We start from the raw sequence: 56,319 nt of genomic DNA, 5'->3' as shown, positions 1-56,319 counted from the left end.
TCGCACCGGTGATCACGCGCAGCCCCAGCAGCGCATGCGTGCTGGCGGTGAGGCCGCTGCCGGCCATCAGCAGCACGGTCAGCACGCAACCGGCCGCGAACAGCGCGCCGGCCGACCAGCGGCGCGCGAGGCGCGGAAACACGAGCGCGCCGAGCAGATAGCCGAGCGCGTTGGCGGTGTTCATCGCGCCGGCCTGCGCGAAGCTCCAGCCGAGGTCGAGTTTCATCGACGGCAACAGCAGCGCGTACGCGAAGCGCGCGAAGCCGAGCGCTGTCGCGCTGCCGAGCGATAGCGCGGCGGCCAGCAGCAGGGTCGGCACACGTTCGGCGGTGGTCATTGATGGGGCGTGTAATGCGGTGTCGGCGGAACGGGAGGACATGGGCGGACGGACGTGAACGGGAACGCTGCGAGCCGATTCTACCTGGAGCGACGACGCAAGTCGCGGAACGTGCGCGCCTTACCCGCCCGCCCCTTCTGGCTCATGCGGCACGAGCCGCGCCTTCGCGTGGCGCATCTTTTCCAGCGTCTCGGGCCCGGCCTTCAGCGCGACGCCGATCGCGAGCGCATCCATGATGCACAGATGCACGAGCCGCGAGACGCCCGGCGTGTTCGGATCGATCGGGCTCGCCACGCGCAGCAGCAGCGGAATATCGACGAGCCATGCGAGTCGCGAGCCGACGTTGGTCAGCGCGATCGTCGTCGCGCCGCGCTCCTTCGCGATCTGGATGCTTTCATTCACTTCGACGCTGCGCCCCGAATGCGAGATCGCAAACGCGACGTCGCCCGGCTCCATCAGACCCGCGTATAGACGCTGCAAATGACCATCGGTAAACGCGGCCGCCGCGATGTCGATGCGCAAAAAACGCAGCGCCGCGTCCTGCGCGACGAGCCCCGAGCCTGAGCCCACGCCGAAGAAAAACACGCGCCGGGCGCTCGAAAGCGCCGCGATCGCGCTTTCGACCACGGCAGGATCGAGCGCGCCGCGCGCATGCGTGATGCCGTCGATCGCCGCTTCGCCGACCTTGTCCATCAAGGTCTGCACGTCGTCGTCGCGCGCGACCGCGGTCGATGCATACGGCAGCCCCCCCGCGACGCTCTGCGCGAGCTGCATCTTGAAGTCGCGCAGACCGTGCGCACCGATCGCGCGGCAAAAACGCGTGACGGAAGGCTCGGACACTTCGGCGCGCTGCGCGAGTTCGGTGATGCTCGCGCGCATCGCGAAGTCGACGTCGGCGAGCACCATGTCGGCGACCTTGCGCTCGGCGGGCCGCAGACTCGCGAGTGCGTTGCGGATGTGGGGAATCAAGTTCGGTGCGGACACCCGGTGTTCCTTAGGGGCTGTTTCATATGGATCCGCGTCGCTCGCAGCTTCTTCGGCTTCAATCGGCCTGATCGAAGTTCAAGCCGCACGCGGTTCAGACCAGCCTGCGTCCACTCTCCGTATCGAACAGATGGATGTGTTCGGCCGGCAGACGCAGCGCGACACGCTGACCGGGCTCGATCTTCGAGCGCTCGCGCGTGGTCACGCACCACGAAGCGCCGCCAATTTTCCCGTACAAGTGCGTTTCGGCGCCAGTTGGCTCGATCACTTCGACGTCGAGCGCGGCATCCGGTATCTGCGTCGTGATCTCGACGTGCTCGGGCCGCACGCCGAGCGTGACCTTCGCACCGACCACGGCCGACGCAGGCGTGCGTTCGAGCGCGACCTCGCTGCCGTCCGCGAGCTTCAACGCGAGGCCCGCACCCTGCGTGCGATTGACGATCACGCCCTCGGCGAAATTCATCGACGGCGAGCCGAGGAAGCTCGCGACGAAGAGATTCGCGGGCCGGTCATAGAGTTCGAGCGGACGGCCGATCTGCTCGATACGTCCCGCGTTCATCACGACGATGCGATCGGCCATCGTCATCGCTTCGATCTGATCGTGGGTGACGTAGATCACCGTGTTCTTCAAGCGCTGATGCAGCGCCTTGATTTCGGTGCGCATCTGCACGCGCAGCTTTGCGTCGAGATTCGACAGCGGTTCGTCGAACAGGAACAGCGACGGCTCGCGCACCACCGCGCGGCCCATCGCCACGCGTTGCCGCTGACCGCCCGACAATGCGCGCGGCAAGCGGTCCAGATAGCCGCTGAGGTTCAGCATCTTCGCGGCCGCATCGATGCGCGGCTTGAATTTCTCCGAGGATTCTTTGCGGATTCTCGGACCGAACGCAATGTTTTCATACACCGACAGATGCGGATACAGCGCGTAGCTCTGGAACACCATCGAGATGTTGCGCTGCTGCGGCGCGAGCGTATTCGCGCGCGTGCCGCCGATCATCAGATCGCCGCCGCTGATTTCCTCGAGCCCGGCCACCATCCGCATCAGCGTGCTCTTGCCGCAGCCCGACGGACCAACCAGCACGACGAACTCGCCGTCGTCGATGTCGAGATCGATGCCGTGCACGACCTGGGTGTCGCCATAGCGTTTGAAGATGCCGCTCAGTTGCACTGCTGCCATGCTGTCCTCATTGTCTTGCTGTGTGTTGTATTGCCGATGTTGTATTGCCGGTGTCGTACTGCACGCGTCGCGCGCGGCTCAGAACGACTCGAGCGTCAGCTCCTGCGCCATCAAGCGGTTGCCCGCCATCAAGCCGCCGTCGACCGGCAACGCGACGCCGGTGATCACGCGCGCTTGCGGCGATGCGAGGAACAACACCGCATCGGCGATGTCGTCGGGCGTCGCGAAGTCGCGCAACGGGTACCACTTCTTCAGTTCCTCGAACACCTGCGGATTCTTGTCGACACGCGCCTGCCACGCCTGCGTCTTCACAGTGCCCGGACACACGATGTTCGCGCGAATGCCAAAGCGGCCCAGCTCGATCGCGAGCGCTTTCGTATAGCTGATCAGGCCGGCCTTCGCGGCGCTATATGCCGGATGACCGAGCGCGGCGAGACCGTTCACCGAGCCGATCAGCACGAGCGCGCCGCGCTGCCGTTCGATCATCGACGCGCGCACCGCCTCCACCGTGTGATACGTGCCGTTAAGATTCAGATGGATGTCGCGCTGCCAGCTCGCGGCGTCGGTGGTCGCGAGCGACGCGCCGAGCGCCGCGCCCGCGTTCGCGACCAGCACGTCGACCGGTCCACGCTGCGCGACCGCCGCGGCCACCGCGTGCTGCACCGCAGCGGCGTCGCCGAGATCGACCGCGACCGGCACGACCTGGTCCGCGCCCTGTTGCGCGCCCCGTTGTGCGCCGAGTCGCGCGCTCAACGACTGCAGCGCGGTCGCGTCGATGTCGAGCGCGAGCACGGTGTCACCCGCCTCGACGAAGCGCTCGCATAACACGCTGCCGATACCGCCGCATGCGCCCGTTACCAATACGACACGATCCATGTGTTCCTCGCTCGTTGGCCTGGCCGTTTCGGCCGTCTTGCCGGCGCCGTCCGCCACCCGGCTCGTGCTACGCGCAACGCTGTAAATTTCCTACATATGCAACCCGCGACGACTGCCGGCCATCCCGAAGAGTGGGTTTCGGATCCCGTCCCGCAGTGCAGAATACCCTATGCTTTACAGCATCTTATGCACAAAACAGCCAGAGAAAAAATATCGCAGACCCTACGTGACAAGCTATTTTGCGTCATGTAGGATTTTTTCAAACAATTTACCCAAGGCGGCCGGCGACGGCAGCAAACCACCCACAGGAGAGAGAAAAATGTCGTTGCATGCCCGTGCTTCCCTCGCGCTAGGCAAAGTCGCCGTGGCGCTCGCGTTTGCAGGTATCGCCGTCTCGGCCCATGCCGAGACGGTCCGCGTGACGGTCGCTCACTACAGCGACGCGACCGCGCCGTACTTCGAGAAAATGGCCCGCAACTTCGAGAAGGCCAATCCCGGCACGACCATCAAGATCGAAGACGTGAACTGGGACACGCTGCAACAGAAGCTGCAAACGGACATCTCCGGCGGCGCCAACGCGGACCTCGCGATCGTCGGCACGCGCTGGCTCCTCGACTTCGTGAAGGACGACGTCGCCGAGCCGCTCGACGGCTATATGGACGCGAACTTCAAGGCACGTTTCATCGGTCCGTTCCTCGCGCCTGGCCAGATCAACGGCAAGACCTACGGCCTGCCGATCGCCGCTTCCGCGCGCGCGCTCTACTACAACAAGGATCTGCTCGCGAAGGTCGGCTACCCCGACGGCCCGAAGACCTGGAATGAAGTGATCGATGCATCGAAGAAGCTGAAGGCGCAAGGCATCGCCGGCTTCGGCCTGCAAGGCAAGGAAATCGAAACCGACGTCTACTATTACTACGCGCTGTGGACGATGGGCGGCGACGTGGTCGGCAAGGACGGCAAGGCCGCGTTCAATTCGCCGGCGGGCGTGAAGGCCGCGACGATGTACAAGCAGATGATCGACCAGGGTCTCACGCAACCGGGCGTCACCGGCTATAGCCGCGAAGACGTGCAGAACCTGTTCAAGCAGGGCCGCGTCGCGATGGTGATCTCCGCGCCGTTCCTCGCCAAGCAGATCAAGAAGGAAGCGCCGAACCTGAAGTACGGTATCGATCCGGTGCCGATGGGCACGACGCACGCCACCTACGCGGTCACCGACTCGATCGTGATGTTCAAGAACTCGAAGGCGAAGAAGACCGCGTGGAAGTTCCTCGACTACCTGTTCACGAAGGAACCGCGCGTCGAGTTCACGACGACCGAAGGCTTCCTGCCGACCACGAAGGCAGAAGCGGCTGACCCGGCGTTCAACGATCCGGACGTCAAGGCATTCATCGCGCTGCTGCCCACGGCTCACTTCGCGCCGACCGTGACCGGCTGGGAAGACACCGCGAAGGCCGTGACCGACGGGATGCAGGCGATCTACCTGAACAAGGCGCAACCGGCGGAAGCGTTGAATGCGGCCGCTGCGCAGGCGAACAAGTCGCTCGGTCACTGATACGCGGCTTTTGACAGTAACGAGACGAACAGCGGACGCGCGGCGCCGTAGCTAAAGCGCCGCGCGTTGCGCCGCGCCACTCCCACATTCGAGCCTATGCAGCACGATGCACCCTCCGGCCCATTCCGTCGTGCCCGCCGCCAGAGAGCGGGCGCGTCTTACGATCGAGCACGCATGAGCCGTTCCGTTTCTTCGCGCGCGCAGGCGCCCTGGTTGCTGATTGCGCCGAGCCTCGTGCTCGCGCTGTTCATCATCAGCTATCCGATTTTCAACATCGTGTGGCAATCGCTGCATGAGGTATCGCGCTTCGGCGCGATCCGCGACTTCACCGGCGCGCAGAACTTCATCAACGTGTTTCAGGACCCGGTGTTTCTCGCTTCGGTACGCCGCACGATCATCTGGACCGTGTGCGTGGTGGGCGGCACGGTGCTGATCTCGGTACCTGTCGCACTGATTCTGAATCAGGACTTTCACGGTCGCGGCGTGGCGCGCACGATCGTGATGCTGCCGTGGTCCGTCTCTTTGACGATGACCGCCGTCGTCTGGCGCTGGGCCTTCAACGACGACTACGGCATGGTCAATGTCACGCTGCAGCGGCTCGGCCTGATCGGCGGGCCGATTCACTGGCTCGCGACGCCCGAGTTCGCGTTCCCCGTCGAAATCGCGGTCGGCATTCTGGTGTCGATTCCATTCACGGTGACGATTTTTCTTGGCGGCCTGTCTTCGGTCCCAAGCGATATCTACGAAGCCGCGCGTATCGACGGCGCGAGCGCCTGGCAGCAGTTCCGGCAATTGACGATGCCGCTGCTGCGCCCGTTCATCAACATGGCGATCCTGCTGAACGTGATCTACGTGTTCAACTCGTTTCCGATCATCTGGGTGATGACGCAAGGCGGCCCCGACAACAGCACGCACATCCTCGTCACTTACCTGTACGAACTCGGCTTCCGGCTCGGACGGCCCGGCGAAGCGGCCGCTGTTTCGCTGATCATGCTCGTGATGCTGTTCGTGTTCTCGATCGCTTATCTACGTCTGCAACGCGCGAAAGAAGGAGTGCCATCATGAGTCTGAGCGCAAAGACGAAACGCTCGCTGTGGTGCTGGATCGCCCTGACGCCGCTCGTGATCGTCATACTGTTTCCGTTCGCGGTGATGTTTTTCACCGCGGTCAAACCGGCCTCGGAGATCTTCGTCTATCCGGCGCGCTGGCTGCCGGTGCAGTGGCAGTGGCGCAATTTCATCGACATGTGGGACGCGGCCAACTTCGGCGTCGCGCTGCGCAACAGCACGATCATCAGTTTCCTGTCTACCGCGCTCGCACTCGCGGTGAGCCTGCCCGCCGCTTACGCGCTCGCGCGCTTCCCATTTCGCGGACGCGGCCTGTATCGGCAGTTCCTGCTCGTCACGCAGATGCTGTCGCCGATCCTGCTGGTGGTCGGCCTATTCCGGCTCGCGGCGATGATTCCGTGGGGCGACGGCAACCTGGTCGATTCGAGGATCGGCGTGATCGTGTCGTACGCGGCGTTCAATATCGCGTTCGCGGTGTGGATGCTGTCGTCGTACTTTCAGACCGTGCCGCAGGATCTCGAGGAATCCGCGTGGCTCGAAGGCTGCAGCCGCACGCGCGCGGTGTTCAAGGTGTTTCTGCCGCTCGCGGTGCCGGCGATCGTCGTGACCGCCATCTTCACGTTCATCAATGCGTGGAACGAGTTCGCGGTCGTCTATACGCTGATCCGCTCGCCGGAAAACAAGACGCTGACCGTGCAGGTGACCGATATGGTCGCGGGCAAGTACGTGGTCGAATGGCATCTGGTGATGGCCGCGACCTTGTGCGCGACGTTGCCGGTTTCGATCGTGTTTGCGTGGTTGCAGCGATATATGGTGAAGGGGCTCGCGCTCGGCGCGGTGAAGTGAGTAACTGCGCGGCACTTACTTGCCGCGCAGTGTTCGCTTGCGGGTCGTGCGTCAGTCGGTGCCGCGCACGATGCGCAGATCGCGTTCGACGCCATCGCCCAATGCGGCCAGCGCCTTCTTGTACTCCTCGCTTTCGTAAGCGGCGACGGCCGCCTCGTACGTCGGGAACTCGATCACGACCGTGCGCTCCTTGAGGCCCTGCTCGCGCGCCTCGTCCGCCACACCTCGCACGAGGAACTTGCCGCCCGCCGCCGCCACCGCGGCTGGGGCCAGTTGCGCGTACGCGGCCAGTTTCTGCGGATCGTTCGTCTTGCGGTACGACGACACCCAATAACCTTTGCTCATTCGAATCTCCTTGTGTGATGGACCAACGCGGGACTAAAGCGGACCTAAGCAGTCGCGGTCTTACATAGTAGCAAAGCGGGCTGGCTCGCGATGCCGAGCGGTACCGCGCCGCCGCGCGCCGCGACTTGGACAGCATCTGCCGCCACTGGCACGTGATCGCGCATGACGGCAACTATCTCTTTCAGCATCGCCAAAACGATTTAGCCATTAAACGTTTTGTGCACTAGGCTTGCCTTTGCACACTTCAAGCGATGGTCCAAAGGAGACAACGAATGAGCGAGCGTTACGAGTCGTTTTGCGCATGCTGCGGCGTTCCCGACCACCGGGCGATGAGCCGCCGGACTTTCATGAGCCTGCTTGCGGGTAGCGCCGCCGGACTGGCCATGCCGCCGGCGTTCGCCGCGGACACACCCGCCGTGCCCACGATTGCTTACGACTCGATTGCCAACCCTGTACGTTTGCCGAACGACAGGTACTTCGGGGAATGCTCGGGCGTCGCGCTCAATTCGCATGGCCATATCTTCGTGCTGTCGCGCGGCAACACCACCGGCCCCGCATATGGCGCGGCCGCCGCGCAACTGCTCGAGTTCGCGCCCGATGGACGCTTCGTGCGCGAGATCGGCCACAACCTGTACGCGTGGTCGTTCGCGCACACGGTGAAGGTGGACCGGCACGACAACATCTGGGTCACCGACAAGGGCTCGGACATGGTGATCAGGTTCACGCCGGAAGGACGCGTCGCGATGGTGTTCGGCCGCAAGCAGGAAGCATCGGACGAAGAGACCGCGCCGCTCAAGCATCCGAATCCGCCGCTGCCGTCCGAACCCGGACGCTTTCGCCAGGTGACCGACGTCGCGTGGGACAAGGCGGGCAACACCTATATCAGCGACGGATACATCAACTCGCGCGTCGCGAAGGTCGATCGCGACGGCAACTGGCTGAAGTCATGGGGCGATCGCGGCACGGGACCGGGGCAGTTCCATACGCCGCATAGCATCGCGGTCGATGCGCACGACCACGTTTATGTGGCCGATCGCAGCAACCGGCGCATCCAGGTGTTCGATACCGAGGGCACGTTCCTGCGCCAGTTCACGATCGACGTACCGGTGCCGCCGGACGCGCGCCCCGCGATCGGCAACATGCCGAGCGAAGCGGACCTCGCCGCGGGCACGTTCGCGCCGGGCTCGCCCTGGGCGATCTGCATCTCGCCGGGACCGAATCAGGTGCTCTATAGCGCCGACGCGTTTCCGGGACGCATCTACAAGATGACGCTCGACGGCAAAGTGCTCGGTGTGCTTGGCAAAGCGGGCAAACAGCCGAAACAGTTCGGCTGGATTCACGAGATGGCGTGTCCTTCGGAAAACGTATTATTCGTTGCCGAGTTGCTGAACTGGCGTATTCAGAAACTGGTTCTGCATGCGTGATGGACGAGGGCCGCCGCGTTCGTCTGTGATGCGGACGCGCACCGGCCCTGTCGATGTCAAGCCGTCTCAGTCGTAACGACGATGCTTGTGATGGTGCTTGCCCGATTGGTAGCCGCGCGAGTAGTCGTTGGCATATGAGTTCGAGCGCGAGACGTTGCCGCCGAGCGCCGAACCCGCGCCGCCGCCGAGCGCGGCGCCAACCAGGCCGCCGGTGCGGCCGCCCATCGCGTTGCCGGCCGCGGTGCCCGCCCCGCCACCGAGCGCGCCGCCGATGATCGCGCCGGTGCGTTCGCGGCGATTCGACGTGACCGCGCCGCCCGCCCCGCCGCCCACTGCGCCGCCGATCACCGCGCCTGTGCTGCCGCCCACCGCGCCGCCGACTGCCGCGCCGGCCACGCCACCGAGCGCGCCGCCGAGCATGTTGTTCATATCACCGGCGAGTGCCGGCAACGACGCCGCGGCGCTCAATGCAGCCACGGCAACCATCTGGATGATCTTCTTGGACATATCGGGTCTTTGTTTTAGTGAGACGGCGCCGAGTATAGCGGGGCTTTCGAAAGGCCTTTGTAACCACCACAGTCCGTGGCGGTAAGACGTGTAACAAAATGAATGGGGGATTGTTTTTTGCGGTGACCGTGAAAAAACAAGGGCCGCTCGTGATGAGCGGCCCCTGGAAATCGAATGCCGATCAGTGAATCAAATCATCCTTCTACCCGCGCCGCTTCTTCTTCAATTCGATCGTCTCGAACAGATCGTATTCCGGTGTCGGCGTCTGATCCGCGCCCGGCGCATGGTAGTAGTTCATCGTGATCGTGGTGTCGCCGCCGGGCTGCCCCGGATCGTAATCGAACACCGCGATGCCGTAACCGGTGCCGGTGTCGCGTTGGGCGGACCAGATCGCGTCTTCGACCGCGTCGGCGCTCGCGCGCACGAACGTGCCCGCGGTCGTCGACGGCACCGGGCGATTCGGCTTCGTGAAGATGCGCGCCTGCGGCAGGCCTGTGCCGGTATCGACGCCATACACGTCGAGCGGCGCGCTCGTGCCGCCGCCGCCAAGAATCAGGTGGATCGTGCCGTGGCTCGTATCGAACGTCGATGCACCCGCCGATACCGCCGACATGATCGGCTTGGGCTGCAACGTATCGACCGGGCGCCCCGTCGCGATGTCGGTGCCCTTGTTGTGATTGCAACCGCGCACCGGATAGCTGCGCTCGTAGTCGTGATCGTGACCGCACAGCACGAGATCCACGCCATAGCGATCGAACAGCGGCAGCCACGCTTCGCGAATGCCCTTGTCGGAACCGTTGCCGGTCTTCGACGAGCTGAGTGCGTCCTGATGCATCTGCACGATGATCCAGTCCACGTCGTTATCGTGCGACGCATGCTGCAGCACTTTTTCGAGCCAGCGTGTCTGCTCGCCATTGCTATAGCCGCGCACATACAGCGACGTACCCGCCGGAATCGGCGGATTGCCGGTGCTCGCGACCGGCGTCAGCGGCGCGGGCCCGGCGACGAAAGCGGCGGCATCCTGATAGACGACGTCGTCCGCATCGAGCGAAACGAACAGCACCGAGCCGACGCGGAAGCTGTACCAGCGGCCCGGAAAACGCGTGTGATTATCGGGCAGCACGTAGCGCGACAGATACGACGCAAGGCCCTGCTCGCCGTTGTTGAATTCGAGTTCGTGATTGCCGGGACACGGCATCCACGGCCGATTCGACGCCGACGTCTGCGCGTTGTTACCGAAGTCGCGCCACACCTCGGGCTGCTGCGTCGGATTCAGATTCGCATAGCAGAGATCCCCGTTCAGCAGATGGAACAGCGGCTGAAAGCGCTCGACGGCCGCCACCGCGAAGCGGCTTTGCGGCGACGACAGCACCCAGTTAGTATTCGGCGTCGCGAGATCGCCGTAGCTCGTCCAGCGAAACCGCGCGCGGCCGCGCGGCGCGGTACGAAAACTCGCGGTGAAGGGTTGCGCTGCGTTGCCGTCGTTATCGGCCGTCACTTCGTACTGATAGCTCGTGTCGGCCTTCAACTCGCGCACGCGCGCGTGATAGTTGAATACGACCTCGCCGTTGACGCCGTCGGTGTAAGTGCTTTGCACCGCGTGCACCGTATGTTTCGCGTGGTCCCCGTTATTGGCGCCGCTTATGCGCACCTGCGGATTGACCGCGGGCGCGAGCGACGACCACGACACGGTGATCTCGCTCGTCGGGTCGCCGCCCCAGGTCAGATGGATCTGCTCGGGCGTGCCATCGGGTGTGCCGCTATTGGCGCCGCGCGCGGTCGATGCGAGCGCGCCCGCCGCCGTCGCGAGACTCGATGCGCCGGCGAACTTCAGAAAGCCGCGACGCGAGACGATCGATGCGCCGTGCTCATCGGCAGGCGTTGTCTTGACGATTATTCTGTTCGACATGTCCGGTATGGTTGTTCAGGTGGAAGAATGCCAGCGCAAAACAACGCCCCGCGGGGCGAGCGCGGACGGAAAGTGAAGGACGATCGTAGCCGGACGGCGATGACAGCCCGATGAAACATCGGGCGAATAGCGGAAGGAGGGTTCGATATCGAAAGGTCTATAAAAACAAATTGCCGGTGCAGCGCGTGATTCGATCGCGCGCATGCAACCGGCAATCCGCTTGACGTCCGTTCAGGTCTGGGAGCTTGTATCGTCCGCGGCTTGAGCGTGGTCGGCGTCGTCCTGCTTCTCTTCTTCTTTCTTTTCCACCAGCGCTTCCAGCTTTCCAGCGCCTTCGAAACCGGCGATAGCGGCCAAGCCTTTGGTCAGCAGACCCGCTTCGGGATCGACTTTCTCCGCGGCTTCAACGGCGGCAACCGCACCGGCAATCTTGCCCACTTCGTCCAGAAGTCCCATGTCGCGCTCCCACAAAAATAAGTGAAGCTGCATCGTCTCACGAACTTTATGGCATGTCGTCAAATGTTACATCGCTTAACGACGAAGCTTTCGAAGTGAAATTTAAACGGCTGCCTCACCCGCGGGCGGGCGGCTGCGGATTGTTCGCGGGATTCGTGTCGTACCTCGAAACGCGAACAATACCGTTCGCGTCGATCAGCTTCGACAGGCCGGCCTCGAGGCCATCGGCGACGTCCTTGTCATACACTTCGTCGCCATTCACATGGAGCGTGAACGACTGCAGGTACTTCGCTTTCTTCTCCGGGTTCTCGATGGTTTGCCGTGTCCAGTGATAGAGCGGATAGTTCTCGATGCCCATTCTCTCCGCTTCGCTCACGTAGTCCGCGAATGCATCGAACTGGCATTTGAGCGTTGCGTGATGCGTCTGCAAAATGGCACGAAGCGCTGGATGCGCGGCGCACGAAGGGTCCGCGCGCAGCGAGTTGGCGAGTTCCAGCGACGCGGTGATTCGCAGCTGAAATTGCAAGGGAGACGACATCACGACCTCGATCGCATCGGTAACGGATATCAAAAGTCCGCAGGCGCGGCCTTGTCGGCGACACGCGCGTCGAGCACCGCTTCGCACTGCTCGATTTCTTCGTTGCACATCGGCTTGCCGAGCAGATAACCCTGCGCATGGGTGCAACCGCATACGCGCACGAAATTGAGCTGCTCCTGGGTTTCGATGCCCTCGGCCGTGGTCGGCATGCCGATCTCGCGCGCCAGCGCGACGATGCCACGCACCACGGCCGCCGATTCGCGCCCATGCACGGACTCGCGGACGAACGAACTGTCGATCTTCAGCTTGTCGAACGAGAAGCGCACGAGCGTGGACATCGTCGAAAAGCCGGTGCCGAAGTCGTCGAGCGCCAGCCCGATACCCAATGCGCGCAACCGGGTGATATTGCGGCGAGTCACTTCGTCGTCGTTCAGCAGTGCCGTTTCCGTGACCTCGAGATTGAGCCGCGTCGGCGGCAGCCTCGTTTTCCGAAGTATTGCCGTCACCGTCGATGCGAACGATTCCTCGCGCAACTGCACCGGCGATACATTGACCGCGACGATCACCTTGTCGCGCCACGTCGAAGCCGCCATGCACGACTGCAGCAGCACCCATTCACCCAACGCGAGGATCAGGCCGGTGCGCTCGGCGGTCAGAATGAACGCGGACGGCGACAACTCGCCGCGCGTCGGATGGGCCCAGCGAATCAGCGCCTCGCGGCCCGCTACCGCGCCGGTATTCAGATCGATGATCGGCTGATACTCCATGCGCAAACCATTGAACGACTTCAGCGCGCCTTCGAGGTCGCTGCGCAGCAGGCTCAGGCTTTCGTCGGATACGTGCTTCTCGGCATCGAAAATCGCGAACGCGCTTTTGCCGCTGCGCTTGACGCCGTACAACGCGCGGTCCGCGCAGATCAGCAATTGCGGACCCGTTTGCGCATGTTCGGGATAGAGCGCGATGCCGACGCTCGCGCCGATATGCACGAGCGCTTCGCTCAACACGAACGGCCGCGCCAGCGTTCTGACGATGCGATCGGCCAGCACGCGCACGTCGCGAAGCTGCCCGGCGTCGTCCGAAATCGCGACGAACTCGTCGCCCGCCAGGCGGCCAACCTGGTCGCCGCTCGGCAGCAGATCGCGCAAACGGGAGGCCGCTTCCTGCAGAATCTGGTCGCCGGCGGCATGACCGAGACTGTCGTTGATCGCCTTGAAGCCGTCGAGGTCGATCAGCAGCACCGCGAACGCCTCGCCCTGCCGAGTCGAACTCTCGCCGGTGCGTTCGATCAGCAACTCGCTGATATGCGCGCGATTCGGCAAACCGGTCAGGCTATCCTGGCGCGCGAGGCGATGACTGTTTTCCCGCGCGAGCAGCAACGCAACGGTGTCGCGATTACTGCGCAGCGCGACCGTGAAGAAGCCGGCCGCGCAAAACGGAGCCTGAAATAGCAGCACGAGCTTGCCATTGCCCGGCGACATCGCCGCGCCGACACTCAGAAAGCTGAGAATAAAAACGATCTGCAATAACACAAGCCGCGGCGTGCCCGCATTGCGTCCGGCCAATCCGCCGATCACACCGACCGCGCAAACGTTCCCAAGCAGAAAAAGCGTGGGACTTCCGCTGATATTGCACAGGAATGTGCCAAACCCGAATAACGCGCTCCACAACAGACTCGCGAAAATAAACGCGGAAGTCGGCGTGGCCAGCCCTTGGGCGGCCCGCATGCGGCATAGCCAGATCAGCGTGAGCCGCGCGATCAGCAATGCGACGACCGCAATGCCCCACGCGGCATATAGAGGAATCGGATAAAGATAATACGCGGTTGCGCAAACGCCGATTTCGCAAATCGACGCGAAAACGATCGATGCGGTTCGCGTGAACAGGTTGGCAAGCAGAATCTGCCGGTTGTCCGGACTCAGGTTCTGGGCCGAGGACACGACCCACTTGAAAAATGGAGATCTTGGTTCGGTAAAAGCCATGACCTGCGCATTCGACGGTGGGTGGGTCCGAATCGGCATGCGAATGGACGGCTCGTGCAGCGATTACATAAACATAAGGTATCAGATTAATGCATGCAATGGCGTGAAATGACCAGCAGCCCTGCATCAAAAGCACTGCATGAGCGCGAATCCCGACTTGCTCGACGGACTACGAGCGTTGGGATTACATGTTGTTGCGGCGCAACGGGCCGCTCGGTATAGCGCGATTCCGAAGTTGCGGAACGGCAATAAAAAGAGGAAGAGCGTGGCTCTCCCTCTTCGATGATTGTCGCAGCTTCGGCTTCCCGAGTCGCGATCGTCGGCCTCGCTTAGTCGTACAGTACGGCTGCGATCTTCGGATCGTTCATGTTGGTCTTGTCGTACCAGTAGAAACCGGTGTCGATCTTCTTCGGCAGTTTCTCGCCGTGCAACGCCTTGACCGCCGAGTCGACCGTGCATTTGCCGATACCGACCGGATTCTGCGTAATCGCGCCGGCCATCAAGCCCGACATGATGTTCTCCTTCTGCTCCTTGCCGGAGTCGAAGCCGATCAGCACGAGTTTCTTGCCCGATTCCTTGACGCCGATCGCCGCGCCTTCCGCGGAACCTTCGTTTGCACCGAAGATACCTTTCAGGTTCGGATTCGCCTGGATCATGGCCTTGGCGATTTCCGCGGACTTCAGGTGATCGCCGGCGCCGTATTGCACGGACACGATCTTGATGTTCGGGTGCTTCGACTTGATCTGATTGACGAAACCGTCGCGGCGATCGACACCGGTGCGGCTCGTCTGGTCGTGCACGATCACGCCGACTTCGCCGGAATTGCCGATCAGCGCGGCCATCTTGTCGGCGGCGAGCGCGGCGGCGGCGACGTTGTCCGTCGAGCAGGTCGTCAATGGAATATCGCTGTCGACGCCCGAGTCGAATGCAATCACCGGAATCTTGTCGTTCTGGGCGCGCTTGAGCAAGGGGATGGCCGCCTTACTGTCGAGCGCCGCGATGCCGAGCGCCTGCGGTTTCTTCGCGAGCGCGGCCGACAGCATGTCGATCTGCTTATCGACCATCGCTTCCGTTTCCGGTCCCTCGAACGTGATCCTGACGTTGTTCGCTTTCGCGGACTGCTCGGCGCCCGATTTGACGGCTTGCCAGAACTGATGCTGGAAGCCTTTCGAAATAAGCGGAATATACGGCTCGTCCGCATATGCGAGACTACTTCCGCCGACGAGCGCACCGACACCGACCACGATACCGATCAGTCTTCTCTTCAACATGGGGCCTCCTCCAATGGTTGGGCTATCAAGCCGCTATCGAGCTTTCGAGGGAGCCTTCACGTGCCCTCTCTCTCCTGCTCCTGCATTCCCTGCTTATTTGCTGCTGCCTTGCTCCTGCGTCAACTTCTCCGGCTGCGCCGCAGGATATCCGCATACACCGCCAGAATGATGATCAAACCGGTCACGACGATCTGCCACTCCTGCGCGACCGACATGATGCGCAGTCCGTTGGTCAGCACGCTCATGATGAAAGCGCCGATGATGGTGCCGAGTATCGTTCCCGAACCGCCGCTCAACGACGTGCCGCCGATCACGACCGCCGCGATCGCATCGAGCTCGTAGCCTTGACCGAGCGCCGGCTGCGCCGAATTGAGCCGCGACGCGATCAGCAGACCCGCGATGCCGCAGATCGCGCCCCCCACGCCGTAAATTGCGATCTTCCAGCGATCGACATTGACGCCCGAGAGCCGCACCGCTTCCTCATTGCTGCCGAGTGCGAACGTATAGCGGCCGAGCGCGGTGCGATTGAGCGTAATAGAACTGACGATCGCGAGAAAGAACAGGATCAGTACCGCATTCGGAATCGGCACGCCCGGCAGGAAATAGCCGATCAGCGAATCCTGAGAAATACGGTAGAAGTTCTCGGTATCGGTGAAATAGATCGGCTTGTCCGCCGACACGACGAGCGAAAGACCTTTGAGCAGCATCATCATGCCGAGCGTCGCGATGAATGGCGGAATCTTCATTTTGGCGGTCAGCGTGCCCGATACCGTTCCGCATACCGCGCCCGTCGCGAGTGCCGCGAGCACGCCCGCCCACATCGGCAGATGCCAGTACGTGAGAAACACTCCGCAAATCACGGCGGTAAATGTCATCAACGTACCGACCGACAGATCGATGCCGCCTGTAATGATCACGAACGTGGCGGCGATCGCCAGCACGCCGTTCACAGCTGTCGCCTGAAAAATGCCGAGGATGTTGTCCATCTGCATGAAGGCCGGCGACGCGAAGCTGAAGAACACCAGCAACAGGATAAGGCTCGCGAACGCGAGCATCTTTTGCACGGCGGTCGGCGCGAAAATTCGCGCTTTCAGCCCGGAAGTGCGCCTTTCGTTGTCCAGCGCCGCGGTATCCGTTCGCAATGTCATGTCGTAGACCTCTTCAGGCTTGTACCGTTTTCAGGGTTTCGCGAAGCGTCGCGAGATGCATGATGCGCTCCTGCGTCGCTTCGCTGGCGGACAGCTCGCCGGTAATGCGGCCTTCGCACATCACGACGATGCGGTCGCTCATGCGCAGAACTTCCGGCAGCTCGGAGGAGATCATCACGATCGCCTTGCCTTGCGCCGCCAGCGAGCGCAGCAGCTTGTAGATTTCGCTTTTCGCGCCGACGTCGATGCCGCGCGTCGGTTCATCGAAGAACAGTACGTCGCAATCGCGCTCGAGCCATTTCGCGATCACAATCTTCTGTTGATTGCCGCCCGACAGGAGCCGCACCTGCTGCGTCGCCGAAGGCGTGCGAATCGCAAGCAGCTTGATGAAGTGCTGCGCTCTTTTGCGAATCTGCCCGCGACGCAGAAACATATTGATTGACAGGAACTTGCCGAGGTCAGCCATCACGATGTTCGATTCGACATCCATTCCCGTCGCGAGACCGAAGCGCTTGCGATCTTCGGACAGGTAGCCGATGCCGCGCTTGACCGCATCACTGGGCCTCCTGATCGACGCCTTCACGCCTTTCACGAGTATCTCGCCCGATTCGACCGGATCGGCGCCGAACACCGCGCGCGCGACCTCCGTGCGGCCCGCGCCCATCAAGCCTGCGAAACCGAGTATTTCGCCCTTGCGCAATTCGAAACTGACGTCGCGCACGAGCGGACCTGCGACGAGATTTCTGACTTCGAGCGCAAGTTCGCCTTTCACCGGCGCGCTCTCGACCGGCGTCACGTCGCCCAGCGTGCGTCCGACCATCATGCCGATGATCGTCTCGACGCCGGTGCCCTCGGTCGGCACGGTGGCCACGTACTCACCGTCGCGCATCACGGTCACGCGATCGGTGATCTGCTTCAACTCGTCCATCTTGTGCGAGATATAGACGACGCCGACGCCGCGCTCTCTCAATTGACGGATGATCCGGAACAGCTCGGCGATCTCGGCATCGTTGAGCGCGGACGTGGGTTCGTCCATGATCAGCACGCGCGAATCGAAAGACAGTGCTTTCGCTATCTCGACCATCTGCTGACTCGCGACGGTCAACGTGCCGACCATCGTGCGCGGATCGAGTTTCACGTGCATGCGGGCGAGGATCTCGCTTGCCTGTGCATTCAGTTTGTCTTCATCGAGGAACAGACCCAGACCCTTGCGCGGCTCACGGCCGATAAAGATGTTCTGCGCGATGCTCAGATGATTCATCAGTTGCAGTTCCTGATGAATGATGCCGATGCCGACAGCTTGCGCATCGCGCGGACCTTGAAAATCGACGGGCTTGCCGTCGAAGAGAATTTCGCCGGAATCGCGCGTATAGACGCCGGCGAGAATTTTCATCAGCGTCGACTTGCCCGCGCCGTTCTCGCCCATCAGCGCATGGACCTCGCCGGCCATGAGTTCGAACCGGACGTCATGAAGCGCTCTTACGCCCGGAAAGCTCTTGCAAAGATTGTTGACGGAAATGAGTGGGTTCATGTGCTGGTCTGTCGACGGCTGCCTATATCACCAACGTTTTTACGGTGGAGCTTTTTTACGGCTTGAACAACGGCTTTGATTCCAGCTTTCATTCAAGGCGCGAACAGGTCGGGCCGCTCTTTTGCGGACCGGTGCAATTCGGCGACGACCTGGTCGAGATGATCGTGCATCGCTTTCGCGGCCGCATCGCCGTCGCCGGCGCAAAGGGCCTTGAAGATGCTCTCGTGCTCTTCCAGCGTATGCGCGAGCCGTTCTGGACTGGCGAGCAATTGTCTCGCGCGATCCAGCGCATTGCGCGACACCGCGACGATCTCCTTCACGCGCGGCAGCTTCACCGCGTCGAGCAGGATTTCATGGAAAGCCAGATCGAGCGCGTAAAACGTCTGACGTTCGCCACTTCCAGCCAGACTGCGCTGCTGATCGAGATTGCTTGCCAATGCGTCGAGCGTCGCCGTGTCGTGCATCAGCGCGACCCCACGCACCGTCTCGACTTCCAGTGCGCTGCGGATGAACAGATGCTGGCGGATGTCGTCGAGCGCGATGGGTTTGACGCGCGTGCCGCGTTGCGGCAAAACCTCGACGAGACCCGCATGCGCAAGCCTCGCCAACGCGGACGACACAGGAAAGCGCGACACCCCCATCCGTTCGCATACGGCCATCTTGTCGATCATCATGCCGGGTTCCAACGCCAACGTAACAATCGCTTCTCGCAACGCCGCCTCGACCGCGTCGGTCAAACTGCCGCGCTCGCCGCCGCCGACTTTTTGCAGTGCGACATACGGGTCACCGGCGGCATTCCCAAGTTCGGTCGAGGAATTCACGAAGGCCTTGATTTCGAAAAGACATGCTAGCATGCTAGAAAGTGAATGCCGTGTTGTCAACGCGTATAAATGCCTGGGAATACCTAGGGATGCCTGGTATCTGGGAGTACGGACTTACCCCTACGCGTAGCAGGAACGCGCACACAGAGAACGTGCGCGCGAAACCGATCCGTCTGCGTCCGCAGACGACAAGCCGATAGCCATAGCCCGGAGGGTGCGCAGATGACAACGATCACAAGGCTGTCCGTTCGGGACATCCGGTTTCCCACCTCACGTTCGCTGGACGGCTCCGACGCGATGAATGCCGCGCCGGACTACTCCGCCACTTACGTCACGCTCGAAACCGACACGCCGAATCTCACCGGCCACGGCCTCACGTTCACGATTGGCCGCGGCAATGAAATCTGCGTGACTGCCGTGAATGCACTCACGCCGTTGATCGTCGGCAAGAAGCTCGAAGATATCGCCGCGAATATGGGCGCTTTCTGGCGCGCATTTACTTCGGATAGCCAACTGCGCTGGATCGGCCCGGACAAAGGTGCGATTCATCTTGCCACCGCGGCGGTCGTCAACGCGGTGTGGGACCTGTGGGCGAAATCCGTCGGCAAGCCGGTCTGGAAGCTGCTGGTCGACATGAGCCCGGAAGAACTCGTGCGCTGCCTCGACTTTCGCTACGTCCCTGATGCAATCACGCCGCACGAAGCAGTCGCGATGCTGCATCGTCATGCGAAGACCAAGGGCGAGCGTGAAAAGGAAATGCTCGCGCACGGCTATCCGGCCTATACGACATCGGCGGGCTGGCTCGGTTACGACGACGACAAGATTCGCCGTCTCGCGCGTGAAGGCGTCGCGCAGGGATGGACGCATTTCAAGCAGAAGGTCGGCGGCAATCTGGAGGAAGACGTACGGCGCGCGCGCATTCTGCGCGAAGAGATCGGCGAGAACCGGAAGCTGATGATGGACGCGAACCAGGTGTGGGACGTCGATGAGGCGATCGCGAACATGCGCCGTCTGGCCGAGTTCGACCCGTGGTGGATCGAGGAGCCCACGAGTCCCGACGATATCCTCGGTCATGCGGCGATTCGCCGGCGGCTCGGTTCGATTGGCGTCGCAACCGGCGAGCATTGCCACAATCGCGTGATGTTCAAGCAACTGCTGCAGGCGCAAGCCATCGACTTCTGCCAGATCGACAGTTGCCGGCTCGGCGGACTCAACGAAGTGATCGTCGTACTGCTGATGGCCGCGAAGTTCGGTGTGCCGGTGTGCCCGCATGCAGGTGGTGTCGGCTTGTGCGAGTACGTGCAGCATATTTCGCTGTTCGACTATATCTGCGTGTCGGCGTCGCTCGAGAATCGCGTGCTCGAATACGTCGATCATTTGCACGAGCATTTCGTGGATCCCGTGGTGATCCGCAACGGGCACTATATGCCGCCGCAAAGGGCCGGGTATAGCATCGAGATGCTGGAAGGGACACTGGACAGGTACTGGTATCCGGAAGGAGAAGCGTGGCAGGCATGATGCTGGAGGGTAAGGGTTGGTGTCGTCGCGCAGATCGGCGCAGCAACGGGCGACCGGCTCGAGCGCGTGGCACGCATCGTGCGCCTGAACGTGTTCATCGCGAGCACGCCGGCATTCCGTGCTCAAAGCACGGTTGCCAATGGCGCGTCGGATGTGATGGCGCAGATCTTCGCCGTCGAAGTCGAAGCGGTTGTCGCCTTGAAGAACGTCTGAATTCAACTCATACACTCGGAGCCACCAATGTCTTCTCCGCTGTCTCCCGCTGTCATCGACGCAATACGTGCCCGCACACCCGGTGTTCGCAGTACCACGCACTTCAATCATGCGGGCGCGTCGCTGCCGTCGGCCGCCACGCTCGAAGCGATTCACGCGCATCTGTTGCGCGAAGCCTCGATGGGACCCATGGAAGCGGGCGCGACCGCCCGCGAACAGACCGAACGGGCGCGCACGCTCGCCGCGCGACTGCTGAACGCTCAGCCCGCCGAGATCGCGTTGACGAAGGGCAACTCGCCGGGCTGGGGCGCTGCTTTCGCGGCATTGGGTTCGTGGCGCGAGGGGCAACGCATCCTCGTTGCGCGGCACGAATGGGGCGGCAACCTCGCGACGATGCGTCTTCTGGCGCAACGCGCGGGCGCATCGATAGAGACGATTCCTTCCGATGAGAGCGGCAGGGTCGATCCTCGCGCGCTCGAAGCGATGCTCGACGACCGGGTCCGACTGATTGCGCTGACGTGGCTGCCGGCCAATGGCGGACTGATCAATCCGGCCGCCGCGATTGGGCAGATAGCACGCCGTCACGGCATTCCGTATTTCATCGATGCGGCGCAGGCCGTCGGACAGCTTCCGATCGACGTCGACGAAGTCGGCTGCGATGTGCTGGCCGGCGCGGGCCGCAAGGCACTGCGCGGACCGCGCGGCACCGGGCTGCTATACGTCCGGCGGGATTTTCTGCCCCGCTTGACGCCAGCCTTCGTCGACACGTATTCCGCCCCGCTCGACGCCAATGGCGACCCTGTACTGCGCGACGATGCCGCGCGTTTCGAATCATCGGAAGCGTCGCTTGCACTGCATTGCGGATTGGCGAATGCATTGGACGAAGCGCTGGAAATCGGCATCGACAACATCCGCGCGCAGATCGATCGGACCGCGCAGACATTGCGCCAGCGGTTGGCCGCGATGGAGGGCGTGTGGGTGCTCGACCAGGGTGTCGAACGATCAGGTCTGGTGTCGTTCAACGTCGCCGGACTCGATGCCATGTCGGTGCGACGCGCGTTGGCGACACAGGGCATCACGATCGGCTCGAATGGCGTCGCGTACACGCCGTTCGATATGACTAGCAGAGGGCTGACACAGATCGCGCGCGCATCGGTCAGCTATCTGACCACCGACGCCGAAGTTGATAAATTACTGGCTGGGATACGGACGTTGACGCATTGAGCACTCGGTCAAAGAGAACTTTGCTTCAGTCAAATGAATAGAAACGTCTCTTTCAACTCAATCGCGCGCACACGACCATGAACTCCGCCTCATCGCACCGCCTCGATTTATCAAAGTTTCCGCGCCATGCGCTTCTCGAAGGCCCGACGCCAATTCAGCACCTTGCGCGTCTGAGCGCTCGCCTCGGCGGGGCGGACATTTACGTCAAAAGAGAAGATCTGACGGGACTAGGTGGCGGCGGCAACAAGTTGCGCAAGCTCGAATTCCTGATTGGCGAAGCGCTCGCGCGCGGCGCGGACACCATCGTTACCGTCGGCGCGCGGCAATCGAATCATGCGCGCCTCACGGCGGCCGCGGCGGCTCGCATCGGACTTCGATGCGAGCTGGTGCTGACGAGAACCGTGCCACGTTTCGACCACGACTACATGGAGAACGGCAACGTGCTGCTCGATGCGCTATTCGATGCGCGCGTGCATGATCTTCCCGGCACGGTGAACGCATTGCAATTCGCGGAGGAACGCGCGAACGAGTTGCGAGCGCAGGGCCGTAACGTCTATGTGTGTCCGCTGGGCGGTTCGAGCCCGGTCGGTTGTCTCGGCTACGCGGACTGCGCAGCTGAAATCGTCGCGCAATCGCAAGCGCAAAACGTGGCCTTCGATCGCGTCGTGGTGCCGAATGGAAGCGGCGGCATGCATGCGGGGCTGGTCGCGGGTTTCGTTGCGCTGGGCCTGGATCCGTCGCGTGTTGCCGCATTCACGGTGTATGGGAATGCTGGCCACGCGCGCACGGTTACTTTGGATAAGGCGAATCAGACGGTCCGACTGATCGACCCAGGCCTAAGCGTGAGTGATGACGCGATCTCGATCGACGAAGCGCAGCTCGGACCCGGCTATGGCATTCCAACCGATAACATGCGCGCGGCTGTTCGGCTGATGGCATCGACGGAAGGTCTGTTGCTCGATCCCGTGTATAGCGGCAAAGCATTTGCGGGTCTTGTGGAAAACGTGAGCAACGGGAAGTACCGTGCCGGACAGAAAATTCTATTCGTGATGAGCGGCGGGCTTCCGGGGCTATTTGCCTATCGGAACGAGTTCTGAGCGCAGAAGCGGAGACAACGCGATGGTCTGATACGGCCGCCGTTGTCTGAAGGAAGCGCGAAGCGCTTGAAGATTCGAATCGACGATTCGAAATGGTGCCCAGGGCGGGATTTGAACCCACACGCCTTTCGGCGCTACCCCCTCAAGATAGTGCGTCTACCAATTTCGCCACCTGGGCAGAGGGGCGCCATTGTATCAGCCTGATTATTTTTTTGAAGCCCCTCGCGCAATATTGTTCTGCAGTTGCAATACCGGTCGAAAAACCGACGAGGCGTTCACCCCGTATCGCTGCCCGGCGACCGATTCGAGCGCGGCCCGGCGCCTCGCAAGAGCTCGTAAGGTCTGACGCTTGTGGGCCGCTACTCGGGTGAATGCGACAAATGGTGGGCCGCTATGCTCGTACGCTGATGCGCTGAAAGAGCGCCCTTCACGGCGAACATATCATGTCACCACGACGCACATCTTCTTCGCGACTTCGGTATCGTCTTTTTCTCGCGTCGCTGCTGACGTCGATAACGCTGCTGCAGGGTTGCGCAACGACGGCGGAGAACCTTGCCCTAGGGTTTGGTCTCGGCGCGGTCGGCACCGTGTCGGCGTTAGGCTGCCTGCTCGCCTGCGAGATGGCCAATCCGCACTGGTGAAAGGCTGCACGGCGCGCGACGAGCAGCTAGTATTCGAAGCTCGACATCGATGACTAACGAAAACGGAGCCCCTGTGGCACACCCGCCCTTCCACCTCTACACCGACGCCCAATTCGCAAGCCCCCTACGCGATGTCCGTCTTCGTGACGCTTCGCGAGAAGCGCTTGCCGTTCGACCTTTCGACCGTCGATCTCGCGAACAAGGCGAATCACGCCACCGACTATGCGGCCCGCTCATTGACGCGGCGCGTGCCGACCCTGATACACGAAGACTTTGCGTTATCCGAGTCGTCGGCGATCACCGAGTACCTCGAAGAGACTTTCCCGGACACCCTGGTCTATCCTCAAGATCGGCGTCTGCGCGCGCGAGCGCGCCAGCTGCAGGCCTGGCTGCGCAGCGATCTGCTACCGGTTCGCCAGGAGCGTTCCACCGAAGTCATTTTCTACGGATCGCGCGGCGGCCCGCTTTCCGCCAGCGCACAAGAAGCGGCACAAAAACTCTTCGCCGCCGCCGATGCATTGCTTGCGGCCAACTCGCCAAATCTGTTCGGCGAATGGTGCATCGCGGATACGGACCTCGCATTGATGCTCAATCGCCTCGTGCTGAACGGCGATCCCGTTCCGCACAAGCTCAACGAGTACGCCACGCAACAATGGCAGCGCAGCAGCGTGCAGCAGTGGGTCCAACTGGAGCGTCCACCGCTATAAAATCGACCGGCGTGGCTGCCGCCACGCCGAAAAGCCGTCGATAGAAGTAACAAAGACCAGCAAGATAGCTGAATACGAAAGTCTTAAAAGATGCGCTAAAAGCGAATATTACATTCGCGTTTTATCAGAGCTTCGCTGCTCCGCCATGGCGCGATTCCGCGCCCGCTCCCTTTGCTGCCTCGCGCGTACGATGCTGACAACGATCAGCACGATCGCAAGCAATGTCAATTCGATCATTGCGGGAATTCGGATGGGATCATGAAACATGGCGGGCCTCCGTCACATGATTTCATCATAGTACGCCGGGCAGGTCAGCCTGAAGTATTGCGCCGCACCATTGCAATCTTACCGTCGCCATTAACCGGCTTTTATCCGGCCGGCAAAAGCCTCGAGTGACAAATTGAAAACATTCTGTCACGCAAAAACTTACGCGACTCAGATAGCCGTCCCTAAACAGTTTATTTGCGCTAGAGTACGTGAGCGATCAGTTGGATCGTGAGCCGTCCCGACAATTCGAAGGCGTTATCTGTCACGCGTTTGCTTGCGTGTACTGAAGAAGCACCTGGACTCGTTGAAGACATCGCCCATGCCATATTTTCCTGTCGCCTACTGTGGTCCCGCGGCTGTCCCTGAAAGCTTGTGGCTGCGCTGGAATACGGATCCGCCATTGCTCGTCGCGCTCGCATGGTTCGTGGCCAGCAACCGCTCGGCGAATGCACGGGCGGGATGGGGCGCCGTCGCATTGATGGCCCTCGTGTTCGTGTCGCCGCTCTGCGCGTTGTCCTCGGCATTGTTCTCCGCACGCGTCACTCATCACGTCATCCTGATCGCTGCAGTAGCTCCATTGCTCGCCCTCGCGTTTCCGCTGCCGCGCCTCGCGCATCCGCCGCTCGTGCCGGTGGTCGCCGCTCATGCGGTGATCATCTGGCTGTGGCATGCGCCGGGGCCTTATGCGTGGGGACTCGCGACGGTACCCGGCTACTGGCTGATGCAGATTACCTTGCTTGGCAGTGCATGGCTCATGTGGCGCAGCATCTTCTCGCCGTCGCTGCCGACCGGCCCCGCGCTGATGGCGCTCGTCGCGACGATCGGCCATATGGGTTTGCTCGGCGCGTTGATCGTGTTCGCGCCGGTGCCGCTCTACGTCGCGCACTTCGCGACCACCGCCGCGTGGGGGCTCACCCCGCTCGCCGACCAGCAACTCGCCGGACTGTTGATGTGGGTACTGGCGATGATCCCTTATCTCGCGGCAGGACTTTCGCTCGTCTGGTCAAGCCTGCGCGTCAGAGAGCCCGCGCTGTGACGACCCTGCTGAAGTTCATTCACCTGGCCGCGATCGCCGTCTGGTCGGGCGGATTGATCGTGCTGCCGTATCTGTTCTGGCAGCGCCGCGGGCTCGCGGCGGGCACCGAACTCGACCGGCTGCACCGCATCACGCGTCTCGTATTCGTGGAGTTGACCTCGCCCGCCGCTTTCGTCGCGATTGCGAGCGGCACCGTACTGATTTTTCTGCAGGCCACCTTCGTCGAATGGTTCACCGCGAAGATGGTGTTCGTCGGCATCATGGCGATGCTGCATGTGCTGGCCGGCCTCGTACTGCACGATCTGTATCTGCCCGACGGCAGGTTCAGCCGTGCCTCGGCGATCGCGCTGACCAGCGCTTATCTGATCGTGATCGTCGCGATCATCTGGATCGTGCTGGCCAAGCCTCACATCGACTCGAACCTGCTGGCCCCGCATCTGTTCGAGCCCGGTGGACTTGGCCGCTGGCTGCATCACTCCTTCGGCGAAACGAGAATTCCGACGCCATGATCGAACACGAGCTTGCCCCCATGCCAGCCGGCGAAGCCCGTCATCACCGAGCTGAGCGCCGACAGCACGAGCCCATGCGGCAGGATCTCATCGGGGTAGTAAAGGCGCACGCCCCAGTTCGCACCCGCGAGCGCGACGAGCGTCATCGCGGCGACCGCATGCGACCAGCTCGCTTCCTTCAGGCGGATACCGCGCACCAGCAGCAGCTCGGCGGTACCAACCACGCTCGCAGCCACGCCGCTCCAGAACGCGAAACCGGCGGCCCACAGGCCGGCGCGAATCCAGAACGGGTCGCCCGTCCACCAGTAGATTACGTCGACGCCCAACGTCGCGACGACGAACGCGATCGGAAAATGCACCATCATCACGTGAATCGGATGACCGACGAGCGCCACCACCGACCCCTTGTCGAGCCGCAACAGCTCGAGCATCACTTCGCTTCGCGTCTCGTTTCCAGCATTGCCTTTGTTTGCCATGGTGATGTGCCCTCGCATCGGATGCCTGGTGGTGCAAACCATCATAGCTGCTTGCGCCTGGCCGTCCAAGCAGGATCGCTCGCCGCGTTGTCCGGCTGCACCGGGCCGCTCTCGACGCTCGAGCCATCGGGTCCGGCCGCCGCATCGATCGCCGGGCTGTGGTGGGTGATGCTGGCGGGCGCCGCGGTCCTGTTCGCGATGGTCCTCGTACTATTTCTGATGACGGTCTTCCGGCCCGGCTGGGGCTCGCACGTTTCGCCCGGTCGCTGGATCGTGCTCGGTGGTCTCGTGCTGCCGGCAGTGATCCTGATCCCGTTGATCTGCTACGCGCTGTACGCGGGTGAGTTGCTGCTGCCGCTGCGCGCGCATGCGCCCGCGCGCATCGAGGCGATCGCGCAGCAATGGCGCTGGACCTTCCGCTATCCGGAACTCGGCAACGTCGAAACCGGGAACGTGCTGCATCTGCCCGCGGGCGCGCCGGTCGACATCGCCGTGACCAGCATGGACGTCGTGCACGCATTCTGGATTCCGCGCTTCGCGGGCAAGATCGACGCGGTCCCTGGCCACCACAACCTGCTGCGTATCCAGGCCGATCAGCCCGGCCAGTACGCCGGACAATGCAACCAGTTTTGCGGCATCGGTCATGCGGGGATGCACTTCACCGTGATCGTCGATCGTCCGGAAGATTTTCCGGCTGCTGTCAAAAACGCCGCCGCCAACGGGGAGGTGAAGAAATGAGTGTGCCCGTCGAGCCGCCATCACAGGGCATCAACGCGCTGCGGCTGCATCGCCAGCTTGCCGCGATCTGGGCCACCGGGCCGGGCGTGCAGAGACTTACCTCGGTCAACCATACCGTCCTCGGCTTGCGCATCATGATCACGTCGTTCGTGTTCTTCGCGATCGCGGGGATTCTCGGCATGCTCACGCGCGTGCAGCTCGCGACGCCGCATGCGGCCTTCATGGATGTGGAGACCTATAACCAGGTCTTCACGATGCATGGATCGATGATGCTATTCCTGTTTGCGATCCCGATGGTGGAAAGCTTCGCGGTCTACCTGGTGCCGAAGTTTCTCGGCGCGCGCGACCTCGCGTTTCCACGGCTGACCGCTTACGGCTACTGGTGCTATCTGTTCGGCGGCACGATCCTGACCGTGTCGCTGATCCTGCACTCCGCGCCGGACGGCGGCTGGTTCATGTACACGCCGCTCAGCTCGAACGTCTACACGCCGGGTCTCAATGCCGATGTCTGGCTGCTTGGCATCACGTTCGTAGAGATTTCAGCGCTTTCGCTCGCGGTGGAACTCACCGTCTCGATCCTCAAGATACGCGCGCCCGGCATGTCGATCGATCGCATGCCGATCTTCGCGTGGTACATCCTCGTCACCGCGATGATGATGATCGTCGCGTTTCCGCCGCTGATTCTCGGCTCGATCCTGCTCGAGGTGGAGCGCGCGTTCAACCTGCCGTTCTTCGATCCGACGCGCGGCGGCGATCCGCTGCTGTGGCAGCATCTGTTCTGGCTGTTCGGCCACCCGGACGTGTACATCATCTTCCTGCCGATGGCCGGCGTGCTGTCGACGATGATCCCCGTGTTCGCGCGCCGCAAGCTCGTCGGCTATCGCACGATCGTCGTCGCGATCATCGCGCTCGCGTTCCTGAGCTTCGGCATCTGGGTGCACCACATGTTTACGGTGGGCATCCCACATCTGGCGCTCGCGTTCTTCTCGGCGGGCTCGGCGATCGTCGCGGTGCCCACCGCGATCCAGTTCTTCGCGTGGCTCGCCACGCTGTCGCACGGCCGCCCGCGCTGGGACGTGCCGATGCTGTACATCTTCGGCTTCTTCTTCGTGTTCACGTGCGGCGGGCTGACCGGCGTGATGCTCGCGATCGTGCCGTTCGACTGGCAGGCGCACGACACCTATTTCGTCGTCGCGCACATGCACTACGTGGTGGCCGGCGCGCTCGCGTTTCCGATGCTCGCGGCGTTCTATTACTGGTTGCCGCTGCTGACCGGGCGCACCGCCGTGCATAAACTTTCGGTGGCGGCGTTCTGGCTCGTGTTCATCGGCTTCAACATGACGTTCTTCCTGATGCACCTGACCGGCCTGCTAGGCATGCCGCGGCGCGTCTTCACCTATAGCGGCGACGAAGGCTGGAACTGGCTCAATCTGCTGTCGTCGGTGGGCAGCTTCGTGATGACGATCGGCTTCGCGCTCGTCGTGATCGACATCGTCGTGCAATTGCGTTACGGCCAACGCGTGCGACGTAACCCGTGGCAATCGACCACGCTCGAATGGGCGATGCCGATTCCGCCCGCGCCGTACGCATTCGCGTCGATCCCGCACATGGACGCCGAAACCGAAAAGGTGCCCCCGGGCCAGCTAGCGACCTCTCTGGCGCGCGGCGAGGGTTACCTCGGTTTCACGCGCAACGGCTGGCAGGAGACGCTAGGCGTGCATATGACATCGGGCGAGCCCGAACAGCTGATCGTGCTGCCGAACTCGACGTATCTGCCGCTCGTCACCGCGCTCATGACCGCCGCGGCGGTGCTCGCGATGCTGTTCAAGTTCTATCTGCTGTCGGTCGCGTTCGCGTTCGTCACGTTTGGCCTCTTCATCTTCGCGGGCCAGAGCGCGGGGCACGCGCGCGATTACGGCGCGCTGCCGGTCGGCCGCGGCGTCAGCGTGCCGCCGCATACCGAGGTCGCCGGTTCTCCGTCATGGCTTTCGATGATCTGCGCGCTAGTCGCGAACAGCACGCTGTTCACCTCGCTGATCTTCGGCACGTTCTATCTGTGGATTGCCGCGCCGAACTGGCCGGCAGCCGTGACGCCGCATCCGAACCGCGTGCTCGCGCTCGTCGCGGCCGTCGCGCTCGCGGTGGCCGCAGCCGCCACGCGTGGCTCGTTGCGCGCGGCCGCCGCCGAGCGCAAACCGCACGGCACGATCGGGCTGAGCGCGATCGCGCTGATCGTCGCGCTCATCGCCTGCGTGATGCTGATCAACGGCGTGACACCGAATCCGCGCGAGCATGCGCTCGGCGCGACGGCCGCGGCGCTGCTCACGTACATCGCAGCTCACGCGGGCGTCGGGTTGTTGTTCCTCATCAGCAACGTGCTGCGCGTCGGCGCGGGCTTCGTTTCCGCGCGACGCCTGACCGATCTGCGCCTCACCCGCCTGTGGGTCGATTACACGCTGGCGACGGGCATCATCGCGCTTGGACTCGTGCTCGCGCTGCCGAGCCTCGTCGCCGTGCTGGGAGCCAGACCATGAATGCGCGTCCGCTTTCGCCGCGGCGGCTGTGGTGGCTCGCCGTCGGCTTCACGATCTGGTGTCTCGCGTTCGTGATCCTGTATGCGCTGCACGCGATTGGCTGCGCGTTCGCGTGGCCCACCGGCCCGCTGCGCGCGAGTCTCGCGATCATTCTGCTGCTGCATCTGATCGCGATCGGCTGGCTATGGCGCTATCGCGCCGCGACCCGCGACCCTGGTCCCGAACGCATCAGCTCGTTCATGCATACCGTCGTCGTCTGGACCCTGATCGCGGCGCTGGTCGCGACCGTGATTACGTTCGGGCCCGCGCTGCTGCTCACCACCTGCGTCTGAACGCGGACTGAGCGCGAGCGGGACCGCCGCACCCGGCATGGAGAAGCACCGATGCAGTCTCGAGATCTCGTGCGCAAGGCCGTCTGGTCGGTCATCTATCTACTGTTCATTCTCGCGCCGCTGTTTGCGCTGCTGACCGGCACGCTCCCGCCCGCGCGCAACTTCGGCACCGAGTTCTCGGTGGCGCTCGGCTATTCCGGACTCGCGATGATGGGCCTGCAATTCGGCCTCACCGCGCGCTTTCGTCACGTGACCGAGCCGTGGGGCGAGGACGTTATCTATCATTTCCATCGACACGTGTCGCTGCTCGCGGTCAGCCTGGTCGTCGTGCATCCGCTGATCTTGTTCGCGATCCGCTCCGACAAGGTCGCGATGCCCGACTCGCTGCTCGAAGTCCCGTGGGGTGCGTGGTTCGCGTTCCTGTCGATCGGCTCGGTGATCGTGCTGGTGATCACCGCGCTATGGCGCAAGCAATTGAAGATTCGTTACGAGCTGTGGCATCTGTCGCATATCGGGCTCGCGCTCGTCGCGATCTTCGGCGGCGTGCTGCATATGATCGGCTGGGGGTTCTATCTGACCGATCCGTTCAAGCGCACGCTGTGGATCTGCATGACAGTATTCTGGGTAGCGCTGCTGCTGTACGTGCGTCTGTTCAAGCCGCTCTTCATGATCAGGCGTCCGTACCGGATCGCGGAAGTGCGCGCCGAACGCGGCGACACGACGACACTCGTTATGCAGCCCGACGGCCACGCTGGCTTTCGCTTCAAGCCCGGCCAGTTCGGCTGGCTCAACGTGTGGGGCAGCCCGTTCAGGATCACCGGACACCCCTTTTCGTTCTCGTCGAGCGCCGAGGCCGCGAACGGCCGCGTCGAAATGACGATCCGCAATCTCGGCGATTTCACGAGCCAGGTGAAGACGATCGAAACAGGTCGGCGTGTGTATCTGGACGGACCGTATGGCGCGTTCACGATCGGGCATCCGACCGACATGCACGTGCTGATCGCGGGCGGTATCGGCATTACGCCGATGATGAGCATGATCCGCTCGCTCGCCGATCGCGGCGACCAACGTCCGCTCGTGCTACTGTACAGCGGCAAGACTTGGGACTCACTGACTTTCCGCGAGGAGCTCGATGCGCTGAAAGCGCGGCTCGATCTGCGCATCGTCTATGTGCTGTCGGACCCGCCCGAAGGCTGGAGCGGGGAAGTCGGGCGCATCGACGCCGCGATGTTCCGGCGACATCTCCCGCCCGAGTTCGCCGATCACGAGTATTTCATCTGCGGCCCGGACTCCATGATGGATGCGATCGAAACGGCGCTCGGCGAAATGAAAGTGCCGCGCATCCGCTACCATTCCGAACGCTACAGTTTCGTCTAGGAGACTTGCGATGCGCCGACTGTTGGCCAACCGTCTCGTCATTGCCACCGGCGTGATCGTCGTGGCGTTGTCGCTTCTATTCGCGTATCTGCGGGTCGGTTCGCTGCATTAGGGGCCCGGTTACGCCAATGACGGGCTCGCGGCGCGCTTTTCCTCATGCTCGAAGGTTGAATCGATATGCCCTACTTTTTTGGAATTGGTCTTCACGTTTTCATCGCGATCTTTTTCGCCGTCCACGCGCTGCGCAATAACCAGGGCATCTACTGGCTATTCATTCTGTTTGCTTTTCCGCTGCTCGGCAGTGTCGTGTACTTCTTCGCGATCTATCTGCCGAGTCTGCGCCACTCGCGCGGCGCGCGGGTGGCCACGCAGGCGATCACGCAATTTGTCGATCCGAATCGCGCGCTGCGTGAAGCGCGCGCCGATTTCAACCGCGCGCCGACCGTGCAGCATCGGATGCGGCTCGGCGAGGCCTTGCTCGCGGCCGGCAATCCGCGCGAAGCGCTCGAACATTTCCAGGCCGCGGCGAACGGCCCATTCGCGAACGATCCCGCGCTGCTGCTCGGTCTCGCGCGCTCGCAGTTCGCGCTCGGCGACTACCCGGCCGCCGATGCGACGTTGGGGAATCTGTTCTCGGTCAATCCGCGGGCACGCAACCAGGGCGAGCCGGCGCTGCTGTACGCGCGCACGCTGGCCGCGCTGAATGCGCCGGGCGCACGCGCGGCATTCGAACAGGCGCTGACCTGCGCGAACGACGTCGCGCCGCGCTGCCTGTTTGCCGACTGGCTCGCCGCACAACCCGAAGATGCGGACCGCCGCCGCGCCGGCGCGCTGTATGCCGAAATCGTGCAGGATGCCAAACATTGGCCACGTCACGCGCGCGAGCATAATCGCGAGTGGCTGCAACGGGCGCAGGCTGCATTGTCGGCGGGTGCGGCTCGAACCTGAGCATGCCGAGGAGAGCATCGATGCGACGTGCGACCCGGTTTCCCGCTTCGGCGCTGTGCGCCGCGATTGCGGCGATTGCATTCGGTGCTGGTGGCGCTTCGACTTCCGCGCAGGCCGCTGGCATGGAGAAACCGTTCGAATGGCCCGCGTCGTTCGTCGTGCTCGGCGACGGCTATCCGCACTCGGGCGATGTCTGCCGGCGGCTCGGCGAGTCGGCCGCGACCGTGAACTATCTCGACCATACGGCAATGCTGGTCGGCTGTCCGGGCTCGCGCGACAGCGCCGCCGTGCGCGCGATCGTCGGGCATCAGCGGCATGCGCGCGTGGTTGGCGAAGCGGATGGCGTGACGCTGATTTCGATTTCGACTGAAAACGCTCAGGCCGGCTCGCAGAACGGCCACGGGCCCGTGAAGGAATCGCCGATCAGCGCGAGCGGCACGTTGCCGTGCGAGCGCGGCAACGGACAGACCAAAACGATGTGCAAGTTCGGCGTAGTGCATCACGGCGATCGATCGACTACGGTCGTGGTCTACTGGCCCGATGGCGCCACGCGGGCGATTTTCTTTGGCGTCGACGGTCGCGTATTGGGTACGGCCGCGTCCGCGAGCGATCGGCCGATGCCCGGCGACACGCTGACGCGCAAGCATGCCGGCATCAATCTGATCTCGGTTGGCAATGAGCGCTACGAAGTCGAGGACACGGTTCTGTCCGGCGGTTGAATTGCATTGAAGCACATCGGCGCAAGCCATCCGCGGTCGAACGCCTGATTCGACGCGCGTCACGTTCACTTCTATCCCCTTCGCTTCATACCCTCGCGCAGACCAGCATGCAGCATGTCGCATGTCGCGCCGGACAAAATATTAGTAATAATCCAACCAAGACGCTAGCTTATGCGGAATACGTAGCCGCACATAGCTCGGATTCTTTCATTTTCATCCAACTCGCATGGGGATTACCCCATGCCGTCAAATCAATATTATTGACTAATATTATTACCTGCCGGAAGTTCGGCGCCGGCCTGCCGGCTGTCTCGATTCTTTATCCAGATCAACTAAGTGTTTTTAACCGATCAGCGGTTCAACAGGAGGGGTCATGATGTCCAGAAGAATGGGATTAGTGGCGGTCTGGCTGGCGATGGCCGTCGGACTTGCCGCGTGCAATGGCGACAATAGCGGCCCGTCGACATCGCCGGTGGCGAACGCGGCCACCTCGAACGCGGCGCCGATCAGCAATGCATCGCAATCGAATTCGAATGCATCGGCGGACAACAAGGCGACGACGGCTATCCCACTGCCCTGCGACGCCGCCGCCGCGGCCAACACGCCCTGCTCCGCAGCGCACAGCGTGACCCGACTGCTGACGAAGAACTACACGGGCCCGCTGTTCCAGATTCAACGCGCGTCCGACAACACGACGCTCGACGTCTATCCGTACACCAACAGCACGCTGAAGGGCGGCGACCGCTCGCTGGTCGGCTCGGCGAATGTGCAGAGCACGCAATCCTTCTGTAACAACACGACCTGCTCGGTCACCTACATCTACGATCAGATCGATCTGGTCGCGCCGCTGAAAAACGGCGCGTTCGGCAATGTCCCCGCGACGCTGACGCTGAACCAGGACGGCACGGAATCGCTCACCGTACAGAACGGCAGCAATACGACCACCGTGCCGGTCCTCAACGGCTTCGCGACCATCACGCTGCCCGGCACCTCCGGCGCCTTGACCGTCCAGTTGGCGCAACCGCCGACCGCCTTGACCGCGCAGGCGCCGACGCAGCAACTGACGATCGGCAACGACTTGCCCGCGCTTCCCGGCACGCCGGCCAAGCTCGCGTTCGTCGCGACGAACGGCGTACAGATTCCGGCTCTCGGCACGCTGGCCGGCCAGGCCTATCGCAAACGCTTCGGCACCGTAAACCAGTCGATTGGCGATAGCGAAATCGCCGAGTACATGGTGGCCGGCGCGCACTACAGCCAGTCGTCGACCTGCTGCGGCACCTACGGCAACATGGAAAACAGCGCGAATCCGAGCACCTATTCTCACGGCGAAGTGGAAGGAGAAATGTTCGCACTCGCGTTTTCGAACGGCAACGCGGCCGTATTCGGCTATTGCGACGGCAACTCGATCCAGCCGTCGAACGTCAAGGACCCGGTGTGCAATGCGCTCGATACCAACTGGCCGGGCGTCGATGCCGAAGCCGGCGTCTATCTGTATGGTCCGCAGCAGCCGGCGAAGGAGAAGTTCGTGACGGTGCTGTCGAAGTACTCGCCGGTCACCGCGTCGAATCTGTTCGCGGTCAAAGGCGGCTCCGCTTCGCAAGGCGTGTTGACGTCGCTGTACGATCAGGCGCCACCTGAAGCGCTGATCTTCGGCAACGATGCCGGTCACGCATTCAATGGCCAATGGCAAGGCGGTCTGTCGCTCGGCGAAGGCGGCGACGGCAGCGCCGCGCCGATCCAGTTCTTCGAAGGCGCGATCATCACGAAGGCGACGTCCGACATGACCGACAACGCGATCCAGTCGAGCATCGCGAGCTTCTACGGGCCGCCGACCAACGCGGCCGCGTCGGCTTGCTATGCGAACAACCTGATCGACTCGCCGCTCAGTCTCGCGACGCCGGATGCGTGGTTCCAGTCGAACGGCGGCACCGCCGTGCCCGCCACCGACATCTCCGGCGTAAATCGCGGCGCCGCGACGGTCACGAGCACGAACGGTTCGGCCGTGTCGAACATTCACGAAGTGATCCGTGTGCAGGGCGGACAGTCGTACACGTTCACCGACTACGTGCTCGCCACCACCAACGCAACGGTGTTCCCGGGCGGCTCGATCCAGACCGACGACCCGAGCGGCACCGAGTTCGGCTGGGTGCTGAACACCAACACCGGCGCGATCGTGCGCGGCACGTGGGGCGCGGGGCAAGCGACGGCGCTGAGCGCGGTGAAATCCGGCAACTGGTGGAAAGTGACGATGACGCTGACGGCACCGGCGGGATCGGACAACGCGCAGGTATTCATCGATCCGCCGACGTCGAGCAGCGCAGGCGTGCGCTCGCAGCAGGCCGCGTATCTGAGCGCGACGCACTACTGCCCGAGCCTCGCGATCCTGAGCAGCGCGAAGTCGTAAGCACGGTCAGCGCGGCGCAGTTATCGATGATTCGTTGACGCGTCGCGCAATCGAAGGCACACTCGCTCACTATGCAAGCGCTCACGTACCGCCCGACTGCAAGGCATCATCATGCGCATGCCCGTGTGGGACTGCCTGTGGGGACTCGCATACGCATACGCCGCTAGACATCATTCACAGCAACATGCGCCAGAAAGCCCCGCCGGCAACGACGGGGCTTTTTGTTTTCCACGACCTTTTCCGCTCATCGAACGAAGGATCGCAGCCATGACACAGGAAGCACAGACGCCTGCCATATCGAAGACTTTTGCGACGCCCATCGATCTATACCGCGTCCTCGCACGCGTTTGGGCCGGCGATACGTCGAGCCCCACGCACGTGTGGTCGTCGACGAATCCCGCGCAGAATCATTGCAGCGTTACGTCTCTGATCATGCAGGACTATTTCGGTGGCGAGATTCTGACGACGCGTACCTCGGGGGGCACGCACTTCTACAACCTGATCGACGGCAGCAGATGGGATCTGACGGTCAGCCAGTTTGCCGAGCCGATTCCATTCGACGATACACGTTCGAGTCGCGAGGCGGCGTTCGCTGATACGTCGCGGGAGAAATACGAACTGCTGAAGTCGAGGCTCGCGCAAAGCCAGCTGAAATAAACGCTCAATCAAACGCGCGTGGCCGAACTGCATCGATACGCGGTTGGCCACGCCATGTCACTTCAACCGAGCACTTCCTGCTTCCCCGGAATGCCTTGCCCGCGCAACGAACACCCGCGCGTTTCAGGCACGTAGATCAACGCAATCGCCCCCACGACGCACGCGGCCATCATGTAATAAGCGGGCACCAGCGCATTGCCCGTATGCGCGACCAGCCATTCGTTCGCCATCGGAGCCGTGCCGCCGAAAATCGACGTCGACAGGTTATACGCAATCGCCATCCCCGCGTAACGGACCTGGGTCGGAAACATCGCGGGGAACATCGCCGAAATGCTGGCCAGCTGCGGCACGTACAACAGCCCGAGCACCGCAAAGCCGATGAACGCGCCCGCCACGCCGAGCTTCATCAGCAGGAACATCGGAATCGCCGCGACGAACAGGCCAATCAGCGAAAACCACCAGACGTTCTTGCGTCCCACGCGATCCGAGAACGTGCCCGCGAACGGCAGAAACACCATCATCGCGAGCATGCCGATCAGCGGCACGAGCAGGGACATGTTGTCGCTCATGCCGAGCTGCTTCTGCATGAACGTCGGCATATAGGCGAGCAGCACGTAGTTGACGACATTCAAAGCAACCACGAGTCCACCGAGTTGGATCAGCGGTTTCCAATAGTCGCGCAGCAATGCCTTCAGCGTGACGCAGCTATGCTGCTCCTTGTGCATCGTTTGTTCGAGCTCGCGAAAGACCGGCGTGTCTTCGAGCCTGGAGCGCAGATAGAAACCGATCATGCCGAGCGGCGCCGCAATCAGAAACGGCAGACGCCATCCCCACGCATGCATTGCCGTGTTGCCGAGCACGACTGAGCAACCGAGCATCAGAAACGCCCCGAGCGAGAAACCCGACAGCGTCGCGAATTCGAGGAAGCTGCCACAAAAGCCGCGCTTCTTGTCCGGCGCATATTCGGCCATGAAAGTCGCCGCGCCGCCATATTCGCCGCCCGTCGAAAAACCCTGGATCATCCGCAGAACGATGAGGATCGCCGGCGCCCACCAGCCGATGCTCGCGTAAGTCGGCACGAGTCCGACCAGCAGCGTTGCGACCGACATCAGGATGATCGTCAACGCGAGTACGTGCTTGCGGCCGAGGCGATCGCCGAGCGGCCCCCAGAACAGGCCGCCAAGCGGACGCACGAGAAACGAAATGGCGAACGTCGCGAGCGCGAACAACGTGGCCTGCGCGGTGCTGCCGGGAAACAACGCGGCCGAAATATAGCTCAGGCCGTAGGCGTAAATGCCGTAGTCGAACCACTCGGTCGCGTTTCCGAGTGCCGACGCTGCGATCGCGCGTCGTAGCAAGCTGCGCGCCTGCGGTTGCGCGCTCTGCGCGGTCCATGAATGTACGTAGTGCATGTCTTCTCCTGGGATGTTTCCATGCGACACAGGCAACGTCGCCCGAATCCACGATACCGGCGACCCGCGCCTGCAACGATGTTCTAGGACGATGCAGGCATCGGGGTTTTCCATAAAGCCTGCAACGGATGCGGTAATCCGTACGCGTGCGCCGGCGACGCGTCGCGCGCGTTCGGGAAAAACAACATGATCGGCGTCGCGCAGTGCTCTCAGCGCATCAGCAACGGCAGCGTCATCAAACGACCCTGCTGTGGCCTCGCCTCGTTCTCGCCGCAAAGGCGCAAACACATCCACGCGGTCGCGAGGTTGCTGCTCACTACCGGCTTGCCGATGGCGGCTTCGATTCGCGCGATGATCGGCGCGGCTCTCACCGCGGTGCACGAAATAAACAGCGCATCGGAGTCGGGCGCTGTCGCATCGCGCGCGAAGGCGACGATATCGTCGTGCGAAATCCGTGCCATCTCCCGGTCGTCGGTCAGACCCAGGCATGAGAAGCGGTCGATCGCAAAGCCTTGCGCGGCAAAGTACTCGAACATCGGCCGACTGGTTTCGGCGGTGTACGGCGTCAACACGCTGATACGCCGCGCGTCCAGCGTGCTCAGCGCAGTGACCGCGGCAGCGGTCGGGGTGACGACTTTGGCCGATGGCTTCGCCGCATGAATGGCGCGCTCGATCTGCGCATCGCCGATCATCACGGATGCCGACGTGCACGAATACATCACGACGTCGAGCGTTTCGTCGGGCAGGATCAGCGCCGCGCCCGCGCTCAGCGATGGCTGCATCGCGCGCAGATTGTCGGGCGTCACCGGGTTCGCATACGGCACGCGATTCACATAGATGCCGATACGCTCGTTTGCGACGAGTGCCGCGAAGTCCGGCTCGGTCGTGTGATCGGTTGCGAGGATCACGAGGCCGATACGTTTGTCGAAAGCGCGTTCGATCAGATGCGGCGCGCGCTCGAACTGTCGAATAGTTATTTGCATCGTTCAATGCCCCGGAGCCGGAAAACGCTTTTCAAGGAGTCGCACACCGGCCACCGCGATCAGGCTGATGATCAGGAACAGCACGCCGACGAGCGTCATCGGCTCCAGATAGCGGTAATCCGTATTCGCGATGATCTTGGCCTGATTCATCAATTCGAGGACCGTGATCGCCGACAGTAACGGCGTCTCCTTGAACATGGAGATCAGATAATTGGCGAGCGCGGGCACCATCGGCGGCACCGCTTCGGGCAGGATCACGTGCTGCCACGTTTGCGCGGGACTCAGGTTGCAGGCCTTAGCTGCTTCCCATTGCCCGCGCGGAATGTTTTCGATGCCGGCACGATAAACCTCGGCCGCATATGTCGCGTAATGCACTCCGATTGCGAGCACACCGGCCGCGAGCGCCGGCATCCGTATGCCGATGTCGGGCAGCACATAGAACACAAAGTACAGCTGCACGAGCAGCGGCGTGCCGCGAATAAAACTCGCGATCGCCGACGTGGCGCGCGACACCGCGCGATTCGGCGCCAGCCGCAAAATGGCAATCGCCATGCCGACCACGGCCGCCACCACCGCGCCGAGGAAAGTGGCGAGCACGGTGATCTCCAATCCTTGCAGCAGGGTCGGCAGAATCTCGCGCACGAAGCTCCAGTCCCATTCCATTCGTCTATCTCCTGATGCGGTCGAGACCGAAACTCATCCGGCTTTCCAGCTTGCGCATGCCGAACGAGATCAGACAGGCCATGGCGAAGTACAGCGCGAGAATCGTCGCGAACGGGATCAACGTATTGCCGGTTTGCGAGCGCACCACCTGCGCCTGGAACGTCATGTCGCCGAGCGAGATCAGCGACACGACGGCCGTGCCCTTCAGCAGCTCGATCGCGTTGTTGCCGAACGTGGGCAGCATCAGCGGCAAAGCCTGTGGCAAGATCACGTGCCGCATGCGCTGATAGCGGGAAAGATTCAACGCGATGCAGGCGCTGCGCTGCTCGTGGCCGATCGCGGCGACCGCGCCGCGCACCACTTCAGCGCCGTACGCGCCGACGTTCAAACCGAGCGCGAGGACGCCGGCCTGCAGCGGTGTCAATGTCAGGCCGGCCATCGGCAACACGAAATACGCCCAGAACAACTGCACGAATATCGAGGTGCCGCGAAAAAACTCGATATACGACGTGGCCAATGCGCGCACCACGAAGAACCGCGACAGGCGCCCGAGCCCCGCGACGAACGCCATCACGAGCGCGAGTACCGCGCCGATCAGCGTCAGTTCGACGGTTGTCTGCGCTCCCTGCAGAATCAGCTGCAAATAGCCGGACCAGTGGTTCATCGACGCACCTCGCGCACAATGTGTCATGGGCCATGCGCGCTATCGCGTTGCGCGTATGACGTCTTATCGCGGACTCAGTTCTTCGCCGCGCACAGTTTCTCGCGGCTCGTCGACATTGCCGCCTTCGCCGAGAAGCCATAGGGCTCGACGATCTTCGCGAACTCGCCGGACTCCTTCATCTTCTTCAGCTCGACGTCGAATGCATCGCGCAGCGCGGTGTCCTGCTTGCGGAACGCGACGCCGTCGCATTGAACCGGCGTGTTCTGCACCGGCGCGATCGATTCGAGGTTCGGGTCTTTCGCCTTTGATAGCAGATCGGTGATCGACAGCAGCGGCAACGCAAATACGTCGATGCGGCCGTCCTGCAGCATCTTCAGACCGCTTTGCCCGTCCGGCACGATGATCACGCGATCGGTCGGAACATTCGCGGCGGTCGCGAGCTTCTGCTCGGTCGTGCCGCCTTCCACACCGATCACCGCTTTCGGATCTTTCGCGATTTCCTCGTAGGTCTTGATGCTCTTCGTGTTGCCTTTCTTGACCGCGAACGCTTCGACCGCGCACAGCACCGGCTGCGAATAAGCGACGGCCGCGCAACGCTGCGGGGTCATGAACAGCCCCGCAGCAATCGCGTCATGCCGTCCGGCCGCCAGGCCCGGAATCATCGCGCCGTACTCGGAGACCGACGCGACGACGTCGTTGACGCCGAGCTTCTTGAACACCGCACGCGCGACGTCCGGCGCCGCGCCCGTCACCTTGCCGTCGGCGCCGACCGCGGTGAACGGCGGCTCGTTCGCAATCGCGATGCGCGCGAAACCTTGCTGACGCAGTTGCGTAAGCTTGTCGTCGGCGGCATAAGCGAGGCTCGCGAGCGTCATCAGCGACAGCCCTCCCGCAATCAGAATCCCCTTTAGCTTCATGATTTTTGGCTCCTAAGGCGTAGTGGTATGGCGTAGTAGTGAGTGATGTGCAGCGTGGAAAAAACAATATGTTCCGACTCAGCTCAGATTCGATGCCCCGCGGCGAGAATCTTGCGCAGGAAGCTCTGGGTCCGCTCGTGCGTCGGATGCGTGAAGATGTCTTCGGGCTTACCTTCCTCGACGATCCTGCCGCGGTCGAAGAACAGCACGCGGTCGGCGAAGTCGTGCGCGAAGCCCATTTCGTGCGTGACGAGCAGCATCGTCATATCGGTCTCACGCGCGAGCCGCTGCATCACGTTCAGGACTTCCTCGACGAGTTCAGGGTCGAGCGCGGACGTCACTTCGTCGAACAGCATGATCCGCGGTGCGAGCGCGAGCGCCCGCGCGATCGCCACGCGCTGCTTCTGACCGCCCGACAACTGCGCGGGACGGCTCTTCGCCTTATCGGCCATGCCGACCATGTCGAGCAGTTCGAGCGCGCGCCGCTCCGCCGACTCACGGCTCTCGCCCTTCGTCAGCATTGGCGCGAGCGTCACGTTGTCGAGCACGCTCTTGTGCGGAAACAGATTGAAGTGCTGAAACACCATGCCAATCTTCTCGCGCATCTTCTGCAGATGCCGTTCGTTCGCGGGCACCATCTGGCCGCCGCGCGGCATATGGAACAACTGTTCGCCATCCACTTCGATATGGCCGCCGTCGATCGTCTCCAGCGTCATCAGGATGCGCAGGATCGTGGTTTTGCCTGATCCCGACGGACCGATCAGCGCGAGCTTCTCGCCGGGCATCACGTCGAGCGACAGTTCGTCGAGCACGGTCAGCGCGCCATATCGTTTCGTGATCCGGTCGAGCCGGATCAATGGCTTGCACGCCGGGCTTTCGTCTCGGCGCGCCGGTGTGCTTGCGGAGGCGACCGCGCGCTCCTCGGAGGAAAGACTTGCCGGGGCGATGCCTGAAGCGCTCAACAGATCGGTAACTCGCGCAGTGTTCATATCGATTCGTTCCCGTTCGCCGTACGTGTAGTGCGAACCAGAATACGCAGCCATATTTGCGATCCAGATTGCTCTAGAACAATTCTTTTCTACGTGCGGGCAAGGGCGGCGCAGCGTGCACTGCAACAAACACGCAGCGTCCGTCGATAACGTCACGAACATTGAACTAGCACATTCGGAGGCGTTTTTCCGCGGCATTAGACTGCGGCGAGAAATACCCGTGGCGCCGCATTCTCGTGCACCGCGCGCCACTTCCCGCAACGACGTCATGCTCAGAGAGAGGGGAAGATGTCAAATACGACGCTACACGAATCGCGAATTGAGGCGCCCGTCGTGCGCCTGCCGTTCGAACGCGACGAATACGCCGCGCGTCTCGCGAAAACGCGCAAGGCCATGCAGGCGGCCGGCATCGAACTATTGATCGTGTCGGACCCGACCAATATGGCCTGGCTCACCGGCTACGACGGCTGGTCGTTTTACGTGCATCAGTGCGTGTTGCTCGCGCTGGATGGCGAGCCGGTCTGGTTCGGTCGCGGTCAGGACGCGAACGGTGCCAAGCGCACCGTCTTCATGCAGCACGATCAGATCGTCGGCTATCCGGATCACTACGTGCAATCCACCGCGCGTCATCCGATGGACTACCTCGCGCGCGACGTGATCGCGGCGCGCGGCTGGGCCAACGCGAAGATCGGCGTCGAAATGGACAACTACTATTTCAGCGCCGCCGCTTATCGCTCGCTCGTCGCGCATTTGCCCGATGCGAAGTGGCAGGACGCAACCGGCCTCGTCAACTGGCAACGCGCGGTCAAATCGCCGCGCGAGATCGAGTACATGCGCGTGGCCGCGCGCATCGTCGAGAAGATGCACGCGCATATCGTCGAGCGAATCGAGCCGGGCATGCGCAAGAATGACCTCGTCGCGGAGATCTACTCGGCAGGCATTACCGGCATCGACGGTTATGGCGGCGACTATCCGGCGATCGTGCCGCTGCTGCCGACCGGCGCCGACGCGGCCGCGCCGCATTTGACCTGGGACGACACGCCGTTCGCGAAGGACGCCGGCACGTTCTTCGAAATCGCCGGCTGTTTCAAGCGTTATCACTGCCCGCAGTCGCGCACCGTCTACCTCGGCAAGCCGCCGAAGCATTTCATCGAAGGCGAACGCGCGGTGGTCGAAGGGATCGAGGCCGGGCTCGCCGCGGCGAAACCCGGCAATACCTGCGAGGACATCGCCAATGCGTTTTTCGCGGTGCTGCATAAATACGGCATCGAGAAGAACAGCCGCTGCGGCTATCCGATCGGCGCGAGCTATCCGCCGGACTGGGGCGAGCGCACGATGAGCCTGCGCCCTGGCGACAAGACGGTCCTCGAACCCGGCATGACGTTTCACTTCATGCCGGGCCTGTGGCTCGACGACTGGGGCCTCGAAATCACCGAGAGCATTCTGATTACGCGGACCGGCGTCGAGACCTTTTGCAGGACGCCACGCAAGCTGTTCGTCAAACCGTGATTGCGCGGGCGTCGTGCCCGCGTGAACTCGCGAAGCACGACGCCCGTTTCAACGAAAGGGAAACATGCTTCCGAAAACGATGAAGGCCGTCGTGCTGACCGCGCACGGTGGCCTCGACAAACTGGTCTATCGCGACGACGTGCCGGTGCCCTCGTGCGCGGCTGGCGAGGTACTGATCGACGTCACCGCATGCGGTCTCAACAATACCGACGTGTGGGTCCGCCAGGGCGCCTATGGCACCGACGACGATCCGCAAGCGGTGTCGACGTGGCGACGCGGCCGCTCGACGCTGACGTTTCCGCGCATTCAGGGCGCGGATATCGTCGGACGCGTGGTCGCGGTGGGTCGCGGCGTAAGCGACGCGCGTATCGGCGAGCGCGTGATCGTCGACGCGTCGATCTACAACCGCGACGACGACAGCCTCGCCGACATCGACTACATCGGCCACGGCCGCGACGGCGGCTACGCCGAATACACGGCCGTGCCCGCGGAAAACGCGCATCGGGTCGACTGCACCTATTCCGACGCCGAACTCGCCACGTTCTGGTGCGCTTATCACACCGGCGAGCAGATGATCGAACGCGCGGCCGTCAAGCACGGCGAAACGGTGCTGATTACCGGCGCGTCCGGCGGTGTCGGCTCGGCCATCATCCAGCTATGCCGCGCGCGCGGCGCGATTCCGTATGCGGTGGTCAGCAAGGGCAAGGAAGAGGCCGTGCTAGCGCTCGGTGCGCAAGGGGTGATGCTGCGCGATAGCGGCGATTTCGTCGGGAACGTCGAACGGATGACCGAGGGGCGGGCCGTCGATGTAGTCGCCGATCTTGTCGGCGGGGCGCTGTTCGGCAAGCTGTTGAACGTGTTGCGGCCTGAGGGACGATATACGACCGCGGGCGCGATCGCCGGGCCGGTCGTGCAGCTCGATCTGCGCACGATGTATCTGAAGCAGTTGCAGTTGAATGGATCGTCGCAGGGCACGCGCGGTGCGTTCAAACGCGTGCTCGACTACATTCAGAATGGGACGATCCGGCCGGTTCTGGCGGCGACTTATCCGTTGTCGAAGTTTCATGATGCGCAGACGCGGTTTATGGAGAAGCGCTTTGTGGGGAATATCGTTGTGATTCCGGATCGGCATTATGGCGACTCGGTCGCACGCTAACGCTCGATGCAATAAAGCCGCCGGCCGCTGCAATCAATCCTGGACGGCGAACCAGGCACACTGCAAGCCCGCCCTTCAAGGCGGGCTTTTTTTCGCGCATAGCAATCGTTAATTGTTGTCAATTTACATTCTTCTTTGCCTTGAATCACTGTCCGGTCCTCCATCATTGGGGGCAGCGTAGCGAAGGCGCCGCTCAGACAAGGTGCGCCTTTCCCGAAAATTAAAGCTGCTTTCAATCAAAGGAGGATTTACTCAGCATGGGCATTCCCGCACATATGTGGCTAAAGGATGACGGCGGTGCAGATATCAAGGGTTCGTCAACCGTTCAGGATCGGGAAGGAAGTATTGAACTCATCAGTTTCGGTCACGGCGTTAACCTGCCGGTTGATAACGCCAACGGGAGAATTACCGGCGCACGCATACGTGGCGATCATGAAGCTATGGCGGCACTATCGACGAACAAGGCGCACAGTGAGAGATAACGAATGACAGTCATCGAGGTCATCACGTATGGCAACTCTTGTCCGTAGAATATTCAAGGTCGCGCTGTTCATCGGGGGTTTTTATATCAGCTCGTTATATCCCACTATCCAATGAGTGGACAGAAGGCGAAGCGCATGCATGGTGGCGTGTTTCGGATTGGCTCGGTATTCTCGATCCCGAGGACTTGTATTTCGTGGTGTGGATGACTATTGAATTGATCGTGGCAGCGCTTGCCTACGTGACGATCGTGAAGCTATGGCGGTACTACCGCACGAAGCAAATAAAAACCCCGACCGCATGACATGACAGCAGCCGGGGTTCTCTTTCACCTCACTTGATCAAAGCGAAGCGGCCGGCGTAAACACCTGCGACGCCACCTCATCCACCGCCTCGCGCGTCAGCTTCACGATCTCATCCGCATCGCCGCGCGACGTCACCAGCGGCGGCGCAAAGCCGAGAATGTCGCCGTGCGGCATCGCCCGCGCGATCAGTCCGCGCTGCATCGCGGCAGCCGACACACGCGGCCCGACCTTCAGCGCCGCATCGAACGGCGTGCGGACATCCTTGTCGGCCATGAACTCCAGCGCGGCCAGCATGCCCACGCCGCGCACTTCGCCGACGAGCGGATGCGAGTCGAACGCCGCATGCAATTGCTCCAGCAGATAAGCGCCGGTTTGCGCCGCATTCTGCATCAGGTTCTCGCGTTCGAGAATCTCGAGGTTGGCGAGCGCCGCCGCCGCGCAGATCGGATGGCCCGAATAGGTCCAGCCATGCCCCAACGCCCCCGATTCCTGCGATGCCTTATCGATCACGTCCCATACGCCTTCGCTGACGATCACGCCGGACAGCGGTGCGTAAGCACTCGTCAAACCCTTCGCGACAGTGATCAGATCGGGTTGAATGCCGTAGTGCTGCGCACCCATCTTCGAGCCGAGCCGGCCGAAACCGCACACCACTTCGTCGCAGATCAACAGGATGTCGTGCTTCTTCAGCACCTGCTGGATCGCGGGCCAGTAACCGGCCGGCGGCGGTACGATGCCGCCCGTGCCCATCACCGGTTCGCCGATGAAGGCCGCGATCGTATCGGCGCCTTCGCGCGCGATCAGTTTTTCGAGTTCGTCGACGCAGTACGCGACGAACTGCGTTTCATTCATACCGGCCGGCGCGCGACGATACCAGTGCGGACACACGGTATGCTTGACGCGCTCGATCGGCAGATCGAAGAACTGGTGGAAGCTCGGCAATCCCGTGAGACTGCCGGTGACGATGCCCGAGCCGTGATAGCCGCGCTCGCGCGAGATGATCTTCTTCTTGTTCGGGCGGCCCTTCACATTGTTGTAGTACCAGACGAGCTTGATCTGCGTTTCGTTCGCGTCCGAACCGGACATGCCGTAGTACACCTTCTTCATGCCCTGCGGCGACCAGTCGATGATGCGCGACGACAGCTCGATGATCGTATCGGTGGAGTGGCCGACATACGTGTGGTAATACGCGAGCTTCTTCGCCTGCTCGTAAATCGCCTCGGCCACTTCGGTGCGGCCGTAGCCGATGTTCACGCAGTAAAGACCGGCAAACGCATCGATAAAAGACTTGCCTTGATGGTCTTCGATACGGATGCCTTTCGCGCCGGTCACGATCCGGCCCGGCAGCGCGCCGCTCGCGTGATCGTGCGCGTGCGTCGACGGATGCATGAAGTGCGCGCGATCGGCGCTCAGCAGTTGATCGAATTGAGTCATGGGTCGCTCCTTCGTGTGATGTCTGGATGAATGAATCGGTAGGTTCAGGCCGTTGCGTCCGTCGCCATCGCAGGTGCAGCGGCACGAGCGGGGGCGCTGTCGCTGACCGGCAAGCCAAGCTGGCCAAGGCAGAAATAACGTGTCTCGACGAACGGCTCGAAGCCTTCGACGCCGCCTTCACGTCCAAGCCCCGACGACTTGATGCCGCCGAACGGAATCGGCGCGCCGGTGAACTTCGCGCCGTTGATGGACACCATCGCGAAGTCGAGTCGGCGGATCAGTTGAAACACGGTGTTCAGATCTTTCGCGCACACGTAGGCGGCGAGTCCATACTCGGTGTCGTTCGCGCGTTCGACCACTTCGTCAAGCGAATCGAACGGCGTGACCGCCGAGATCGGCGCGAAATTTTCTTCGTCGTAAATGCGCATGCCGGGCGCCGCATCGGCGACCACGGTCGGCTCGAAGAACCAGCCGCCGCGCTCGTGCGCCGCGCCGCCTACCGTGACGCGCGCACCCTTCTCACGCGCGTCGGCGACGCGCTGCACGGTCGTGTCGAACGCGGCCTGGTGCATCAGCGGGCCGACGTCCACGTTCGGGTCGAATGCGCCGCCCACTTTCAACGCCTTCACGGCATCGCTATATCGCGCGACGAACGCTTCATACAACGAACGCGCGACGAAGATCCGGTTTGCCGCGCAGCAGTCCTGGCCCGAGGTCTGGAACTTCGCCGCGACCGCGACGCGCACGGCCTGTTCGAGGTCCACATCTTCGGTCACGATGAAAGGCGCGTTGCCGCCCAGTTCGAGCGCGGTCTTCTTGATGCCTGCCCGTGCGGCCGTTTGCATCACCAGCGCGCCGACACGCGTCGAGCCGGTGAAGCTGACCGAGCGCACGCGGCTATCTGAAACCAGCGTTTCCATCGCCATTTGCGGCTCGCCGAGCACGACGTTGAACACGCCGGCCGGAAAGCCCGCTTCTTCGGCGAGTTGCGCGAGCGCGAGCGCGGAGAACGGCGTCTCGTGCGCGGGCTTCGCGACCACCGTGCAACCGGCGGCGAGCGCGGCGGCGGCCTTGCGGGTGAGCATTGCGCACGGGAAATTCCACGGCGTGATCAGCGCGGCCACGCCGACCGGCTCGATGATCGTGCCCAGATGAGCGCCATCGATATGCGTCGGAATCGTGCGCCCATTCAGGCGCCGCACCTCATGCGCGAACCATTCGACGAAGCTCGCGCCATACGCAATTTCGCCGCGTGCTTCAGCAAGCGGCTTGCCCTGTTCGAGCGACAGAATCGCGGCGAGATCCTGCTGATGACGCAGAATCAGTTCATGCCAGCGCAACAGCAGCGCCGAACGTTTGGCGACCGGCACCCCGCGCCACGTGTCGAACGCGCGCTGCGCGGCATCGACCGCGGCGGTGATCTGCGCCGCGTCGAGCATCGGCACATGGCCGAGCACTTCCTGATTCGCGGGGTTCTGCACCGCGACGCTCGCGGCGCTCGCGCTATGAACCCAACGTCCATCCACATAGCACAGCGATTTGAATAGGACCGGATGACCCAGCAACATGACGACCTCCTGTGTGCGATGTCTGCTATCACTGTAGGTCCGGCGGCACTGCGGTTTTTTTTGTTGTCGCTTGTCGAGGGCTACGTTTTTTCTGCAATTCGCCGCATGGTTATCGTTTTTTCGGGTGCGGCTTTTCGCCGTACTTCGACCGCATGTAGCGCGCCACTCAGCCGTTCTCGCCAATCGATTGTTCCGCCCATTCTGGCAAGCCTTCGGCCCCGCTTTTCACCACCTTCGTGACGATATACGTGAAGTACTTTTCGATGCCCAATTCGTCGGTCAGCAACGTATCGATGAAGCGCTGATAGTGGTCGATATCGCGCGACAGCACGTGCATCACATAGTCGACACCGCCACCCGTCGCGAGGCATTGCGCGACTTCGGGCGCGGCCGCGATGCGCTCCTCGAAGCGCCGCATGTCCGGTGCGGTATGGCGCGCGAGCGTGACCTCGACCACCACGCGGCTGCCTTTGAACGCGCGCACCCAATCGATATCCGCGCGATACCCGCGAATCACGCCCTCTTCTTCGAGGCGCTTCACGCGCTCCCATGCCGGCGAAATCGACAGATTGATTTCTTCGGCGAGGCGCGACTTCGTGATGCGTCCATCGCGCGCGAGAATGCGCAAAATCGCGAGATCGTAGCGGTCGAATTTCATCGCGCGTTCAGACCGTTACCGGTATGCCCCGTTCGAGCACGTCGGCCACCACCGCAACCGTGTCGCCGATCCGCACGAGCCCCGGAAAATGCCGCGCGGCCAGCATGCCGCCGCGTCGCGCGCGATATTCGATCGGCGCGGCGCCGGTGCGCTTCGCGTCGTAGATCCGCGCGATCACCTCGCCGCCGTCGACCATGTCGCCGAGGTCCTTGCACAGTTCGAGCAGGCCATCGTGCTCGCTCGTCGTGTAGCAGGTGCCGTCGGGCATATCGAGCAGCGTCGTCGTGCGCGGCGCGCTCGCGCTCGAGCGACCCATTGCTTCGTCTTGCCTGATGATTCCCGCATATTGCAGAAAGCCGCGCACACCGCGCTCCGTAATCGCGACGCTGTGCACGGTTGCCGTGCCACCACCGCCAAGCTCGGTCGACACGAACACTTTGCCCGCTTCCTCGACGGCCGTGTCGTAGAGGCCGACGCTATCGAGTTCTAGCATCCGCATCGAGTACGGCGCGCCGAATGCGCGCATCGCTGCCTCGCAGCGCGCCTGCTGGGTCGCGTCGGGCAGCACGTGAATCGCGGCGAACGGCACGAAGTCGAGCGTGCGGCCACCCGCATGCAGATCGAGCACATAGTCGGCGAGCGGCAGCAGATAGCGCTGAAAATAATCGGCGATCTTCTCGGTCACGGTGCCGTCCGGCTTGCCCGGAAAGCTGCGATTCAGATTGCCGTGATCGATCGGCGACGTGCGCGTGCCCGCGCGAAACGCCGGAAAGTTCATGAACGGCACGATGATCACGCGCCCGCGTACGTCACTCGCCTTCAACGTGGCGGCGAGCTTCGACAGCGCAATCGGCCCCTCGTATTCGTCACCGTGATTGCCGCCCGTTAGCAGCGCGGTCGGTCCCTCGCCGTTGCGGATCACGGTGATGGGGATCATCTCCGCGCCCCATGCCGAGACGTCGTGCGAATGAGGCAGCTTCAGGAAACCATGCTGTTCGCCGTCGGCATTGAAATCGACCGTCGGTTGAATCGGGGATGCCCGCATCTGTACTACTCCTTCGTGAGCCGCTTGCGCGGCGTATTGCCGTTCATCGCGCGTCATTTAAGCGGCGCGTCGTTGCCAAATGTCGTTCCCGCCTTCGCGGCACGCGCGCGCTGCAACGCGAGCGCAGCGATAGCGGTGTCCTGCGCGCCGGTTCCGGTCAGATCGCAGATCGTCACGTCGGCGTCGCTCGTGCGGCCCGCGGCCTGTTTCGCGATCACCTGGCCCAATTCGACGATCGCCGCATCGTCACGCATCGTGCCCGCGGCGAGCGCGTGATGCAGTTCGCCGAGCACGCGCGTTTGCTGCGCGCGGTCGCATACGTAGCGCGCCGCCGCCAGCGCGGCCGGCGCGATTTCGTTCTTGTGCTCGGCGTCCGAACCCATCGCGGTGATGTGCAGGCCCGGATGCAGATCGGCGGCTTCGATCAACGGCGTGCGGCTCGGCGTGGTGGTAATCGCGACGTCCGCTTCGGCGAGCGCGTCATGAACGCTGGCCGCGACATCGCATCGCACGCCGAGCGTGTCGTTCACTTCCGCGGAGAAACGCAGCGCGCTCGCCGCGTCGCGCGCCCAGACGCGCACGTGTTCGACGCGGCGCACCAGCATCAAGGCCCGCAGTTGCAGACGCGCCTGCTCGCCCGCGCCGATCACCGCGACCTGCGGCGCGCGCGCTTTCGCGAGCCAGCGCGCCGCGACCGCGCCGGCGGCCGCCGTGCGTATCGCGGTCAGATAGCCGTTGTCGAGCAGCACCGCTTCGGTCAGCCCGGTCTTCGCCGACAACACCAGCATCAGACCATTCAGGCTCGGCAGACCGAGCGACGGGTTGTCGAAGAAGCCTGGACTGACCTTGATCGCGAAGCTGTCGAGGCGCGGCAGCCACGCGGTCTTCACGTCGACTTCGCCGTTATGCGCGGGCAGATCGAGCCGCAGGATCGGCGGCATCGCGACCGCCTCGGTCGCGAGCGCGACAAAGGCGGCTTCGATCTGATCGATGGCCGCGAGATCGAGCGGCACGAGTTTGCGAAGCTCGGCTTCGCCAAGGAGCGTGATCAAGGTCATGATGGGGTGTGTGAGTTCGGTGACGGCGCGGCTTGCGAGGATTCGTTGCCGATGATCCGCCGATGCAGATTCATATCGATGTTCGCGCCCGTCACGACCAGCACGAGTGGCCCGCGCGCGATGCGCTCGGCGGGCAGCGCGCGATCGAGCACCGCGGCAATCCCCACCGCCGCCGCGCCTTCGACGACGAGCCGTTCCTGCCGATACGCATGCGCGATGCCGCGCGCGATCGACGCCTCGTCGAGCAGCACGGTCTCGTCGATCAGATCGCGCGTCAGCGCATATGTATAGCGGTTTTCGAGTCCGATGCCACCGCCGAGCGAATCGGCGAGCGTGTCGACTTCCTCGACCAGCACCGGCCGTCCGACCGCGAGACTCGCATGCATCGCGGCGCCGCGCGCCATCGTGGCGCCGGTCAAGCCGATCGTGGGATTGGTGCTTTTCGCCGCGAGCGCGATGCCGGCAAACAGCCCGCCGCCCGACAACGGCACGACGATGTTCGCGACATCCGGCAAGGCCTCGACGATTTCGAGCCCGATCGTCCCCTGTCCGGCGATCACGCGCGGATCGTCGAATGGCGGCACGTACGCATAGGCTTCTTCGCGCGCGAGCCGCAATGCTTCGTGCTCGGCCTCGTCCTGACTTTGGCCGGTAATGCGCACGTGCGCGCCGAGCGCCCGCACCGCGTCGACCTTGTTGGCGGGCACGAGGCGCGACAGACACACGGTCGCGTCCATACCGAGCGCGCGTGCCGCATGCGCGAGCGCGCGGCCATGATTACCGGTCGATGCGGTCACCACGCGAGTACAGCCCTGCTCGGCCAACTGCGCCAGCGCATTAGTCGCGCCGCGCAGCTTGAAGCTGCCGGTCGGCTGCACGGTTTCGAGCTTCAGATAAACCGGCGTGCCCGCGTGCGCCGACAGGCTCGGCGATTCGACGAGCGGCGTACGGCATACGCGAGCGTCGATACGGCTGCGCGCGCGGTAAATGTCGGCTAACGAAAGATCGGTTGACGATGGAACGGACATGCACCAGGCCCTGCATCAAAGAGGTCGATTCGCTATTCGATGCGGGCACGGTTATCGCAGATAAACGCAGTGACTCGCGACCGCATCGCTTTTCCATGCAGCCCAGTCTAGTGTTCTAAAAAAGGATTTTTATTGTCCTAGTTCATTTCGGTCAGCGTTACGCAATTCGCGCACCGGCGCGATCAGGTGAAATCGTGCACCTGCGGGTACTGCTCGAACACGTCGCGCATCGTTTCGAGCGCGGCTTTATAGGCGTCTTCGCTGACCTCGGCGCCGACGCAAACCCGCACCGCGTTGGGCCGGTCGGCGTCGCGCACGAGAAACGGATCGGGCGACGTGACTGCGATGTTGCGGTTGCGCAGTTCGCGCACCAGCCGATCGGTGCGCCAGTGATCGGGCACCCGCAGCCACGCCGATAGCGCCTGCGGATGCGCGCCCAGGACATATTTACCGAGCGTCTGCTGCAATTGCGACTGACGCCGCCCGAGCCGCTCGCGCTGAATTTCGACGAGCCGCGCGGCCGTGCCGTCGACAACCCAGCGCGTGGCGACCTCGGCCATCGGCGGCGTCGCCATCCAACTGCTCACGCGCAGCACGCTCTCGGCGCGCAGCGCGAGCCGGCGCGGCGTCGTCATATAACCGATGCGCAAGCCGGCCATCACCGACTTCGTAAAACTCGTGCAGTAGAACGAAAGGTCCGGAATCAGGCTCGAAATGGGCGTGGAATGTTTGGCCGGCAACGGCCCGTACACGTCGTCCTCGATCACGTATACGCCATAGCGTTCGGCGATTTTCGCAATCGCGCGACGCCGCGAATCGGGCATCAACGCGACGGTCGGATTGTTCAGCGTCGGTGTGCAGACGAGCGCCGAGATGCGCTCGCTGTCGCACATCTCCTCGAAATGCTCGGGGTGAATGCCGTACTCGTCGATCTCGAGGCCCTTCAGCGTGAAGCCGAGCACGTTGGCCGAACCTATCACGCCGTGATCCGTCAGGCTTTCGCACAGCACGGTGTCGCCCGGCCCCACCAGCGAAGCGAGCGCGAGAAAAATGCCGTGGGCGGCGCCGTTCGTGACGAGCAGCGTATCGGCCGAAGCCGGCATGCCGAGCGACGCGAGCCATGCAATACCCGCCTGGCGATGATGCTCGAAGCCCGCGATCGGCCGGAACGCGCGAATCCACGGCTGATCGTCGAGCGTCGACAGCGTCGCGCAGACCTTGCGCCACATCGCATCGTGCTCGGAGGTGTGAATGATGCGCGCGATCGAAAAGTCGACCACCGAACGCTCGGCCGTATCGAGCATGTAGCTCGACATCGTTTCGGTGACGCGCGCCGCGACGAAGCTGCCGCGCCCGACCTCGCAGCGGATCAGGCCTTGTCGCTCCAGTTCCTTGTACGCGTTGGTCACGGTTTGCACGCTGATCGCGAGTTCGGCGGCGACGTCGCGCTGCGGCGGCAGGCGCGCGCCCGGCGGCAGCGACGTGTTCTCGATGTCGCCGGCAATCGCCTTGACCAGCCTTTTGTATTTCGATTCCACGCCGTGCACCGCGCGCACGGCCTCGCGCCACTGCTCGATCACCGCTGCTCCTCCGTTTATGGTGACGCCGGCTCCGTTTGAAGTCGTGTCGTCTTGCTTGATCTCCCATAGTGAGGCAAAAACGGGGCGGAAAATTATTGTCCTAGAGCAATTGGGGCGAAAAAATGTGGGGTGGGATGCGGGAGGTTAGACTCGGCGCGCGCCTCGGCCGCGCAGCACGTCAAGCGGACGAAGCGCTATTGGGCCGTGACGAAGCTCCAGAGCGCCGCGCATTCCGTATCGCTTAAGGTGTATTGCGGCATGGCTTTTTTCAGAACGATTCCTGTCGGATCGACGCCGACATTCAAAACCCGGCAGAACGAGCTTAGGTCGTAACGACTCGGTGGGCCGCCGCGACGGCGTGTATCGCTGAGCAGGTACCGGCTCGTCAACGGAGGAGCAAAAGACGTGGCGTTGTCCGCATGGCCATGGCAATTGATACACCGCACAGCAATGTCCGGCAGCGTGCGGCTGTCATCGCGTAAGTGCGCTACCAGCGCGCGCTGCCCGCTAAAAATCTGATATCCCAGGTCTGGGGATTGATCTGAATCCGCGCCGTTTGCCGCGGCATTGACGGCCACCAAAAATATGGCCGTCATCACGGGTATCGTGAAGACGGCCCGGTTTGAGGCGCGCGTCATTAGTGGATTCGAATGATGCTTGAGACGCTCGGTACTCCGTTCGCGTCGAGAGCGAAAAGCATGTAATAGCCGGGCACGGCGACTCCGGAATCACCCGGAATATTCAACACATACTGGCCAGCGCTGCTCGCGCGAAAGTTGAGTGGAACGCGCCGCTGCTCGTTGTTGAGCGAATGGGTTACCGACGATAGGCGCATCAGCGCGAAGGCACTAACCGCCCTGTCGGTGCTCACGGAGATCGACGAGCCGAGTTTCGCATTCGTGGGAGCCGACACGATCGTGGGACGTGCCGCTGGCGAACCGTCCGCATTGAGAAGATACGGCGGCGTCAGTATTTCGACGTTAGCGTGGTTGGTCGAGCATCCCCCGCACAACCCCCCGCCACCGCTTAAGACGCGCCCGTCCGGCAAAAGCAGCGCGATACTGTGATAAGTGCGTGGGACAGCCTGGGCCGCAATTGGCGTAAACGTTTCAGTCGCGGGGCTCCAGATCTCTGGCGTCAGAACCGCATTGTCGTCAGAGAAAGGTTCGGCAAAGGTTTGACCGCCAACCACGACGACTTCACCGTCCGGTAACGCAACGCTGTTGGCAAACGCGCGCTGATAGTTCATTGGAGCTAATGTGCGCGTGTTCGCCGCTCCGCTGCTGATATCTATCAATGTCGCGTTCGACGTCGCGTAGGCATTATCGTAGTTAGGGGAACCACCGACCGCGAGGATTTTGCGGACGTCGTACATGACTGCGTTGCCGGTCATCGCGTCGTTGTCAGCCCCTCGATTTACCGGCGTTGATATGCTGCCGGTGCCCGCGGTGTCAATCCATTGCATGGCGCGACTCGGTCCAGCGTGGAAAACCAGGCCGTTGGAATCCGCGAACAACCACATATGGTTGTCCGCACGATATATTCCGACGGCATCGTTCGTTACATCAGGGTCGCCCCAGTTGGCGGTTACCGCAGTATTCTCGTGCCAGCCCGAATTGCTCCACGTTTCTCCGCTCTTGCCTCCTAGCCCGCCGTTCCATGAGCCGCCCAGTACAAACACGTCACCGTTGCTCAGCGTCACGCTACCGTGATAGGCGCGGGGGATGTTCATCTGCTTCTGGGATGTCCACTGTCCTGAGTTGGGGTTAAAAGCACTAACCTTTGCGCTGGTCGATCCACCCGTCACCAAAATTTCACCGTCCGGCAGATTTACGATTCCCGGACAGAACATGTCATGGCCGATCTTGGTGACGAACACCTGCGTGCTCGTTCCCGCCACCGGATCAAAGATCGCGGTATAGGTGCCCCCATTGTTCTGATGCCTGTTCAAATTCACTTCGCCGCCAGTAAAATCCAGCGGACTATCAGCCGACCAGACCAGCACCTTTCCATTTGGTAGATTAGCCGCCGCTACCGGCACCAGTGACAAGGAAATCGGTGCAGACCACTGCGACGGCCGCACGGTTTGCGCGGGTACATCCCCGCATGTGACAATTAACATCGATCCGAGCACTATCAGGGCCAAGGCTTTTGCGCCCGTTTCGGATGACTTGAAATTGCTTGTCGGAAATCGATCTTGTTTCATCGGGACGCCCCCTTTCCTTGGGTTACGTGATCTGAATGGTGCTCCTGGTCAGGCAAATCAATTCGAACGCATTCACACTCCTAATACGCCAAGAACATCACAAACTTCTTCGACTCGGGGAAGATCAGCGCTGCGCCAGCGCAACATCGCGTCGTGATCGAAGCAATAGACTTGTGTGGAATGATCGGCGATGTTGCCCGGCAGCGATGCGCGCCCCGCCAGTTCCGCTCGTATCCGGTCGACGTCACCTGGAGCCAGTGTGACCGCGTGCCATGCGGGACCGGCATTGAAACGCGCGAGCCATTCACGCAACGCTGACGGTACATCGCCGAATGGGTCGATTCCAATCGACAGCAAACGGATTGGAAAGCGAGTATGGGCTTGCAGCATCCGGTCCTGAACGGCGCCGAATAGCACCCCCTGCAGCGGGCAAACCGAACTGCAACCCGTGTAAATCGTCTGCACCGCAGTGACGCCGTCACGCAACAACTCTCCGAGC

Annotated in this window: 53 protein-coding genes, 1 tRNA gene and 3 pseudogenes (2 of these 57 cut by a window edge); 23 read left to right on the top strand and 34 right to left on the bottom strand. The window is 62.5% G+C overall.

What is annotated here, in order from left to right:
* From HDG39_RS08905 to HDG39_RS08890, 4 genes are all read right to left on the bottom strand, one after another.
* A protein-coding gene (locus HDG39_RS08905) for a YbfB/YjiJ family MFS transporter (protein ID WP_184005119.1) crosses the window boundary here: on the bottom strand, positions 1–379 show its start. 857 nt of this gene lie to the left of the window's left edge; the window shows 379 of its 1,236 coding nt (coding positions 1–379); its start codon is at positions 377–379; its stop codon lies beyond the left edge, outside the window.
* 78 nt (positions 380–457) lie between these two features.
* Positions 458–1,321 (bottom strand): MurR/RpiR family transcriptional regulator, encoded by an 864-nt coding sequence (locus HDG39_RS08900; RefSeq protein WP_184005118.1) that lies wholly within the window; start codon positions 1,319–1,321, stop codon positions 458–460.
* A 94-nt stretch (positions 1,322–1,415) separates the two neighbouring features.
* Complete coding sequence (locus HDG39_RS08895) at positions 1,416–2,498, bottom strand: ABC transporter ATP-binding protein (protein WP_184005116.1); 1,083 nt, start codon at positions 2,496–2,498, stop codon at positions 1,416–1,418.
* 78 nt (positions 2,499–2,576) lie between these two features.
* On the bottom strand, positions 2,577–3,374 hold the full coding sequence (locus tag HDG39_RS08890; protein ID WP_184005114.1) for an SDR family oxidoreductase: 798 nt from the start codon (positions 3,372–3,374) through the stop codon (positions 2,577–2,579).
* A gap of 319 nt (positions 3,375–3,693) precedes the next feature.
* On the opposite strand from HDG39_RS08890, the gene HDG39_RS08885 reads away from it, so the two are divergent.
* The 3 genes from HDG39_RS08885 to HDG39_RS08875 all read left to right on the top strand — a co-directional run bounded on the left by HDG39_RS08885 (position 3,694) and on the right by HDG39_RS08875 (position 6,839).
* A complete protein-coding gene (locus tag HDG39_RS08885; RefSeq protein ID WP_184005112.1) occupies positions 3,694–4,926 on the top strand; it encodes an ABC transporter substrate-binding protein in 1,233 nt (410 codons plus the stop codon).
* Positions 4,927–5,100: 174 nt separating this feature from the next.
* Complete coding sequence (locus HDG39_RS08880) at positions 5,101–5,991, top strand: carbohydrate ABC transporter permease (RefSeq protein ID WP_018423757.1); 891 nt, start codon at positions 5,101–5,103, stop codon at positions 5,989–5,991.
* On the top strand, positions 5,988–6,839 hold the full coding sequence (locus HDG39_RS08875; protein ID WP_184005110.1) for a carbohydrate ABC transporter permease: 852 nt from the start codon (positions 5,988–5,990) through the stop codon (positions 6,837–6,839). The genes HDG39_RS08880 and HDG39_RS08875 overlap by 4 nt, the downstream gene beginning before the upstream one ends.
* 51 nt (positions 6,840–6,890) lie before the next feature.
* Here HDG39_RS08875 and HDG39_RS08870 read toward each other — a convergent pair whose 3' ends face one another.
* Positions 6,891–7,184, bottom strand: coding sequence for a DUF1330 domain-containing protein (locus HDG39_RS08870; protein WP_018423759.1), 294 nt, complete (start codon positions 7,182–7,184; stop codon positions 6,891–6,893).
* A gap of 272 nt (positions 7,185–7,456) precedes the next feature.
* On the opposite strand from HDG39_RS08870, the gene HDG39_RS08865 reads away from it, so the two are divergent.
* Positions 7,457–8,608 carry a peptidyl-alpha-hydroxyglycine alpha-amidating lyase family protein gene (locus HDG39_RS08865; protein ID WP_184005108.1) on the top strand — a complete coding sequence of 384 codons (1,152 nt, stop codon included), beginning with the start codon at positions 7,457–7,459 and terminating at the stop codon, positions 8,606–8,608.
* Between the two features lie 66 nt (positions 8,609–8,674).
* Here the strand turns inward: HDG39_RS08865 and HDG39_RS08860 are convergent, their stop codons facing one another.
* From HDG39_RS08860 to HDG39_RS08820, 9 genes are all read right to left on the bottom strand, one after another.
* Positions 8,675–9,115 (bottom strand): hypothetical protein, encoded by a 441-nt coding sequence (locus HDG39_RS08860; protein ID WP_184005106.1) that lies wholly within the window; start codon positions 9,113–9,115, stop codon positions 8,675–8,677.
* Positions 9,116–9,317: 202 nt separating this feature from the next.
* Positions 9,318–11,024 (bottom strand): fibronectin type III domain-containing protein, encoded by a 1,707-nt coding sequence (locus tag HDG39_RS08855; RefSeq protein ID WP_184005104.1) that lies wholly within the window; start codon positions 11,022–11,024, stop codon positions 9,318–9,320.
* A 231-nt stretch (positions 11,025–11,255) separates the two neighbouring features.
* On the bottom strand, positions 11,256–11,480 hold the full coding sequence (locus HDG39_RS08850; RefSeq protein ID WP_184005102.1) for a hypothetical protein: 225 nt from the start codon (positions 11,478–11,480) through the stop codon (positions 11,256–11,258).
* A gap of 115 nt (positions 11,481–11,595) precedes the next feature.
* On the bottom strand, positions 11,596–12,018 hold the full coding sequence (locus HDG39_RS08845) for a hypothetical protein (RefSeq protein ID WP_184005100.1): 423 nt from the start codon (positions 12,016–12,018) through the stop codon (positions 11,596–11,598).
* A 29-nt stretch (positions 12,019–12,047) separates the two neighbouring features.
* Positions 12,048–13,997 (bottom strand): putative bifunctional diguanylate cyclase/phosphodiesterase, encoded by a 1,950-nt coding sequence (locus HDG39_RS08840; protein WP_184005098.1) that lies wholly within the window; start codon positions 13,995–13,997, stop codon positions 12,048–12,050.
* A 329-nt stretch (positions 13,998–14,326) separates the two neighbouring features.
* Complete coding sequence (locus tag HDG39_RS08835; RefSeq protein ID WP_184005096.1) at positions 14,327–15,268, bottom strand: ABC transporter substrate-binding protein; 942 nt, start codon at positions 15,266–15,268, stop codon at positions 14,327–14,329.
* 119 nt (positions 15,269–15,387) lie between these two features.
* On the bottom strand, positions 15,388–16,416 hold the full coding sequence (locus HDG39_RS08830; RefSeq protein ID WP_184005094.1) for an ABC transporter permease: 1,029 nt from the start codon (positions 16,414–16,416) through the stop codon (positions 15,388–15,390).
* A gap of 13 nt (positions 16,417–16,429) precedes the next feature.
* Complete coding sequence (locus tag HDG39_RS08825; RefSeq protein ID WP_184005092.1) at positions 16,430–17,947, bottom strand: sugar ABC transporter ATP-binding protein; 1,518 nt, start codon at positions 17,945–17,947, stop codon at positions 16,430–16,432.
* Positions 17,948–18,039: 92 nt separating this feature from the next.
* Complete coding sequence (locus tag HDG39_RS08820; protein WP_184005090.1) at positions 18,040–18,801, bottom strand: GntR family transcriptional regulator; 762 nt, start codon at positions 18,799–18,801, stop codon at positions 18,040–18,042.
* A 189-nt stretch (positions 18,802–18,990) separates the two neighbouring features.
* On the opposite strand from HDG39_RS08820, the gene HDG39_RS08815 reads away from it, so the two are divergent.
* The 4 genes and pseudogenes from HDG39_RS08815 to HDG39_RS08800 all read left to right on the top strand — a co-directional run bounded on the left by HDG39_RS08815 (position 18,991) and on the right by HDG39_RS08800 (position 22,820).
* Positions 18,991–20,286 (top strand): L-fuconate dehydratase, encoded by a 1,296-nt coding sequence (locus HDG39_RS08815; protein WP_184005088.1) that lies wholly within the window; start codon positions 18,991–18,993, stop codon positions 20,284–20,286.
* Between the two features lie 15 nt (positions 20,287–20,301).
* Positions 20,302–20,499, top strand: a pseudogene (locus tag HDG39_RS08810) (RidA family protein); the annotation flags it as partial.
* Positions 20,500–20,526: 27 nt separating this feature from the next.
* Positions 20,527–21,723, top strand: coding sequence for an aminotransferase class V-fold PLP-dependent enzyme (locus tag HDG39_RS08805; protein WP_184005086.1), 1,197 nt, complete (start codon positions 20,527–20,529; stop codon positions 21,721–21,723).
* 77 nt (positions 21,724–21,800) lie between these two features.
* On the top strand, positions 21,801–22,820 hold the full coding sequence (locus HDG39_RS08800) for a D-cysteine desulfhydrase family protein (RefSeq protein WP_184005084.1): 1,020 nt from the start codon (positions 21,801–21,803) through the stop codon (positions 22,818–22,820).
* 93 nt (positions 22,821–22,913) lie between these two features.
* Here the strand turns inward: HDG39_RS08800 and HDG39_RS08795 are convergent.
* Positions 22,914–22,998, bottom strand: a tRNA-Leu gene (locus HDG39_RS08795).
* A gap of 265 nt (positions 22,999–23,263) precedes the next feature.
* On the opposite strand from HDG39_RS08795, the gene HDG39_RS08790 reads away from it, so the two are divergent.
* Both HDG39_RS08790 and yfcF read left to right on the top strand, forming a co-directional pair.
* Positions 23,264–23,461, top strand: coding sequence for a hypothetical protein (locus HDG39_RS08790; protein ID WP_184005082.1), 198 nt, complete (start codon positions 23,264–23,266; stop codon positions 23,459–23,461).
* A gap of 49 nt (positions 23,462–23,510) precedes the next feature.
* Positions 23,511–24,168, top strand: a pseudogene (gene yfcF, locus HDG39_RS08785) (glutathione transferase).
* A gap of 108 nt (positions 24,169–24,276) precedes the next feature.
* Here the strand turns inward: yfcF and HDG39_RS08780 are convergent.
* A complete protein-coding gene (locus tag HDG39_RS08780; RefSeq protein WP_184005080.1) occupies positions 24,277–24,435 on the bottom strand; it encodes a hypothetical protein in 159 nt (52 codons plus the stop codon).
* A gap of 319 nt (positions 24,436–24,754) precedes the next feature.
* On the opposite strand from HDG39_RS08780, the gene HDG39_RS08775 reads away from it, so the two are divergent.
* Positions 24,755–25,471, top strand: a complete 717-nt coding sequence (locus HDG39_RS08775; RefSeq protein ID WP_260327612.1) for a cytochrome c oxidase assembly protein — start codon at positions 24,755–24,757, stop codon at positions 25,469–25,471.
* The gene (locus HDG39_RS08770) at positions 25,468–25,980 is read left to right on the top strand and encodes a HemJ family protein (RefSeq protein WP_184005078.1); all 513 of its coding nucleotides are present in this window, start codon (positions 25,468–25,470) and stop codon (positions 25,978–25,980) included. Before HDG39_RS08775 ends, HDG39_RS08770 begins: the two co-directional genes overlap by 4 nt.
* On the opposite strand, the gene HDG39_RS08765 is transcribed toward HDG39_RS08770, so the two are convergent.
* On the bottom strand, positions 25,944–26,456 hold the full coding sequence (locus HDG39_RS08765) for a DUF2231 domain-containing protein (protein WP_018423778.1): 513 nt from the start codon (positions 26,454–26,456) through the stop codon (positions 25,944–25,946). The genes HDG39_RS08770 and HDG39_RS08765 overlap by 37 nt on opposite strands.
* Before the next feature lie 87 nt (positions 26,457–26,543).
* Here HDG39_RS08765 and coxB point away from each other — a divergent pair, with 87 nt between their 5' ends.
* The 6 genes from coxB to HDG39_RS08735 all read left to right on the top strand — a co-directional run bounded on the left by coxB (position 26,544) and on the right by HDG39_RS08735 (position 33,104).
* Positions 26,544–27,194: a cytochrome c oxidase subunit II gene (gene coxB, locus HDG39_RS08760; protein WP_260327610.1), complete on the top strand. Its 651-nt coding sequence runs from the start codon at positions 26,544–26,546 to the stop codon at positions 27,192–27,194.
* Positions 27,191–29,728 (top strand): cytochrome c oxidase subunit I, encoded by a 2,538-nt coding sequence (ctaD, locus tag HDG39_RS08755; RefSeq protein ID WP_184005074.1) that lies wholly within the window; start codon positions 27,191–27,193, stop codon positions 29,726–29,728. Before coxB ends, ctaD begins: the two co-directional genes overlap by 4 nt.
* On the top strand, positions 29,725–30,060 hold the full coding sequence (locus HDG39_RS08750) for a hypothetical protein (RefSeq protein WP_018423781.1): 336 nt from the start codon (positions 29,725–29,727) through the stop codon (positions 30,058–30,060). Before ctaD ends, HDG39_RS08750 begins: the two co-directional genes overlap by 4 nt.
* Positions 30,061–30,111: 51 nt before the next feature.
* Positions 30,112–31,437, top strand: a complete 1,326-nt coding sequence (locus tag HDG39_RS08745) for a ferredoxin reductase family protein (RefSeq protein ID WP_184005072.1) — start codon at positions 30,112–30,114, stop codon at positions 31,435–31,437.
* Positions 31,438–31,614: 177 nt separating this feature from the next.
* A complete protein-coding gene (locus HDG39_RS08740) occupies positions 31,615–32,385 on the top strand; it encodes a tetratricopeptide repeat protein (protein ID WP_184005070.1) in 771 nt (256 codons plus the stop codon).
* A gap of 20 nt (positions 32,386–32,405) precedes the next feature.
* Positions 32,406–33,104 (top strand): hypothetical protein, encoded by a 699-nt coding sequence (locus tag HDG39_RS08735; protein ID WP_184005068.1) that lies wholly within the window; start codon positions 32,406–32,408, stop codon positions 33,102–33,104.
* A gap of 342 nt (positions 33,105–33,446) precedes the next feature.
* On the opposite strand, the gene HDG39_RS34960 is transcribed toward HDG39_RS08735, so the two are convergent.
* Complete coding sequence (locus HDG39_RS34960; protein WP_260327608.1) at positions 33,447–33,707, bottom strand: hypothetical protein; 261 nt, start codon at positions 33,705–33,707, stop codon at positions 33,447–33,449.
* A 22-nt stretch (positions 33,708–33,729) separates the two neighbouring features.
* Here HDG39_RS34960 and HDG39_RS08730 point away from each other — a divergent pair, with 22 nt between their 5' ends.
* Both HDG39_RS08730 and HDG39_RS08725 read left to right on the top strand, forming a co-directional pair.
* A complete protein-coding gene (locus tag HDG39_RS08730) occupies positions 33,730–35,508 on the top strand; it encodes an arabinofuranosidase catalytic domain-containing protein (RefSeq protein ID WP_311665653.1) in 1,779 nt (592 codons plus the stop codon).
* Positions 35,509–35,775: 267 nt separating this feature from the next.
* The gene (locus HDG39_RS08725) at positions 35,776–36,165 is read left to right on the top strand and encodes a YunG family protein (RefSeq protein ID WP_184005064.1); all 390 of its coding nucleotides are present in this window, start codon (positions 35,776–35,778) and stop codon (positions 36,163–36,165) included.
* 62 nt (positions 36,166–36,227) lie between these two features.
* Here HDG39_RS08725 and HDG39_RS08720 read toward each other — a convergent pair whose 3' ends face one another.
* From HDG39_RS08720 to ehuA, 6 genes are all read right to left on the bottom strand, one after another.
* A complete protein-coding gene (locus tag HDG39_RS08720) occupies positions 36,228–37,577 on the bottom strand; it encodes an MFS transporter (RefSeq protein WP_184005062.1) in 1,350 nt (449 codons plus the stop codon).
* Positions 37,578–37,786: 209 nt separating this feature from the next.
* Positions 37,787–38,560, bottom strand: a complete 774-nt coding sequence (gene eutA, locus HDG39_RS08715; protein ID WP_184005060.1) for an ectoine utilization protein EutA — start codon at positions 38,558–38,560, stop codon at positions 37,787–37,789.
* Positions 38,561–38,563: 3 nt separating this feature from the next.
* On the bottom strand, positions 38,564–39,223 hold the full coding sequence (gene ehuD, locus HDG39_RS08710) for an ectoine/hydroxyectoine ABC transporter permease subunit EhuD (RefSeq protein WP_184005058.1): 660 nt from the start codon (positions 39,221–39,223) through the stop codon (positions 38,564–38,566).
* A 4-nt stretch (positions 39,224–39,227) separates the two neighbouring features.
* Positions 39,228–39,887, bottom strand: coding sequence for an ectoine/hydroxyectoine ABC transporter permease subunit EhuC (ehuC, locus tag HDG39_RS08705; RefSeq protein WP_184005056.1), 660 nt, complete (start codon positions 39,885–39,887; stop codon positions 39,228–39,230).
* A gap of 74 nt (positions 39,888–39,961) precedes the next feature.
* Complete coding sequence (gene ehuB / locus HDG39_RS08700; RefSeq protein WP_184005054.1) at positions 39,962–40,804, bottom strand: ectoine/hydroxyectoine ABC transporter substrate-binding protein EhuB; 843 nt, start codon at positions 40,802–40,804, stop codon at positions 39,962–39,964.
* A gap of 83 nt (positions 40,805–40,887) precedes the next feature.
* The gene (ehuA, locus tag HDG39_RS08695) at positions 40,888–41,793 is read right to left on the bottom strand and encodes an ectoine/hydroxyectoine ABC transporter ATP-binding protein EhuA (RefSeq protein ID WP_311665660.1); all 906 of its coding nucleotides are present in this window, start codon (positions 41,791–41,793) and stop codon (positions 40,888–40,890) included.
* A 288-nt stretch (positions 41,794–42,081) separates the two neighbouring features.
* Between ehuA and doeA the strand changes: the two genes are divergently transcribed.
* From doeA to HDG39_RS08680, 3 genes and pseudogenes are all read left to right on the top strand, one after another.
* Positions 42,082–43,302 (top strand): ectoine hydrolase DoeA, encoded by a 1,221-nt coding sequence (gene doeA, locus HDG39_RS08690; protein ID WP_184005052.1) that lies wholly within the window; start codon positions 42,082–42,084, stop codon positions 43,300–43,302.
* Positions 43,303–43,366: 64 nt separating this feature from the next.
* Positions 43,367–44,458 (top strand): alcohol dehydrogenase family protein, encoded by a 1,092-nt coding sequence (locus tag HDG39_RS08685; RefSeq protein WP_184005050.1) that lies wholly within the window; start codon positions 43,367–43,369, stop codon positions 44,456–44,458.
* Positions 44,459–44,715: 257 nt separating this feature from the next.
* Positions 44,716–44,880: pseudogene (locus HDG39_RS08680) on the top strand (type VI secretion system tube protein Hcp); the annotation flags it as partial.
* A 399-nt stretch (positions 44,881–45,279) separates the two neighbouring features.
* Here the strand turns inward: HDG39_RS08680 and HDG39_RS08675 are convergent.
* The 10 genes from HDG39_RS08675 to HDG39_RS08630 form a co-directional block, all read right to left on the bottom strand.
* Positions 45,280–46,677 carry an aspartate aminotransferase family protein gene (locus HDG39_RS08675; RefSeq protein WP_184005048.1) on the bottom strand — a complete coding sequence of 466 codons (1,398 nt, stop codon included), beginning with the start codon at positions 46,675–46,677 and terminating at the stop codon, positions 45,280–45,282.
* 44 nt (positions 46,678–46,721) lie between these two features.
* Positions 46,722–48,245, bottom strand: coding sequence for an NAD-dependent succinate-semialdehyde dehydrogenase (locus HDG39_RS08670; RefSeq protein WP_184005046.1), 1,524 nt, complete (start codon positions 48,243–48,245; stop codon positions 46,722–46,724).
* A gap of 166 nt (positions 48,246–48,411) precedes the next feature.
* A complete protein-coding gene (locus tag HDG39_RS08665; RefSeq protein WP_018423799.1) occupies positions 48,412–48,903 on the bottom strand; it encodes an Lrp/AsnC family transcriptional regulator in 492 nt (163 codons plus the stop codon).
* Positions 48,904–48,910: 7 nt separating this feature from the next.
* Positions 48,911–49,948, bottom strand: coding sequence for a N(2)-acetyl-L-2,4-diaminobutanoate deacetylase DoeB (gene doeB, locus HDG39_RS08660; protein ID WP_184005044.1), 1,038 nt, complete (start codon positions 49,946–49,948; stop codon positions 48,911–48,913).
* Positions 49,949–50,001: 53 nt separating this feature from the next.
* A complete protein-coding gene (locus HDG39_RS08655; protein ID WP_184005042.1) occupies positions 50,002–51,006 on the bottom strand; it encodes a cyclodeaminase in 1,005 nt (334 codons plus the stop codon).
* A complete protein-coding gene (gene eutB, locus HDG39_RS08650) occupies positions 51,003–52,034 on the bottom strand; it encodes a hydroxyectoine utilization dehydratase EutB (RefSeq protein WP_184005040.1) in 1,032 nt (343 codons plus the stop codon). The genes HDG39_RS08655 and eutB overlap by 4 nt, the downstream gene beginning before the upstream one ends.
* Before the next feature lie 182 nt (positions 52,035–52,216).
* Entirely contained in the window at positions 52,217–53,614 is a 1,398-nt protein-coding gene (ehuR, locus tag HDG39_RS08645; protein ID WP_184005038.1) for a MocR-like ectoine utilization transcription factor EhuR, read from the bottom strand.
* Positions 53,615–53,808: 194 nt separating this feature from the next.
* Positions 53,809–54,210, bottom strand: coding sequence for a hypothetical protein (locus HDG39_RS08640; RefSeq protein WP_260327605.1), 402 nt, complete (start codon positions 54,208–54,210; stop codon positions 53,809–53,811).
* A 41-nt stretch (positions 54,211–54,251) separates the two neighbouring features.
* Positions 54,252–55,820 (bottom strand): galactose oxidase early set domain-containing protein, encoded by a 1,569-nt coding sequence (locus HDG39_RS08635; RefSeq protein WP_184005037.1) that lies wholly within the window; start codon positions 55,818–55,820, stop codon positions 54,252–54,254.
* Positions 55,821–55,892: 72 nt separating this feature from the next.
* Positions 55,893–56,319, bottom strand: the 3' portion of a protein-coding gene (locus tag HDG39_RS08630; RefSeq protein WP_184005035.1) for an SCO family protein. It continues 164 nt past the right edge of the window; 427 of the gene's 591 nt are visible here — the last part of the coding sequence; its start codon lies beyond the right edge, outside the window; its stop codon occupies positions 55,893–55,895.

This window comes from Paraburkholderia lebeckiae, from assembly GCF_014201005.1.
GTDB lineage: Bacteria > Pseudomonadota > Gammaproteobacteria > Burkholderiales > Burkholderiaceae > Paraburkholderia > Paraburkholderia tuberum.
Note: the sequence above shows the minus strand (reverse complement) of the source record. Positions and strands in the feature narration are given on the sequence as shown.

What these genes read in the sequence shown, in the direction of transcription:
- HDG39_RS08675 (WP_184005048.1), bottom strand. Translation starts at nt 46,677, where the DNA reads ATGACTCAATTCGATCAACTGCTGAGCGCCGATCGCGCGCACTTCATG.
- doeA (WP_184005052.1), top strand. Translation starts at nt 42,082, where the DNA reads ATGTCAAATACGACGCTACACGAATCGCGAATTGAGGCGCCCGTCGTG.
- HDG39_RS08815 (WP_184005088.1), top strand. Translation starts at nt 18,991, where the DNA reads ATGACAACGATCACAAGGCTGTCCGTTCGGGACATCCGGTTTCCCACC.
- HDG39_RS08740 (WP_184005070.1), top strand. Translation starts at nt 31,615, where the DNA reads ATGCCCTACTTTTTTGGAATTGGTCTTCACGTTTTCATCGCGATCTTT.
- HDG39_RS08895 (WP_184005116.1), bottom strand. Translation starts at nt 2,498, where the DNA reads ATGGCAGCAGTGCAACTGAGCGGCATCTTCAAACGCTATGGCGACACC.
- ctaD (WP_184005074.1), top strand. Translation starts at nt 27,191, where the DNA reads ATGAGTGTGCCCGTCGAGCCGCCATCACAGGGCATCAACGCGCTGCGG.
- HDG39_RS08820 (WP_184005090.1), bottom strand. Translation starts at nt 18,801, where the DNA reads ATGCTAGCATGTCTTTTCGAAATCAAGGCCTTCGTGAATTCCTCGACC.
- doeB (WP_184005044.1), bottom strand. Translation starts at nt 49,948, where the DNA reads ATGCGGGCATCCCCGATTCAACCGACGGTCGATTTCAATGCCGACGGC.
- HDG39_RS08890 (WP_184005114.1), bottom strand. Translation starts at nt 3,374, where the DNA reads ATGGATCGTGTCGTATTGGTAACGGGCGCATGCGGCGGTATCGGCAGC.
- HDG39_RS08805 (WP_184005086.1), top strand. Translation starts at nt 20,527, where the DNA reads ATGTCTTCTCCGCTGTCTCCCGCTGTCATCGACGCAATACGTGCCCGC.
- HDG39_RS08870 (WP_018423759.1), bottom strand. Translation starts at nt 7,184, where the DNA reads ATGAGCAAAGGTTATTGGGTGTCGTCGTACCGCAAGACGAACGATCCG.
- HDG39_RS08875 (WP_184005110.1), top strand. Translation starts at nt 5,988, where the DNA reads ATGAGTCTGAGCGCAAAGACGAAACGCTCGCTGTGGTGCTGGATCGCC.
- HDG39_RS08835 (WP_184005096.1), bottom strand. Translation starts at nt 15,268, where the DNA reads ATGTTGAAGAGAAGACTGATCGGTATCGTGGTCGGTGTCGGTGCGCTC.
- HDG39_RS08765 (WP_018423778.1), bottom strand. Translation starts at nt 26,456, where the DNA reads ATGGCAAACAAAGGCAATGCTGGAAACGAGACGCGAAGCGAAGTGATG.
- HDG39_RS08670 (WP_184005046.1), bottom strand. Translation starts at nt 48,245, where the DNA reads ATGTTGCTGGGTCATCCGGTCCTATTCAAATCGCTGTGCTATGTGGAT.
- HDG39_RS08845 (WP_184005100.1), bottom strand. Translation starts at nt 12,018, where the DNA reads ATGTCGTCTCCCTTGCAATTTCAGCTGCGAATCACCGCGTCGCTGGAA.
- HDG39_RS08855 (WP_184005104.1), bottom strand. Translation starts at nt 11,024, where the DNA reads ATGTCGAACAGAATAATCGTCAAGACAACGCCTGCCGATGAGCACGGC.
- eutB (WP_184005040.1), bottom strand. Translation starts at nt 52,034, where the DNA reads ATGTCCGTTCCATCGTCAACCGATCTTTCGTTAGCCGACATTTACCGC.
- HDG39_RS08800 (WP_184005084.1), top strand. Translation starts at nt 21,801, where the DNA reads ATGAACTCCGCCTCATCGCACCGCCTCGATTTATCAAAGTTTCCGCGC.
- HDG39_RS08825 (WP_184005092.1), bottom strand. Translation starts at nt 17,947, where the DNA reads ATGAACCCACTCATTTCCGTCAACAATCTTTGCAAGAGCTTTCCGGGC.
- HDG39_RS08655 (WP_184005042.1), bottom strand. Translation starts at nt 51,006, where the DNA reads ATGACCTTGATCACGCTCCTTGGCGAAGCCGAGCTTCGCAAACTCGTG.
- HDG39_RS08780 (WP_184005080.1), bottom strand. Translation starts at nt 24,435, where the DNA reads ATGTTTCATGATCCCATCCGAATTCCCGCAATGATCGAATTGACATTG.
- HDG39_RS08735 (WP_184005068.1), top strand. Translation starts at nt 32,406, where the DNA reads ATGCGACGTGCGACCCGGTTTCCCGCTTCGGCGCTGTGCGCCGCGATT.
- HDG39_RS08775 (WP_260327612.1), top strand. Translation starts at nt 24,755, where the DNA reads ATGCCATATTTTCCTGTCGCCTACTGTGGTCCCGCGGCTGTCCCTGAA.
- HDG39_RS08725 (WP_184005064.1), top strand. Translation starts at nt 35,776, where the DNA reads ATGACACAGGAAGCACAGACGCCTGCCATATCGAAGACTTTTGCGACG.
- ehuD (WP_184005058.1), bottom strand. Translation starts at nt 39,223, where the DNA reads ATGGAATGGGACTGGAGCTTCGTGCGCGAGATTCTGCCGACCCTGCTG.
- HDG39_RS08830 (WP_184005094.1), bottom strand. Translation starts at nt 16,416, where the DNA reads ATGACATTGCGAACGGATACCGCGGCGCTGGACAACGAAAGGCGCACT.
- HDG39_RS08665 (WP_018423799.1), bottom strand. Translation starts at nt 48,903, where the DNA reads ATGAAATTCGACCGCTACGATCTCGCGATTTTGCGCATTCTCGCGCGC.
- HDG39_RS08865 (WP_184005108.1), top strand. Translation starts at nt 7,457, where the DNA reads ATGAGCGAGCGTTACGAGTCGTTTTGCGCATGCTGCGGCGTTCCCGAC.
- ehuA (WP_311665660.1), bottom strand. Translation starts at nt 41,793, where the DNA reads ATGAACACTGCGCGAGTTACCGATCTGTTGAGCGCTTCAGGCATCGCC.
- HDG39_RS08750 (WP_018423781.1), top strand. Translation starts at nt 29,725, where the DNA reads ATGAATGCGCGTCCGCTTTCGCCGCGGCGGCTGTGGTGGCTCGCCGTC.
- HDG39_RS08880 (WP_018423757.1), top strand. Translation starts at nt 5,101, where the DNA reads ATGAGCCGTTCCGTTTCTTCGCGCGCGCAGGCGCCCTGGTTGCTGATT.
- HDG39_RS08685 (WP_184005050.1), top strand. Translation starts at nt 43,367, where the DNA reads ATGCTTCCGAAAACGATGAAGGCCGTCGTGCTGACCGCGCACGGTGGC.
- HDG39_RS08840 (WP_184005098.1), bottom strand. Translation starts at nt 13,997, where the DNA reads ATGGCTTTTACCGAACCAAGATCTCCATTTTTCAAGTGGGTCGTGTCC.
- ehuB (WP_184005054.1), bottom strand. Translation starts at nt 40,804, where the DNA reads ATGAAGCTAAAGGGGATTCTGATTGCGGGAGGGCTGTCGCTGATGACG.
- HDG39_RS08885 (WP_184005112.1), top strand. Translation starts at nt 3,694, where the DNA reads ATGTCGTTGCATGCCCGTGCTTCCCTCGCGCTAGGCAAAGTCGCCGTG.
- HDG39_RS08790 (WP_184005082.1), top strand. Translation starts at nt 23,264, where the DNA reads ATGTCACCACGACGCACATCTTCTTCGCGACTTCGGTATCGTCTTTTT.
- HDG39_RS08640 (WP_260327605.1), bottom strand. Translation starts at nt 54,210, where the DNA reads ATGACGGCCATATTTTTGGTGGCCGTCAATGCCGCGGCAAACGGCGCG.
- HDG39_RS08635 (WP_184005037.1), bottom strand. Translation starts at nt 55,820, where the DNA reads ATGAAACAAGATCGATTTCCGACAAGCAATTTCAAGTCATCCGAAACG.
- HDG39_RS08720 (WP_184005062.1), bottom strand. Translation starts at nt 37,577, where the DNA reads ATGCACTACGTACATTCATGGACCGCGCAGAGCGCGCAACCGCAGGCG.
- HDG39_RS08850 (WP_184005102.1), bottom strand. Translation starts at nt 11,480, where the DNA reads ATGGGACTTCTGGACGAAGTGGGCAAGATTGCCGGTGCGGTTGCCGCC.
- HDG39_RS08860 (WP_184005106.1), bottom strand. Translation starts at nt 9,115, where the DNA reads ATGTCCAAGAAGATCATCCAGATGGTTGCCGTGGCTGCATTGAGCGCC.
- eutA (WP_184005060.1), bottom strand. Translation starts at nt 38,560, where the DNA reads ATGCAAATAACTATTCGACAGTTCGAGCGCGCGCCGCATCTGATCGAA.
- HDG39_RS08745 (WP_184005072.1), top strand. Translation starts at nt 30,112, where the DNA reads ATGCAGTCTCGAGATCTCGTGCGCAAGGCCGTCTGGTCGGTCATCTAT.
- ehuC (WP_184005056.1), bottom strand. Translation starts at nt 39,887, where the DNA reads ATGAACCACTGGTCCGGCTATTTGCAGCTGATTCTGCAGGGAGCGCAG.